A 57,671-nucleotide genomic window follows, 5' to 3' on the forward strand; every position below is an offset into this window, starting at 1 on the left:
TTGTATGTGCTGCGACTGATGGTCCAATGCCACAAACTCGTGAACACATCCTTCTTTCTCGCCAAGTAGGTGTTCCATACATCGTTGTATTTTTAAACAAATGTGACCTTGTAGACGACGAAGAGCTTCTTGAGCTAGTTGAAATGGAAGTTCGTGAGCTTCTTTCTACTTATGACTTCCCAGGTGATGACACTCCAGTTATCCGTGGTTCTGCTCTTGCTGCACTTAACGGTGAAGCTGGTCAGTTCGGTGAAGATGCAGTTGTTGCTCTTGTTGAAGCGCTTGACACTTACATCCCAGAGCCAGTACGTGCTGTAGACCAAGCATTCTTGATGCCAATCGAAGACGTATTCTCTATTTCTGGTCGTGGTACAGTAGTAACTGGCCGTGTAGAAACTGGTATCGTTAAAGTAGGCGAAGAAGTTGAAATCGTAGGTATCAAAGACACAGTTAAAACGACAGTAACTGGTGTTGAAATGTTCCGTAAACTTCTAGACGAAGGTCGTGCGGGCGAGAACTGTGGTATCTTATTACGTGGTACTAAGCGTGAAGACGTACAACGTGGTCAAGTACTTTCTAAACCAGGTTCAATCAAGCCACACACTAAATTCGATGCAGAAGTATACGTACTTTCTAAAGAAGAAGGTGGTCGTCACACTCCATTCCTTAACGGTTACCGTCCACAGTTCTACTTCCGTACAACTGACGTAACTGGCGCGATTCAATTAAAAGAAGGCGTTGAAATGGTTATGCCTGGTGACAACGTAGAAATGTCAGTAGAATTAATCCACCCAATCGCAATGGACCCAGGTCTACGTTTTGCGATCCGTGAAGGTGGTCGTACAGTTGGTGCTGGTGTTGTTGCTAAAGTAACTGCATAATAGAAGTACAAACGAAAACCGAGAGTTTCGATTCTCGGTTTTGTTATAGGTCAGTAGTTCAATTGGTAGAGCGTCGGTCTCCAAAACCGAATGTTGGGGGTTCGAGTCCCTCCTGGCCTGCCAAATTATTTTTGATAAAAAGCTTGATGCTGGCTAAACTGGTCATATAATAAGTCGCGAATTCAACGACGAGTACAAAAATGTCGAATGATAAATCGCGTGACGCATTAAGCGACGCGCCAATTCCTCAAAGAAACAATTCCGCTGAAGTCGTTAAATCTGGTTCACCAGTTGACGTGATTTTATGGATTATTGCATTGGCATTACTTGCTGGTGCACTTATGGTAAATCAACATCTTCCAGCATATTGGGTTCCCGCAAACAATATTTGGGTGCGTGTTGGGGTAATTTTGGCTTGTATCGTTGTGGCTTTAGGTTTATTATACGCCACCCATCAAGGCAAAGGCTTTGTTCGTTTGTTGAAAGACTCACGCATTGAACTGCGTCGAGTGATTTGGCCAACAAAGCAAGAAACAGTAACTGCATCATGGCAAGTGTTACTTGTTGTTGTAATCACCGCTATTGGTTTATGGTGTTTTGATTACATTATTAGTTGGTTGATGAAGTTTATTATCGGGTAAAAGAGCTATGAAACGTTGGTACATTATTCATGCCTATTCAGGTTATGAAAAACAAGTGATGCGTTCGCTTAATGATCGAATCCAGCGTAGCGCTGTTGCCGATAGCTTTGGTGAAGTCCTTGTTCCTACTGAAGAAGTGGTAGAGATGAAGGATGGTAAGAAACGTAAGTCAGAGCGTAAATTCTTTCCAGGCTATGTGTTAGTTGAAATGGAAATGAATGACGATACTTGGCACATTGTTAAAGAATGTCCAAAAGTGCTCGGATTTATTGGTGGTACGGCAGAAAAGCCTGCTCCAATTACGCAAAAAGAAGCTGACGCGATTCTTGCACGTGTACGCAATACTGGCGAAGCACCTCGTCCTAAGACAATGTTCGAGCCAGGTGAAGAATTATTGGTTACTGATGGTCCATTCACAGACTTTAAAGGTGTGGTGGAAGAAGTTCAGTACGAAAAGTCACGCTTAACGTTGACGATTAATGTATTCAATCGACCAACTCAAGTTGAATTGGAATTTCGCCAAGTCGAAAAAACAATTTAATCTGAATTGGTTGAAAACGCCCGATTTTATTAATCGGGCATTGTTGTTGTAACGGTATCGTTACTTGTAAATATTGGGGAGCCTTAATCGGCGTTTGTACCCAGAGGTAATTGAAATGGCTAAGAAGATTGACGGCTATATCAAGCTGCAAGTTCCAGCTGGTAAAGCGAATCCATCTCCACCAATCGGTCCTGCACTAGGTCAACGTGGTGTAAACATCATGGCATTCTGTAAAGAATTCAATGCTGCTACACAAAAACTTGAAGCTGGTCTTCCGATTCCTGTAGTGATCACTGTGTACAACGACAAGTCGTTCACATTTATCATGAAAACTCCGCCTGCTGCTATTCTTCTTAAGAAAGCTGCTGGTATCCAAAAGGGTTCAGCTGTACCTAACAAAACTAAAGTTGGTAAGTTGACTCGTGCTCAATTAGAAGAGATCGCGACTACTAAAGAACCAGATTTAACTGGTGCTGACTTAGACGCGCGTGTACGTACCATTGCTGGTTCTGCACGTTCTATGGGCTTGGAAGTGGAGCTTTAAGACATGGCTAAATTAACTAAACGTCAAAAAGCGATTGCAGCTGCTGTAGAAGCGAACAAAGTTTATACTTTGGAAGAAGCTGTAGCAGTACTTTCTAGCCTTCCAGCTGCTAAATTCAAAGAATCTTTGGATGTAGCTGTAAATCTAGGTGTTGATCCTCGTAAATCTGACCAAGTTGTTCGTGGTGCGACTACACTTCCTGCAGGTACTGGTAAAACTGTACGTGTAGCTGTGTTTGCTCAAGGCGCTGCTGCTGAAGCTGCTAAAGCTGAAGGCGCGGACGTAGTTGGTTTTGATGACCTTGCTGAAAGCATTCAAGCGGGTAACCTTGACTTTGACGTAGTGATTGCTGCTCCAGATGCAATGCGCGTTGTAGGTAAGTTAGGTACAATCCTTGGTCCACGTGGCTTAATGCCAAACCCTAAAGTGGGTACTGTAACTCCTGACGTAGCAACTGCAGTTAAAAATGCAAAAGCTGGTCAAGCACGTTACCGTGTAGACAAAGCGGGTATCATCCATGCTGCGATCGGTCAAGTAGGTTTCACTGCTGAAGCTGTTCGTCAAAACGTTGAAGCTCTTGTAGCTGACCTTAAGAAAGCAAAACCTGCAACTTCTAAAGGTGTTTATATCAAAAAGATCACTTTAAGCTCAACTATGGGTCCTGGTCTTACTATTGATGTAACTAACGTTTCTAACTAAGTTTAACTTAGACAGAATTTTAAAGCCCTGAGTAAGATTTGAAGCGCTGCTTCAAATCTTACGCAAGATACCGGTTTTGGATTTCTTGCGAACTTAGGCAAACTTTGAATTGGTAAATGAGAATTTATCAGCGTCAAAGACCTCAGGCGAGGGGAGTTTTATGCTTCGCTCTTAATATTCCAGCCTGCGTAGACGCGGTGGTGTGATTTAGTTCATCCTCCGCGTGTTGACTCAGTGATGAGTTAACGAACTGGGAGTGTACTTCGCGTGAGTACATAAATCACCGTTAGGAGGTTTTACAATGGCTCTTCTTATCGAAGACAAAAAACAGATCGTAGCTGAAGTTAACGCTGTTGCTTCTACTGCTTTCACTGCTGTTGTTGCTGACTACCAAGGTTTAACTGTTGAGCAATTAACTGCTCTTCGTGTTGAAGCTCGTAAACTAGGTGTTACTACACGTATCGTGCGTAATACTTTAGCTAAACGTGCTCTTCAAGATACTCAGTTCGATATCTTGAACGACAACCTTGTTGGCCCAACAATTTTAGCTTTCTCGACTTCTGAAGACGACATGGGCGCAGCTGCTCGTTTGTTTGAAGAATTTGCTAAAACTAATAAAGCATTTGAACTTAAAGCTGCTGCATTCGATGGCAAGGTTTATCAAGGTGCTGAAGTTAGCGTAATCGCGAACCTTCCGAACCAAGAAAAAGCGCTTACTATGCTTGCAAATGTTCTTCAAGCTCCTATTTCGAAATTGGGTCGCCTTATTACTGCGCTCAAAGAGAAAAACGAGTCAGAAGCTGCTTAAGCTTAATAAATCAATTTCCACACCATTCAATATCCATTTGGAGTTATTCTCATGGCTTTAACTAACGAAGAAATCTTAAACGCAGTTGCTGAAAAAACTGTTCTTGAACTTGTTGAACTTATCTCTGCTTTTGAAGAGAAATTCAATGTATCTGCTGCTGCTGTAGCTGTAGCTGCTGCTCCAGGTGCTGGCGCTGCTGCTGCTGAAGAACAAACTGAATTCAACGTAGAGTTGACTTCTTTCGGTGCTAACAAAGTTGCTGTAATTAAAGCAGTTCGTGAAGCAACTGGTCTTGGTCTTAAAGAAGCTAAAGATTTAGTTGAAGGCGCTCCAGCTCTTCTTAAAGAAGGTGTTTCTAAAGAAGAAGCTGAAGAACTTAAGAAGAAACTTGAAGAAGCTGGTGCTCAAGTTACTGTTAAGTAATTTCGCCATGGGGTCAATATTAATTTGACCCCAAAAATTGGCTGATGGCTCTTGGGTCATCAGCCTTTTTGCGTTACAATTATCGGCTCGATTTTTGTTAACTTGGTGTAAAAATCATCAATACTAACTATAATTGAATAAAATCAAACGCTTACCAATATTTTTCCATGTTTAAAAATATTGTTAAGCGTTTTAATACCACTGAACATTGCAGCATTTGAACAAAGTGGTGGTCATATCGACCTGCGTAATTCCTTCTAGACCCGTTCTGCAGGCGGGTTTAGTTTACTTTCCGAGGACTCCAGATGGCATACTCATATACCGAAAAGAAACGGATCCGTAAGAATTTTGGTAAATTGCCCCAAGTGATGGATGCTCCGTACCTGCTCGCGATTCAAGTCGACTCGTACAGAACGTTCCTTCAAGATGGCAAAACACCAAAAAACCGCGAAGATATCGGTCTCCAAGCCGCATTTCGTTCAGTTTTTCCAATTGAAAGTTATTCTGGGAATGCTGCTTTAGAATTCGTTGAGTATAGCCTTGGTAAACCAGAGTTTGACGTTCGCGAATGTATTCTTCGTGGCTCAACTTATGCGGCACCAATGCGCGTAAAAATTCGTTTGATCATTAAAGATCGCGAAACGAAATCAATTAAAGACGTACGTGAACAAGAAGTGTACATGGGTGAAATGCCACTTATGACACAGAATGGTACGTTCGTGATCAATGGTACTGAGCGTGTAATCGTATCTCAATTACATCGTTCACCTGGTGTGTTCTTTGATCATGACAAGGGTAAGACGCATTCAAGTGGTAAGGTGCTTTATTCAGCACGTATCATTCCTTACCGTGGTTCATGGTTAGACTTTGAGTTTGATGCTAAAGATTTAGTATACGTTCGTATTGACCGTCGTCGTAAGTTACTTGCGACTGTGATTCTTCGTGCCTTGAACTATACAAACGAACAAATTCTAGACATGTTCTATGAAAAGGTTCCTGTATATCTAGACATGGGCAGCTATCAAATTGACTTGGTTCCAGAGCGTCTGCGTGGCGAGATGGCACAATTTGATATCACAGACAATGACGGTAAGACAATCGTTGAGCAAGGTAAACGTATTAATGCGCGTCATGTTCGTCAAATGGAAGCTGCAGGCTTAACTAAACTTCCAGTACCTGATGAATATTTATATGAGCGTATTACTGCTGAAGATATTACATTACACAATGGTGATGTGATTGCTGCAAACACGGTTCTTAGCCATGAAGTGATGGTTAAAATCGCTGAAGGCGGCGTTAAGCAATTTAACGTACTTTATACCAATGACATCGATCGCGGTTCATTCGTAGCTGATTCATTACGTGCTGATACGACTTCTGGTCGTGAAGAAGCGCTTGTAGAAATTTACAAGGTAATGCGTCCAGGTGAGCCACCAACGAAAGAAGCTGCAGAAAACTTATTCAATAACTTGTTCTTCTCTTCTGAACGTTATGACTTATCACCAGTTGGTCGTATGAAGTTCAACCGTCGTTTGGGTCGTCCTTACGAAGTGGGTACAGATCAGAAGTCACGTGAAGTTGAAGGTATTCTTTCAAACGATGACATCATTGACGTATTAAAAACGCTGGTTGAAATCCGTAACGGTAAAGGTGAAGTCGATGATATCGACCACCTAGGTAACCGTCGCGTACGTTCTGTTGGCGAAATGACTGAAAACCAATTCCGTGTTGGTCTAGTTCGTGTTGAACGTGCTGTGAAAGAGCGTTTATCACAAGCAGAGACAGATAATTTGTCTCCACAAGACTTGATCAATGCAAAACCAGTAGCGGCTGCAATCAAAGAATTCTTTGGTTCAAGCCAGTTATCTCAGTTCATGGATCAAAACAACCCATTGTCTGAAATTACACACAAACGTCGTGTATCAGCATTAGGTCCAGGTGGTTTAACACGTGAACGTGCGGGCTTTGAAGTACGTGACGTACATCAGACTCACTACGGTCGTGTTTGTCCAATTGAAACGCCTGAAGGTCCAAACATTGGTTTGATCAACTCATTATCTGTATATGCGAAAGCGAATAGCTTTGGTTTCTTAGAAACTCCATATCGTAAAGTTGTTGATGGTCGTGTAACGGATGAAGTTGAATATTTATCTGCAATTGAAGAAGTAGGTACTGTGATTGCACAGGCCGATTCTCAATTGGATAAAGATGGCAACTTAACAGAAGAATTCGTATCTGTTCGTCACCAAGGTGACTTCGTACGTATGCCGCCAGAAAAAGTAACGCACATGGACGTATCTGCTCAGCAGGTTGTTTCTGTGGCTGCGTCACTGATTCCATTCCTTGAACACGATGATGCGAACCGTGCATTGATGGGTTCAAACATGCAACGTCAGGCTGTTCCTACGCTGATTGCTGACAAGCCTCTTGTTGGTACAGGTATGGAAGCGAACGTGGCGCATGATTCAGGCGTGTGTGTGATCGCGAAACGTGGCGGGCGTATTGAATACGTAGATGCATCTCGTGTCGTTATTCGTGTGAATGAAGATGAAATGGTTGCGGGTGAAGCAGGTGTAGATATCTACAACTTGATTAAATACACACGTTCAAACCAAAACACATGTATTAACCAAAAAGTGCTTGTGAACCTAGGCGACAAAGTTGGTCGTGGTGATGTACTTGCTGATGGTCCATCAACTGATGGCGGTGAATTGGCTCTTGGTCAAAACATGCGTGTCGCGTTCATGACTTGGAACGGTTATAACTACGAAGACTCGATCTTATTATCTGAGCGTGTTCTTCAAGAAGATCGTTTGACGTCTATTCACATTCAAGAACTCTCTTGTGTTGCGCGTGATACTAAACTTGGTTCTGAAGAAATTACTGCTGATATTCCGAACGTAGGCGAGGCTGCACTTTCTAAGCTTGATGAATCAGGTATTGTCTATATCGGTGCTGAAGTAACTGCTGGTGACATTTTAGTTGGTAAAGTAACACCTAAGGGCGAAACGCAGTTGACTCCTGAAGAAAAATTGCTTCGTGCAATCTTTGGTGAAAAAGCAGCTGATGTGAAAGACTCTTCACTTCGTGTTCCATCTGGTACGAAGGGTACAGTCATCGACGTTCAAGTGTTTACTCGTGATGGTATCGAGAAAGACGAACGTGCTCAAGCGATTGAAAAAGCTCAACTTGATGCATACCGTAAAGATTTGAAAGAAGAATACAAAATCTTCGAAGAAGCTGCACGTGAGCGCGTTGTACGTTTGTTGAATGGTCAAGAGTCTAATGGCGGCGGTACAACAAAACGTGGCGATAAGTTAACTGATGAAGTTCTTTCAAATCTAGAACTTGTTGATCTACTTGATATCCAACCAGTAGATGAAGGCATCGCGGAGCGTTTAACTCAAATTCAAGTATTCTTGAAAGAGAAGAGTCTTGAAATCGATGAGAAATTCGCTGAGAAAAAACGCAAGCTTTCTACAGGTGATGAGTTAACAACTGGCGTATTGAAAGTTGTTAAAGTTTACCTAGCAGTAAAACGTCGTATTCAGCCTGGTGATAAGATGGCGGGTCGTCATGGTAACAAAGGTGTTGTATCAAACATCTTGCCAGTTGAAGACATGCCACATGATGCGAATGGTGTTCCAGTAGATATCGTATTGAACCCACTAGGTGTACCTTCACGTATGAACGTGGGTCAGATTCTTGAAACTCACTTGGGTATGGCTGCGAAAGGTCTTGGTGACAAGATCGATCAAATGTTGAAAGAACAACGTACTGTACTTGAACTTCGTGAATTCTTAGACAAGATTTACAACAAAGTTGGTGGCGAGCAAGAAGATCTTGATAGCTTAACTGATGATGAAATCTTGGCACTTTCAGGCAACCTCCGTAAAGGTGTTCCACTTGCAACACCAGTATTTGACGGTGCCGAAGAAGGTCAAATCAAAGAGTTATTAGAACTATCTGGTCTTTCACGTACTGGTCAGACAGTACTGTATGATGGCCGTACTGGTGAACGTTTTGACCGTCCTGTAACTGTAGGTTACATGTACATGTTGAAATTGAACCACTTGGTTGATGACAAGATGCATGCGCGTTCTACAGGTTCTTACTCGCTTGTAACGCAACAGCCGCTTGGTGGTAAAGCACAATTCGGTGGTCAGCGTTTCGGTGAGATGGAGGTCTGGGCACTCGAAGCATATGGCGCAGCTTATACGCTTCAAGAAATGCTGACTGTGAAGTCGGATGACGTTGAGGGTCGTACCCGTATCTATAAGAACATTGTAGATGGTAACCATTATATGGACCCAGGTATGCCTGAATCGTTCAACGTATTGACCAAAGAGATCCGTTCTTTAGGTATCAACATTGAACTGAAAAATGGTGACTAAATCCCCCTCAATCCCCCTTTGATAAGGGGGAGACTAACCCCTCTTTAAAAAAGAGGGGTTAGGGGAGATTACCAATTCAGTTAAAAAACAATATTTGTGACCCAGTTGTGAAGTGAAAATCTCCACAACACACGGAGAAAAAAATTGAAAGACTTGCTCGATATCATGCGCAAAAAGACGGATTCAGACGGTCATGCTCCTGTAGAGTTTGATCGCATCCGTATTGGTCTTGCGTCACCAGAAATGATTAAGTCATGGTCTCATGGTGAAGTTAAAAAGCCAGAGACAATTAACTATCGTACGTTCAAACCTGAACGTGATGGTTTATTCTGTGCCAAAATTTTTGGTCCAGTAAAAGATTACGAATGCTTGTGTGGTAAATACAAGCGTATGAAATACAAAGGCGTCATTTGTGAAAAATGTGGCGTTGAAGTAACAACTGCGAAAGTTCGTCGTGAGCGTATGGGTCACATTGAGCTTGCTTCACCAGTTGCACACATTTGGTTCTTAAAATCACTGCCTAGCCGTATCGGTCTTCTTTTAGACATGACGCTACGTGATATCGAACGTGTATTGTATTTCGAATCTTACGTTGTAACAGATCCTGGTATGACGCCATTTGAGAAATACCAACTTCTGAATGACGAAGAATACTTCACAGCATTAGAAGAGCACGGTGATGAATTCACTGCGAAAATGGGTGCTGAAGCAGTTCAAGATTTGTTGAAAGACATCGATCTTGAAGCTGAGATTTCTCGTTTACGTGAAGAAATTCCAAATACAACTTCTGAAACGAAGCTTAAGAAAGCATCTAAGCGTTTGAAGTTAATGGAAGCGTTCAAAGAGTCGAATAACAAACCAGAATGGATGGTGTTGACTGTACTTCCAGTACTTCCACCAGATCTTCGTCCGCTTGTACCACTTGAAGGTGGTCGTTTCGCGACATCTGATTTGAACGATCTTTATCGTCGTGTGATTAACCGTAACAACCGTTTAAAGCGTCTTCTTGATCTAGCTGCTCCAGATATCATCGTACGTAACGAAAAACGTATGTTACAAGAGTCTGTAGATGCATTGTTAGATAACGGTCGTCGTGGTCGTGCAATTACTGGTTCGAACAAACGTCCTCTTAAATCTTTGGCAGACATGATCAAAGGTAAACAAGGTCGTTTCCGTCAGAACTTACTTGGTAAGCGTGTTGACTATTCTGGTCGTTCGGTAATTACTGTAGGTCCTACTTTACGTCTTCACCAATGTGGTCTTCCTAAGAAAATGGCACTTGAGTTATTCAAGCCGTTTATTTTCGCGAAATTACAAGCGTCTGGCCAAGCAACTACCATTAAAGCTGCGAAGAAAATGGTTGAGCGTGAGACTCCAGAAGTTTGGGACGTTCTTGCATCTGTGATTCGTCAACATCCAGTGATGTTGAACCGTGCGCCAACACTTCACCGTTTAGGTCTTCAAGCATTTGAACCTGTATTGATCGAAGGTAAAGCGATCCGTCTACACCCACTCGTATGTGCTGCGTTCAACGCCGACTTCGATGGTGACCAAATGGCGGTACACGTTCCATTAACACTTGAAGCTCAATTAGAAGCTCGTGCGTTAATGATGTCAACGAACAACATCTTGTCTCCAGCAAACGGTGAACCAATCATCGTTCCATCGCAAGACGTTGTCTTAGGCTTGTATTACATCACGCGTGATGCAATCAATGCCAAAGGTGAAGGCATGGTGTTCGCGGATACTCACGAAGTAAACCGTGCGCTTGCAACAGGTCAAGTTGATTTACATGCTCGCGTTAAAGCTCGTGTACATCAAACTGTGATCAATGAAAATGGTGAGCGTGAGCAACAAACGATTATCGTTGATACAACGCCAGGCCGTTGTTTACTTTGGGAAGTTGTGCCAGAAGGTTTAAGCTTCGAGCAAATCAACGTTGAGATGACCAAAAAGAACATCTCTAAATTGATCAACTCTTGCTACCGTAAGCTTGGTTTGAAAGATACTGTTATTTTTGCTGACCAATTGATGTACCTCGGTTTCCGTCAAGCAACACGTTCAGGCGTGTCTGTTGGTATGGAAGACATGGTGATTCCACCTGCGAAGTATTCAATCATCGAGAAAGCTGAAGTTGAAGTTCGTGAAATTGAGCAACAGTTCGAACAAGGTTTCGTAACTGCCGGTGAACGTTATAACAAAGTTGTCGATATTTGGGCACGTACAAACGACCAAGTCGCGAAAGCGATGATGGATAACTTGTCTTACACGACTGTTAAGAACAAACAGGGCGAAGATGAGAAACAAAAATCATTCAACTCCATCTACATGATGTCTGACTCTGGTGCCCGTGGTAGTGCAGCACAGATTCGTCAGCTTGCAGGTATGCGTGGTTTGATGGCAAAACCGGATGGCTCGATTATTGAGACACCAATTAAAGCGAACTTCCGTGAAGGTTTGACCGTACTTCAGTACTTCATTTCAACACACGGTGCGCGTAAAGGTTTGGCCGATACAGCATTGAAGACAGCGAACTCGGGTTACTTGACACGTCGTCTTGTAGACGTAGCGCAAGACTTAGTGATTACTGAGCCAGATTGCGGTACTTTTGACGGTCTCGTAATGACGCCATTCATTCAAGGTGGTGATGTTATCGAGAACTTAGGTACTCGTGTGCTTGGTCGTGTATTAGCTGAAGATGCGAAGCGACCAGGTTCTGATGAAGTAGTACTGCCACGTAATACACTCATCGATGAGAAACTTGCAAACTACCTAGAAGAGCAAGGTGTCGATGAAGTTAAAGTGCGTTCAGTAGTAAACTGTGCATCTACTTTTGGTGTATGTGCGAAATGTTATGGTCGTGACCTTGCACGTGGTCACTTGGTGAATCCAGGTGAATCAGTGGGTGTAATGGCTGCTCAATCAATTGGTGAGCCAGGTACACAGTTAACCATGCGTACATTCCACGTGGGTGGTGCTGCGAGCCGAACTTCTGCTGCGAACAGTGTTCAAGTACGTAATGCAGGCTTTGTCCGTTTCCATAATGTGAAGACAGTGCAACACGCTAAAGGTCACTTAGTGTCTGTATCTCGTTCTGGTGAGATTGGTATCACTGATGACATCGGTCGTGAGCGTGAGCGCTATAAACTTCCTTACGGTGCCTCAATCTTGATTAAAGATGGTGGTGCGGTAGAAGCTGGCGGTATTGTAGCGACTTGGGATCCGCATACGCATCCATTGGTAACAGAAGTTGCTGGTAAAGCACGTTTCAGCCAAATCGCTGATGGTGTAACTGCAACCTCGAAAACAGATGATGCAACTGGTATGACGACAGTTGAAATTTTACCTGTAACGTCTCGTCCAGCTTCTGGTAAAGACTTACGTCCAGCGATTGTATTAGATACAGTTGATGGTGGTGAACAGTTCTACTTCTTACCACAAAATACAATTGTGACTGTCCGAGATGGCGAAACAATTGGTGTGGGTGATGTAATTGGTCGTGTACCTCAAGAAACTTCACGTACTCGTGATATTACCGGTGGTCTTCCACGTGTAGCTGACTTGTTTGAAGCACGTAAGCCGAAAGAACATGCGATTCTTGCAGAAGTTTCAGGTGTTGTAAGCTTTGGTAAAGAAACTAAAGGTAAGAATCGTTTGGTGATCACACCGGATGATGGCTCAGAGATTTACGAAGAGTTAATTCCTAAGTGGCGTACGATTAACGTGTTTGAAGGTGAGCATGTTAACCGTGGTGAAACGATTTCTGATGGTCCGCAAAATCCACATGACATCTTACGTTTGAAAGGTGAAGTGGCATTAACCAACTACATCGTGAACGAAGTTCAAGACGTATATCGTCTCCAAGGTGTAAAAATCAACGATAAGCACATTGAAGTCATCGTACGTCAAATGTTGCGTAAAGTTGAGATCATCGATGGTGGTGATACAAGCTTCATCAAAGGCGAGCAAGTGGATTACATCCGTGTTGTCCAAGAAAACCAAGCAGTACTTGCTCAGAACAAGTTCCCTGCGAAGTTTGAACGTCAATTGATGGGTATCACGAAAGCTTCACTTTCTACTGACTCGTTCATTTCTGCTGCATCGTTCCAGGAAACAACACGTGTGTTAACTGAAGCTGCTGTAACAGGTAAAGAAGATGATTTACGCGGTCTAAAAGAAAACGTGGTTGTTGGTCGCTTGATCCCAGCGGGTACAGGTTTGGCTTACCACTTAGAGCGTCGTCGTCAAGAAGCAGAAGCTGCTGAACACGAATTGGTTAATGACTTCTCTGAAGTTGACCAAGCGTTCTCACAAGCATTAAATGAAGATCAGTTTTAATCTAAACTGAATTAAGAAGGCACCTACGGGTGCCTTTTTTTATTGAGTTTGATAATGTGAATTTGAGGCTAAATATCTATTTTGAAAAAAACTCTTTACAAATAGCATCATTTTCGCGTTGTCTTGTAACAGAAATTGAAAATTTTATTCTCTAGATCGCGATATGCTTATATAAATAGACAAAGAGGGACATCAAGATGAAAAAGTTAACAGCTGTCATGGCGATGGCAACCGTATCTACAATGCTACTTGCAGGTTGTGAAAGCATGACGCCGAATCAACAGCGTATTGGTGCAGCTGCTGCAGGCGGCGCACTTGGTGGTGGTGTTGGTAATAATGTTGGTGGTGGTGTTGGTGCAACGCTTGGTGGTGGTGCAGGTGCCGCTGTAGGTAGTAAAGCTCAAGGGGGCTCAGATCGTAATGCCACTTATAGTGGTGTAGGCGGTGCAATCGGGTCTGCAGTCGGTAAAAGTATTTTTGGTGGTAACTCTGGCGCTGCAATTGGTGGTGCAATTGGCGGCGGTGCAGGAGCAGCGATAGAGCAAAAGCGATAGAACAAAATAATCGTTAATTTGCTAAAGTGATAAAAAAAGCGCTCATAGAGCGCTTTTTTTATTAACGGAAACGTGTGGCTTTTGCCTTCTTGCGACGGATATACACAGTTTTGTGAACTTCTGCGATCCGTAAGCCTGATTCATCCATAATATTCACAGTATAGTTACGGTAAACAGGAGCATGATTGCTAGCGAGCTCTTTGATGAGTTGTATTTCACTGGAATCAATGCGGATATCTGCATAAACAGTGCTACGACCAGGAGTTAAAAAATCGATGCTTGCAGCCTTATCCCAAACAATATATTTATCACCTAAGTGATACATGAGTAATGTCATATAGAATGGGTCAACCATAGAATAAAGGCTACCGCCAAAGTGGACACCCACAATATTTTTATTTTTTCGTGTAAGTGGCATTTTTACACGAATATGATGATTTTTTAAGTCGATTTTATCGATAGTAATGCCTGCGCCTTGAAAGGGTGCAAAGCTATTAAACATATACTTGGAGATTAACGGAATTGTCGTTAGCTTTTTCAAAATACTCATTTAGGTCAATTATTTTTATTTCATTAGTTAGCATACTAAAGTACAAAAAATATTCTGGCATTGATCGAAAATCATCGTAGACCAAGAAAACGGTCAATCAATAACAAAAAAGGTTGAGCATATTATGCAATTTGAATCGCATTGGATTAACACGACAGATCAACAAAAACTCTATGCTAAAACATGGGGAGATCGGAATAAGCCGGCATTGGTGCTTGTGCATGGTTATCCAGACAATCAAGAAGTATGGGAACCAATCATTTCGAATTTAATCGAAGATTATTTTGTTGTAACTTATGATGTGCGTGGCGCTGGTCAATCGAGCGTACCGAAAAAGATTCGCGCTTATGCATTAGCTCAACTGTCTTTGGATTTGGAGAGTGTGGTAAATCATCTGTTGCCAAATCGAAACTTTCATGTGGCAGCACACGATTGGGGCTCAATTCAAACATGGGAATCCGTAACAGAATCTAAATTTAAAGGTCGTATTCTTTCATATACCACTATATCTGGACCATGCTTGGACCATGCTGCTTATTGGATGCGTGAACAATTCAAACATCAAAAACCAAAGTTCTTTAAGCAATTGATTAAGTCTTGGTACATCGTACTATTTCAGCTACCCGTAGTTGCACCGACGATGTGGAATTTTCTCAATCCAGATCGCTGGGGCAAAATATTTGAAATTCTTGAAGATACAAAAGGCTTACCTGTAAACCAAAATATCTCTAAGGATGGTGAGTATGGTGTGGCACTGTATCGGGCAAACTTTATTCCACGTCTAATGATGCCTCGTCAACGTCATGCGATTTGCCCCGTTCAAGCGGTAGTCTTAAAACGCGATAAATATGTAAGTCCAGAGTTGATTGACGAAATTCCAAAATGGGCGACAGGTTTTGAACGTGTTGAGCTAGATGCGAATCATTGGGCTGTTTTAAGTCGTGCCCAAGAGATCGCATCGTATATTAAACAATTTGCAAAAAAAAATGCGCAAGGCGAATAGAATCTGACGAGTGAAGGTATCAACCCCTGATGAGCAGATTTATTACAAACAAATTCTGATAAAATAGTTTTTTTGTCTGATTCCTATTTCTTATGTTTGCAATTCTTGCTGCCATTGGGGTCATGTTTGGCCTCTCTTTGGCTCGTGTGCCTGTGGTATTTGCACTGATCATTGGTGCTGTAACAGGAGGCCTATTGGCTGGTCTTGGTTTACAAGGCACTATGGAAGCGTTTAATGGTGGTTTGGGCAAGGGTGCCCAGATTGCTTTAGCTTATGGTGTACTTGGTGCATTTGCCTTAACTTTGGCTCGTTCAGGTTTGCCAGATCTTCTAGCATATAAAATGATTAATTCACTTAAAGGTGAGGCTAATCTTAAAATACAAAATCGTGTCAAATATGCCATCTTTGCAACAGTTGCTATAGCGGCTGTTTGTTCTCAAAACGTAATTCCCGTGCATATTGCTTTTATTCCTGTATTGATTCCACCATTATTGATGGTATTCAACCATTTAAAGCTTGATCGACGATTGGTTGCATGTCTACTCACATTTGGTTTATGTGCAACTTATATGTTGATCCCAGTCGGTTTTGGTGCAATTTTCCTAAATGATATTTTAGGTCAAAACATCAATACTTTTGGTGAACCACTTGGCTTCCAAATTGATTATGATCAAATCCCTTCTGCGATGGCGATTCCTGTGTTTGGGATGTTCGTAGGTTTATTAATCGCAGTGTTTTATAGCTATCGTAAACCACGAGAATATCGTGACATTCATGTCGAAGAACAACCACAAAGCATTTCGGGTGAAATGGGTGTTCAAGAAGGTTCTGCGAGACCGGAGGTTTCTAAATTTACGATTTATATGGCGGGGGGTGCTGTTTTAGCAACGCTTGCAGTGCAATTGTATTCTGATTCGATGATTTTAGCTGGTTTAGTCGGCGTGGCGATCCTAAGCTGTGCAGGTATTTTCAAGTGGAAAGAAGCTGACGATGTCATCATTACTGGTATGCGTATGATGGCACTGGTGGGTTTTATTATGATCGCAGCACAAGGTTTTGCAGCCGTGATCGGCGCTACTGGTCAGGTTCCAACGCTAGTTGAGGCTTCAGTCGCATGGATTGGTGATAGTCAAGGTTGGGCAGCATTCTGGATGTTACTCATCGGATTGTTAATTACACTAGGTATAGGATCATCATTCTCCACAGTGCCAATTCTTGCAATCATTTATGTCCCATTATGTATTCAGTTTGGTTTTAGTCCAGCAGCAACAATTGCGCTCATAGGTACTGCTGCAGCTCTAGGTGATGCAGGCTCTCCAGCTTCAGACTCGACTTTAGGACCAACATCAGGCTTGAATATGGATGGTCAACATGATCATATGAAAGACAGTGTGATTCCGACATTTATTCATTTCAATATTCCATTGATGATTTTTGGTTGGATCGCGGCAATGGTCCTATAACTACATTTAAAAAATGATTGAATAAAAGGCGATTAATATAATCGCCTTTTTTATTTTAAGTCAGATTAAAATAGTAGGATTAAATAAAAAAATTCAGAGTAAAATAATATGATTAATAGGTTATTTAAAATAATTGATGGTTTTATAATTGACTAAATTAGTATGATTTAAAATAAATTATCATTATAAACAGGTATTTATAAATAAAACGTATTTTATTTAATTTTTGGGAGTTGCATATTAATTTTTGGCATGTTTATTATACTTAAATAGTAGTTTATTTATATCGATCTTCCAGAGGTTATAATAATGTTAAATAAAATTGCACTGATTGTTTTAGTTGGGATGTCAGCAAATGCACTGGCAGGAGAATGGCAACTTAAGGTAGGTGCATCTGCAATTTCTCCAACGCAAGATACCACTGTGGCTGCTCTAGGAGGAGGTAAAGTGGAAGCCGATGATGAATTTGCTTTTACCCCTTCGGTGGAGTATTTCTTTAATGATCAAATTTCTGCTGAACTATTATTAGCCACACCAGTTCGCCATGATGTTTTGATTAATGGTGCTGATGCAGTGACGATTAAACATTTACCACCAACTCTGACTGCGAAATATCATTTTAAAAATAGTTCGGGATTTACACCTTATATTGGTCTTGGTGCAACAGCATTTATTGCTTGGGATGAGCAAGGCGTTCAAAGTGTAAAAGAAGATTTTGGTTATGCAGCGCAGTTAGGTTTCAATTTCCAACCAGCTGATGCAAAAAACTGGGGTGTATTCGCTGACGTGCGTTATGCAGATTTGAATCCTGAAGTGAATGTAGATGGAACAACAAAGTTCAAGCTAGACATAGATCCAGTCATCTATAGCATTGGTTACAGCTACAAATTCTAAAAATAAAGTTGCGCCTAGCCCTATTAATCAATAGGGCTTTTTTTATGTGTTGTACTATAACAGGTAGAAAATACCATATAAAAAAACAATTTTTTTCAATAATCTAGAAGGCTCATAACCGAGTAGTATGCATGAAGAACCAATTCATAAAACTCATCATTGTGCTGGCTGCATGTGCAAGTGTTCCAGCATTTGCAGCGAGTTTTGATTGCAAAAAGGCACAGTCCGAAACTGAGAAAGCTGTTTGTGAACATCTTATCTTGAATGATGCAGATGTTAAAATGGCTGCCACTTATCAAATTCTACGTCGTTTAGTACCGATGGGAATGCGATCAATCATTCAGAATGAACAAGTCAAATGGCTGGAATTACGTGATCAATGCCAAGCAAATTTGCAATGCTTAAATCATGTCTATCAAATGCGTCAGCAAAAACTAGAAATACATCTTGATCGAATTTACAAACAAGGTCCTTTTTAAAAAAATTTAATTTTGACCATTGAAAAAATTAGAAGCTACACCATTCATTAAGCATTCAAAAAAATTGTTTTGATGTGTTTAAGGAGTAGTTTATGAGCGAGCAGAATACACAAAAACATAGTTTCCAAGCGGAAGTTGCTCAGCTTTTACATTTAGTGACGCATTCACTTTATTCAAATCCAGAAATTTTCCTTCGTGAGCTAATTTCAAACGCTTCAGACGCATGTGATAAATTACGTTTTGAAGGGATTAATCATCCTGAATACTATGAAAATGATCCAGATTTACGTGTACGCGTACAATTGGATAAAGATAATAAAACCATCACCATTTCAGACAACGGTATTGGTTTAAGCCAACAAGAAGCTATTGATAATTTGGGTACGATTGCTAAATCTGGTACTAAAGACTTTATGTCTAAATTAACCGGTGATCAAAAGTCAGATGCACAGTTAATTGGTCAGTTTGGTGTCGGTTTTTATTCTGGCTTTATTGTCGCTGATAAAATCACAGTTGAATCACGTCGTGCAGGGGCTGAAGCTTCAGAAGGTGTACGTTGGATCAGTGGTGGTACAGGCGAATTTGAAGTTGAGCAAATTACAAAAGAAGGTCGCGGTACAGATATTATTCTACACTTGCGTGAAGACGCATTAGATTATTTGCAAAGTTATAAAGTAAAGCAAATTATCAATAAATATTCAGACCATATCAGTTTACCAATTCAAATGGAAAAAGAGGTATGGCAACAAGAAGAAGCGGCTGAGGGAGAAGAAGCCAAACCAGGCCAGTATGTCAAAACGGGTGAATGGGAGGCGATCAATTCTGCCAGCGCATTGTGGACACGTAGTAAGAATGACATTACTGAAGAACAGTATATTGAGTTTTATAAAAACTTAAGTCACGACTTTGAAGCACCGATTACTTGGGCGCATAACCGTGTAGAAGGGAGTACCGAATATACGCAATTACTGTATATCCCAAGTAAAGCACCGCACAACATTTTCTCACGTGAAGCGAAAGCAGGTATCAAGCTCTATGTGAAACGTGTCTTCATCATGGATGATGCAGATAATCTCATCCCGAACTATTTACGTTTCGTACAAGGTGTTGTGGATAGCGCAGACTTACCGTTAAATGTGAGTCGTGAGTTACTTCAAGAAAGTCGAGATGTTAAAACCATCCGTGAAGGCAACACACGTCGAATCTTAACAACTTTAGACACTTTAGCTAAATCTGAAGATGAAGCAGATCAAGAGAAATTTAAGAAGTTTTATGCTGAGTTTGGATCTGTCTTAAAAGAAGGTTTGGGTGAAGATTTCACCAATCGTGATCGAATTTTGAAGCTTCTACGCTTTGCAACTTCAAACAATGATGAGGTGACCACTTCATTGGCTGACTACAAAGCAGCAATGAAAGAAGGTCAAAAGGCGATTTATTATGTAACGGCGGAAAGCTTAGCGGCTGCTAAAAACTCGCCACAACTTGAGTTATTCAAGAAAAAAGGTATCGATGTTCTGCTAATGACTGAACGTGTAGATGAATGGGCAATGGAATTTGTTCATGAGTTTGACGGGACACCAATGCAGAATGTCGCAAAAGGTGCTGTAGACTTAGGTGATTTACAGGATGCTGAAGAGAAAAAAGCATTAGAAGCGGCAGCTGAGCAGTTTAAACCAGTGGTTGAAAAGCTGTCTGAGTCATTAAAAGACAAAACCAAAGAAGTGCGCGTAACCACTCGTTTGGTTGATTCTCCAGCGTGTCTGGTGACTGGTGAAGGCGAATTGTCTCCACAGTTGATTCGCATGTTAAAACAAGCAGGTCAAGCAGTCCCAGAAAGCAAGCCAATTTTAGAGATTAACCCTGAGCATCCATTAGTGAAAAAATTGGAAGGTTCAGCACAATTTGACGATCTTGCAAATGTAATTTTTGATCAAGCGATGATTGCGGAAGGTGGTTTACCAGAAGATCCAGCTGCATATTTAAAACGCATTAACAGCTTATTATTGAAATAAGCGCATATTTTAAATTGTGATCGAAAGCCTATCTTCGGATAGGCTTTTTTAATGCAGCGCCGTCGTAGGATGCAAAAGGAGCTATTTAAGCTTTGGGTTAAACTAGATAAATTTTTTCGATGTTGATGATAAAAAAATACGTCCAAGTTTCGATTTGTAAAACATATCAAAAAATAATAATTAATCTATAATAACGATCATTAAATATTGGGAATATTCTATGAAAACTTCAATGATGCTCGCATTTAGCATGTTTTGTTTGAGCTTAACCAATGTCACTTATGCAGAACAAGATGTGAAGAAAATTGTTCGAAATGATCGTGTAACCGTAGTGAAGCACCAAATTCCACAATTTGATATTAATCCTTTTGTGGATAGTAAACGTATCACACGCACAGATCGCGTCGGTTATGTTTTACCTAAAACTGAAGCTGAAGCATCTCCTAAAAAAACACGTATTACACGTAATGATCGTATCGTGATTCAAAAGCCTGTCATTTGAGAATCTAAGATCCAAAAAAGCCCATCAATGATGGGCTTTTTTATGACTATTATCGAGCGCTAAAATCTAGCTTCAAGACGAACTAAAGCACGAGGATAGTGTGATCGATCTTCACGCTTGTCATTAAAATAGTTAAGATCACCTTGAACAAAGAACCATTCGCGGAATAAGGGTTGGCGCCAAGAAACAAAAGGTCCCCAACTGTTCATACGTAAATCATCTTCGTTGTAATAACCGCCTACATACATACCGTAGTTAAAGCGGTTATCATGGAAAAACTGATGTTGGCGATAGGTACGATTATCCCAAGTCCAATCATCATCCTGCTCATCCGCATAAGTTAGATAAAGCTGATTTGAAATAAATGCTTCATTTGGACGTGCTTGGGTGAGTTCCAAATTGGTTCTTAGATAATTTTCACTATCTATACCATAACGATAGATTTGTTCAGCATGAAAGGAAAAATCATTCCCGAGAGTCCAATCTTTTTTTGCCTTTAAGCGGGCATAAATGTCATCTCCAGATCGGATACCTAAATCAGCATCTAAAGCGAAAGGTAATTTATCAGACAGTTGTGACCAACGTAATGCGATCGAACTGTTATCTTCACGGATTCGCTTAGTGTCGACATTTTTGTCGGGATCACCAGCAGGATTTTCATTGGTAATGGCAATATTGTTGTCAATTTCATTATCCAGTGAATCATCACCAAAGACTAAACTTAATTTACGCTCTAAGGTTGGTAAGTCGATTTTACCGCGTATACGTGGCTTGAATTCGTGATCATCATACTTATTCCATTTATTATCAAAGATTACACGTAGCGTTGCTTTGGCGGTTTCATCCTCATAGCCTTCACCAAACCAACCATCGATTCGCTGAGCCGTTCGGTCTGCCCAGTGGCGAATCGATTTTTGACGTCGGTCAATCCATGATAAATCTTCAGTCGCTTGGGTCGGAGCGTATATTTTTTTATTGGATTGTTCTGGGAATAGTGTCGGCGTTGCATCAACCATGCGAGGAACGTAGTTAATCCAACCTAAGCTATTTTCATCCGATGTTGGCCAATCTTTTTGTTGAAATTCTAAAGGATAGTCTAAAGTAGGGAATTCGTTACTGACACTGATTTCATCTGTTTGATAAGGATCAGTCAAGTCATCTTGCTGATCTTGGCTATACACGAAAGTACTTAAAAAGCTACAACTTAAGACAAGACTTAAGGTTGACGGTTTGAACTGCTGCATGATTCTTTTCATATTCGCTCTAAGTCATTTTCATTGTTAAGCCGCTGAATTTATTTATAAAATTAAAAATGGGCTTAAGCATCGTGATATTATTAAAAATCAATGTTTGATCTATTCTAATGAATTGTTCAACAAAATTCACAATAAACAACAATGAATTTAAAGTGATTTAAAATTGGAACAGATAATGAGAAGACTTGAAACTGAAATAATTTTATTAAATGATTGTTTTATAGATAAAAAAAAGACCTCCTTGGGGAAAGAGGTCTATAAAAATTTACCATGTATAGAGTCATGCAGTGAATCTATACATGAAGTATATTCAGTTCCGATTCACTTGAATAGGCTTGTTTATGCAACGCTGAATTCTATTTTTATAACAGTCTAAATATGGCTTAAGTCATGCAACCTTAAGCCAGTATTTAGGTTCTCGAAGATGTTTTATGATTTACTTGGTGGCACGTCACAATGTTCATCAGTACAAGTTTCTGCATCTTCAACAGTGGGTTGATCTGTTTGTTCATTGGCAGTCGTTAATACTTTGTTGATCACATCTTGGAAGACTTGAGTCGGTTGAGCACCAGCCAAAGCCACACGCTGATCGAATACAAAAAATGGTACGCCAGTCACTTTTAATTGATCACGTGCAAGTTCTTCATCAAATTGGACAAAATCGGCATATTGATCAGAATCCAAAATATCATCCACTTCAACTGGATTTAAACCAATGCGCGAAGCAACATCTTCGAGGGTTTCACGCTCGCCAATGGCTAAACCTTGGGTCATATAGCTATAAAAAAAGGCTTCTTTTGCTTCCGAACCCAATCCTAAGCTTTGTGCATGATGAATAATTCGATGGGCGTTGAATGTATTTCCTGAGTTGGCATTTTCCCAATTGAACTCGATGCCTTCTGCTTTTGCCATTTCCGCAATATTGCGTTGCATTTCTTCAACTTCAGCGACAGTACGCCCATATTTTAATGCTAAACGTTCGCTATTTGAGACTTCTTGACGTGGCGGTGCATCAGGATCTAGCTGAAAACTGTGCCAATGGACTTCAAGTTCTACACCAGTTGCAGCAGCTGCTGCTTCTAAACGTTTTTTTCCGATATAGCAAAAAGGGCATACTACATCTGACCACACATCTACACGCATAAAAAATCTCTAATCATCATTTATGAATCTATAGTGTGGGCAATGACAACAAAATTAAAGGTCTAAATCTGAAACGCAGAGTTTCAATCCGATATATTTCTGTCGAAAATATGAATTTTGCGTAATAAATTATTGAAACTTGATCACAGAATCACGAATAAATCGACAAAATCACAGCAATATCCACTAAATTCATTCCTATTTCTGCTTAAAAAATATGCTATACAATACACATCATGTGCTTGTCATTGTTCGCAAGTGATTCATTACTCAAACAAAAAAAAGGATAGGAGTTTGAGATGCGCGGAATTTTAGCGGTGGTTATCGTCATGGTGACCTTATTATTTGGTTATTGTGCCTACGCGCAAAATGAAAAAAATGATGAAGTGCAACGTCAACAATTTGATTTGGTGATGACGGAAAAAATTGAGCAGCTTTATGTTCAAGCGAAGGATTGGAAAACCCCTCTGAATTTTAAAGTTGAAGATGAGCGTTTGGATGGTGACTATAAGGTACTTTCTGAATTTATTTTGAAGTATTGGGTAGACAATATTGAATCACGAAATATGTATTTACGTGAGTTAGATCAAGCCAAGTGGGATGAGTTTCTGAACGTTCGTCGCCTAGAATTAGATAAAAAGAATAAATATCAAGACACCGAAAAGATGTTTGTCCAAGTGAAAAAAATTCAATCTGAATATCAAACGCGTGACCAACAAATTTATGCGACAGCTTTACAAGCGCTTGATGCTTTGGAGATGAAAGCAGACTTGCGTGAGCCAATGAAAGAAAAGTTAAAATTCAGCCGACAGCATAATAATGATCAAGCTTTGTTTGCTTTAGAACTTAAGATCACAAAAAAAGCTGAAGAAATGTTTGAGTTTTTGAAGAATCATGACTGGCAACGCCGTAATGAAATGATCCTATTTAAAAGTGATCTCAGTGTGAATCGCTTTAACGAGTTATATCGCGAATTAAATCAATTACAACGCGAAATTGATCAGTTAAAAAATCAAAATGCCGAAGTGATTGAAGCACAAACAGTGAATCAAAGTCCAAGTTCTGAACCCGTTGTTCAGGAAGAAACGCAATAAACATTCTTTCTTGGTTGTTTCTTTCAGCGTGGTTATAAACAATGGACGCCTGTTTTACTCACGGAGTAAAGCAGAGAATGCTTTACTTGAAAGTAAATGTACATCATGAACATGCTCAATTTTAGGATTAATGTGTGCTTTTTCTTTCCATTGATCTAAGGTGATACCATTATCGAGGACTTTTTTGTCATATAAATAGTTTGGAATTAAGCCTGGTAAGGTCACGCGATAATCTCGTGGAATTTGTCCTACTGCATGTTCTAATAAATCAAACAAGATGGTCGTACAATTGCTGATATAGGTGTTATACCAAACTGGGGTATGATTTAGCCGATTGGCTTTGTTCAGGAATTCTAAAAACAACATCTGAATTTCGGTTTGATTCATTTGAATTGGATAAATATAGACATCTTCTTCGCGAATATTTGAGCGGGTATAAATCAAATCATTTTCATCACCTACGACCAGTGCCAATTCATACTGCCGAAAAAAACCGCCAATGGTGGAGAAACCTTCATCCTTTTCCTGACGAACCTCTAAAGAAAATGCGAGATGTTCGCCATCATCAAAACCAAATGTAATAAAAACATGCGCAATAGGACCTTGCATAAAATGAGATACCACTAAATCTATACGATCTAACTTTTCTAAATCGTATTGTCGTGTTTCCCATCGCGTCACGTAGTCTTTATCATTGCGCCAAATAAAATTTCTGACATTCTGTAATTCCACTTTGCCATCTTTGAATTGGAATTGAATAATTTTGTCGGTTTCATCCTGCCAAACGCGATCATTGCGCGGTTCTAAGGAAAAAAGCTAATCATGGCAATCAAAAAAATAATCAAATACGCCCATGTGAAATAGGGCTTATAGCTGTGTTGCTTGAAATGGAATATCCCTGTAATGATGGCAAGTCCAACCCAAAACAAGATCAGTGCATAAGTGAAAATGGCATTAACAGGCTGATGTGTCCAAATGAATAAGATTGCCCAGAGTGATGTGAGACATAAAAATATAACGAGTAGGCTGTTTTTTATTTTAGTTTTCATGGCTGATGGATATGTATGAGTTTTCTATTTTTATAATGAATTGAAGTTAAGCTTTGAAGTCCATATTTGTAAAATCAGACCGAGTCTTGAAATTCAGTTGCTTAGCAAAACTTTTAAAAAAAAACTTGAAACATTTATCTGAGTGCTGATGAATAAGTAAATAAATTGGTGTAGTTTAATTAAAGAATGGCTCTATTTGTTTAGTTATTCTTGTTTCTTGATGCTCAATTTGAACGATGCATGTCAGAGTCTTACTTATGACTAATTCTAAATTATGTTTGATGTTCGGTGTGATCTCAGCCTTGCTGATGAGTTTGTCTCATGCTGAAGATGTTGCAAGCCTGCCTTCAATTCAATTGTTGGCGGACGATGACTTACGTGATGAAGTTGTGACGACTGTTACACCTTTTCAAGAAGATCAAAAGGTGCGTCAAGCTTTGCAACATCAAGTGATCAAAAAAGAGCAGGATATTCAAAATGCTGCTTTAGAGCAAAGTTCACCTGTACTGAATTTTCAACCAAAAACCCCAGTGCCTGATATGAGTCATCTATCACCTTTACAGCAGCAGTATGTTTTGTCTGTTGCAGCAGGCTTACAGTCGAATGATCCGAGTTCAGGCATTTTTAGAATGTTGGAGCCTTTAGGGATTGATCGGGACAAAGCATTGAATCATATCCAACAGGGTGGAGGCGCGATTCCAATGACCTTTGATGAGCAACGTTTAAATCAGTTGTTGGGTGATGGATGGCGGAGTAATCTAAAATAAAATTTGATTTCTAAAGTATAAAAATCCCGCAAACAGCGGGATTTCTTCTAGTCACGTATCTAAACTTAAACACGTTTGATAATTTGCAAATTATTTTAAAGCCTAGGTAAATTATAGTAGATTAATTCACATGAATTTAAAGTGTTAAGATCTAAATTGATATTTTGTTGAGCAGATACATGGTTGCTCAAGTGTTGATTTTGTTGAGCACTAAAGCCCAAAAAAGAATTATAACCTTCAATTTGAATTTTATATTTCTGAATATTAAGGTTCAAATTTTGAGTTAAGCAATACTGCTGTAATGAGTATTCTCTCTTATTATCAGATAGCGTAAAATTTATCCTGTGAGTAACAGTATCAATAACATAAATAGAATGTTTGTGTGAGCCAATATTAATTTTTTGTTGATGAGTTGGATTAGCTTGTACCGTACCGTTAAATAGAAATTCTTTTATAACTGGCTTGCCAATGACTTCATTTATTTTGATCAGAGCGAAGTTTGTAAGCGTGATAAATTGCGGGGAAAATAACCTCCAAACAAAAAATAACACAAACCCTGTAAGAAGTATAAATATAAAATAATTCATGAATTTATTAATTTTTTTATAACGGAATTTTTTGCGATTCTCCTCAATTTCTCGGACATAAAACTGATTGATAATAACAAGAAAAATGGGAGTTAAAAAAGTAACAGCCAGTCCATAAGCAATACTAGAAACTAATAGAGGATTAAAGAAAGGCAATTCATATTGATTTTCTAACTTCCATCCAAAATAGAAAATTATAAGACTGAGAACGATATAAAATACTGGATAGAAATATGTCTTTTTTTCTTCATATTTATAAATTTTGTAACAAGATTTTTTTTAAGAGAAAAAACCCCGCATTAAGCGGGGTTTCTTTTGGTCAAGTATTTAAAACTTAAACACGTTCGATCACAGTTGCGATACCTTGACCAAGACCGATACACATCGTCGCAAGACCGATTTGTGTATCTTGTTGTTCCATCACGTTTAACAACGTCGTTGTGATACGCGCACCAGAACAGCCCAATGGGTGACCAAGCGCAATCGCACCACCGTTTAAGTTCACGATGTCTTGTTTGTCATGTAAACCTAGACCTTTCAATACTGAAAGACCTTGAGCAGCAAATGCTTCGTTTAACTCAACAGTTTGAATGTCACCAATACTCAAGCCAGCACGTTTAAGCGCTTTTTGCGTTGCAGGAACAGGACCGTAACCCATGATCGCAGCATCACAACCTGCAACCGCCATAGAGCGAATTACAGCACGTGGCTTAAGACCTAATGCTTGCGCACGCTCAGCAGACATCAATAACATTGCAGATGCACCGTCAGACAATGCTGATGATGTAGCAGCAGTCACTGTACCGCCTTTAGGATCAAACACAGGACGTAACGCTTTAAATGCTTCAAGGTTCGCATCTGGACGAATCACTTCATCTACATCGCATAGGATTTTGAAGCCATTTGCATCATGACCTTCAACACCAATGATTTCGTTTTTGAAACGACCTTCTTGAGTAGCAGCCCAAGCACGACGGTGAGATTCAACACCAAAAGCGTCTTGCTCTTCACGGCTAATGCCATTCATACGACCTAACATTTCAGCAGTTAAGCCCATCATGTTAGATGCTTTCGCATAATGTTTAGATGCTTGTGGGTTCAAGTCGATACCATGCATCATGCCAACGTGGCCCATGTGCTCAACACCACCGATGATGAAGATATCACCTTGGTTAGTCGCAATTTGAGCAGCTGCGGTATGAATTGCTTGCATTGAAGAACCGCAAAGACGGTTAACAGTTTGACCTGCAACAGTTTTTGGTAAGTCTGCCAATAACACGATGTTACGACCGATGTTCATGCCTTGCTCTAGAGTTTGGTTCACACAACCCCAGATCACATCTTCAACTTCGTTCACATCAAACTGGTTACGAGCAACCAATGCACGAACTAATTCAGCAGATAAGTTATCGGCACGTACATTGCGGAACATACCATTTTTGGTTTTACCCATTGCTGAACGTACGCCATCAACGATGACAACGTCACGTGGATTTAAAGTAGCCATTCACGTTGCTCCTTAACCGTAGAATTTTTTATTGTTAGCAGCCATGTCACGCAACATTTGTGGCGCTTCATAAGCCTTACCTAAATGCGCATACTTGTCGCAAAGCGCAACATACTCAGCTACACCAGTTTGATCGATGTAACGGCATGGACCACCACGGAATGGAGGGAAGCCTACACCCATGATCATTGCCATATCTGCTTCGTTTGGTGTTGCAACGATGTTGTCTTCCAAGCAACGAACAGTTTCGTTACAGAAAGCAATCATCATACGGTCAATGATCTCTTGAGGATCAAATTCACGTTTTTCACCAGTCACGACAGAAGCAATTACGTCATACGCTGTTGGATCAACAGTTTTTGCTTTCTTGCCTTTCTTGTCCAATTCATATTTGTAGAAACCAACATCGTTCTTTTGACCGAGACGTTGTGCTTCATACATTGTTTGGATTGAACCTTTGAAATCAGGCTTCATACGGTCAGGGAAACCTTCAGCCATCACTTCTGCACCGTGAACGCCAGTATCAATACCGACAACGTCCATTAAGTATGCAGGACCCATTGGCCAGCCAAATTTTTCCATTACTTTGTCGACTTGTTGGAAGTCGGCGCCGTCTTTAAGAAGAAGGTCAAACGCACCAAAGTAAGGGAACAATACGCGGTTTACAAGGAAGCCCGGACAGTCGTTTACAACGATAGGAGTTTTACCCATTTTTTGAGCGAGTACGACAGTCGTTGCAATCGCTTCAGGTGAAGTTTTTTCACCACGGATCACTTCAACCAAAGGCATCATATGCACTGGGTTAAAGAAGTGCATCCCTACAAAGTTCTCAGGACGCTCTAGGTTTTCAGCCAAACGCGTGATTGAGATCGTAGAAGTGTTTGATGCAATGATCGTGTTTTCACGTACTTTAGATTCAGTTTCTTTGAGTACGATGCCTTTCACTTTCGGGTTTTCAGTTACCGCTTCGATTACGATATCGACTTCTTTAAACTCATCATAGCTTAATGTCGGACGGATACGTGCAAGCGTTTCACCCATTTGAGCAGGCTTGATTTTCTTACGTTCAACTTGTTTAGTCAGGAGACCGTTTGCTTCTTTCATTCCTAAAGCAAGTTGTGGGTTACCAATATCTTTCATGATAATTGGTGTGCCTTTGCTTGCCGCTTGATAAGCAATACCACCACCCATGATACCTGCACCAAGTACTGCAGCTTGATTTACAGGGTGAGCGCCTTGTTCATATTTTTTCGAAGTTTTCTTCACAACTTGGTCGTTGATGAATAGACCAATCAACGCGCCTGCTTGTGGCGTTACCGCTGCTTTTGCAAAGTGTTCAGCTTCTTGGCGAAGTGCACCAGCACGATCTAAGCTTGAACCTGCTTGCATAGAATCAAGCAATAATTTTGGCGCAGGGTATTGTGCAGGATTAGCTTTCGCAAGCACCACACCTTTAGACGAGTTGAAAGCCATCATTTGTTCTAATGGATTCAACTTAATTGGATCTAATTTTTCTTGACGCTTCGCTTTCCAGTCTAAACGACCTTCGATTGCTTGTTTAACGATAGAGATCGCAGCATCTTGTAATTTATCAGCAGCAACCACCGCATCGACCGCACCATCTTTAAGTGCAGCAGGTGCTTTTTTCGGGTTCGCCATTGCCATCCATTCAACAGCGTTATCGATACCGATAACACGGCTTAGACGAACAGTACCACCGAAACCAGGAATGATCCCAAGTTTAATTTCTGGAAGACCAACTTGTGCTGATTCTGACATCACGCGATAGTCACACACCAAGCACATTTCGAAACCGCCGCCCAATGCCATACCATTGATTGCAGCAACTTTAGGAATATTTAAATCTTCGAATGAATTGAAAATTTCATGAACAGGCATCGCCCAATCTACAATGACTTGTTCGCCTTGCGCAAAGTTTTCACCAAACTCAGTGATGTCTGCACCAACGATAAATGTAGATTTACCAGATGTAACGATAAGACCTTTAATCTCAGCGTTTGATTGAACAGCAGCAATTGCAGCTTTAAAGTCGTCAATTGTTGCGCGGTTGAATTTATTAACCGACTCACCTTGTAAGTCAAAGCGGAATTCTGCAATTCCGTCCGAAAGCATTTGGACGGTAATGGCATTGCCAGCGTGGATCATGCCCTGATCTCCTTTTTTTTGGAGGACTTCTAAGTTGATGTTGTGAAGCTAGTGCGTATTTCCTGCGCACATTAAAGCTTCGCTAATCTTACGATAACTATATCGAAAAAGAACATAACAAGTTGTATCAAGCCGTGACGCAATGGTCATCTATTTATTGCACCAGCATGCGTTATAAAACAGCAGATGCGAATGTAGAATTTGTTCTTCTTACAATAAAGCGATTGTTTCAATTGGCATTTTATTTAAAAACACTTCAACTTATATCTGGGGTAGGTAGGTAATTTCAAGTTATTTTGCACTTTAAATTTCGTCATAAAAGTCAATAAACTGAAATATAAAGCCATCAAAAGTCTATTTGTAGAACACAATGTTTCGTTGTTTGGGGTAGTCGTTATACAATTTACGTGATTATCTATACATCTAAATTGGAACAATTCATTTCCAATTTAGGTGCAGCATCTCCTCATTTAACCCGCTAACCAAAGATAAACCGAGTCAATCAATGATCAAGTGGATTATTCTCGCGATATTCATCATATCGGCACTGTATATTCAACGTCGTGGAAAAGTACGACATTCGTTCTATCGTCAATTCTTTGATCATTCGACCATTTTGGCACCTATTAATTTTTTGATGTATATGTTCTCTAAGGTGCCAAACCAGCCTTATATCGACACACAGCATTTTAAAGATTTAAAAGTGTTAGATGAAAATTGGGAAATGATTCGTGATGAAGCCAAAGCTTTATATGAGCAGGGTGGGATCAAAGCCTCTGAAAAATATGATGACCTAGGCTTTAATTCATTTTTTAAAACTGGTTGGAAGCGTTTTTATTTAAAATGGTATGACTCTGCACATCCTTCAGCAGCAGAACTGTGCCCTAAAACGACAGCATTGCTTAAAACATTGCCAACCATTAAAGCGGCGATGTTTACTGAGCTTGCTCCTGATAGTCGCTTGGTTCGTCATCGTGATCCTTATGCGGGATCTTTACGCTATCATTTAGGGTTGTTGACGCCAAATGATGATCGTTGCTTTATTGATGTAGATGGTCAGCGGTATTCATGGAGAGATGGTGAAAGCGTTGTGTTTGATGAAACCTACATTCATTATGCAGAAAACACGACGGATCAAAATCGTATTATTTTCTTTGCTGATGTAGAGCGCCCTTTAAAGACACGTTGGATGGAACGGTTTAATCATTGGTTTGGTAAAAATGTAATGACTGCGGCAAGTTCACCGAATGAAGCAGGGGATCAAACGGGTGGTCTGAACAAAGCATTTGGTTATATTTATCGCTTGCGTGTCAAAGCAAAAGCACTGAAAGCGAAGAACCGTCAGTTATATTACTTTTTAAAATGGTTCTTGATGTTAGGGATATTCTTCCTGATTTTCATTCGACCTTATGTGTTTTAAGAGCATTCAGATCAAAATGCGCCTCAGGGCGCATTTTTTAATTTTACTTAAAATGATGTAAATTAAAATTGAGAAGTAGTTCAATAAAAGCTATGCTTTTGTCTGTAAAATATACAAAAGAAAATTCAAATGAATCTCAAAAAAACAATATTAGTACTAAGTGTTTTACCGTTTTTTTTAAGTGCCTGTGGCGGCGGTGGGTCGGGAGATTCGTATGAATCATCACCGAGTACACAATTTCGAAACGGTGATCAACTCTATTCAATTTACTATAATTCCAATGATCGATTCGGCTTAAATTATATTGAATTTCAAAATGGACAATTTACTTATACGGATAGTTTTAAACCGTTGAATAGTGTGATTGTGACGCGAAATCGTATCTATCAAACCTATGATCAAGCCCAAAATACGCTCAGTGTGAATAGTCCTAGTCATTGGACGATGAATATCATTGGTGACATCCAAACGGATATCGAAATGGAGCGTGTAAACCTATCGGGTAAAAATGTTTTTGATACAGTTTTACCAGGTTATCGCAACATTGATCGAAATGATTTGAGCCCTAATGTGAGATTGTTTATCGCCAAAGATGGTCTTAAAAATTTTTCTTCAGGTAGCTATTGTTATAGAAAGAAAGCAGAACAAAACAGAGTAGATTATTTACAACTCTATCCAAACACGAGTGAACCATTGGAAGAGAGTTTTAACCAATTTTATGAAGATAACTTGCTGTATCTTGATCTTTTAAATGACAAAAATCCAATTGTTAAATTTCAACTCGCAAAAGATCGTTGGATGGGTATGAATTTTAGCAGTATTTTTGACACCAGTATGAAGATTAGTTTAGATGATTCAACAGCCATTGAATTTGAAAGCAAACTATATCCTGCTGAATATCATCAAACTTTGAAGCGTACGACTGATGATGAATATAAACTCTATGAAAAATTGATAATGAACGATGATGTTGCAGAAAATAGACAGCGTTATCAGTTATTAATGGCAAATATTGAAAAAGGGTGTACGTATTATAATAAAACGGCAGCAGAATCCTTTGTCACGATTCCTGGTTTAAGATGATTTGTTTAAAAAAAGCCCATAATGGGCTTTTTTTATTGATTGATGATCGAGAGCTGACCGTCTTTGCAATCCAGCTTGAGATGAAGTTGATCTGGATGCTTTAGAAAGTAGATCGCAATAATGGGTTCTAGTTCAGTTCTCATTTTCCGTGCTAAATGACGTGCCCCAAAGCGGATATCATGACCCTGATAGAAATATGCTTTGGCAAGGTCTGATAAATGAACCTGACGTTTTTGATGTTGCAAACGAATGTTGAGTTTTTCCAGTTCAATATCTACCAATTTAGGGAGTGCATCATCTTGAACAGGCTGATAATGAAGGACACGATCAATTCGATTCAGAAACTCCGGATCAAAACTGCGATGCAGTATTTTTTCAATAATGGCTTTCGTGGGTAGGCGTTTTAAACATAGATTTTGAAGTTTTTGCGGTAAAACATTTAATTTATCTAAATATTGTTGTGCTGCGCGCGCTCCTGCATTACTGGTCATAAAGATCATACAATTACGAAAATCAATCGTTTTTGTTCCAGCAGTAAGGGTTAGACGACCTGTATCCAACACATTCATTAAGCCACGAATCACTTCGGGAGAGGCTTTTTCAAGTTCATCAAACAGCATAATGCCAGGACGGGTATGAGAGCCATTAATCGCAGTTTCATCGAATAAACTGTGACCTTCTTTCGAACCGACATATCCGGGCGGAGCGCCTGTTAAAGCGGCTGCATAATGTTCTTGAGCCAGTGTATTCATATCGATACGACAAAACGCATCAGGACGACCATAAATCGCTTCAGCAATCAAACGAACAGTCTCTGTTTTACCAACACCTGTTGGTCCAAGCATTAAGGTGACGGACAAGGGGCGTTCAGGACTTGAAAAGTCAGCTTTGACCACGTGAAGCATTTTTTCGATTTCATCTAAGGCTGGATTTTGCCCAATGATACGATCACGCAATAACTGCATCACTTTGGCTGGTTCAAAATGAAAGCGAGACTTTCCAATGAGTCGATCTTTTTCTGAAGGACTATGGGATGAGAGTGCAGGTTGTATGGCGTGAAAAGCACGATCGGTCGCAGTCATGTTGGCGCATCCATGAATGAATCAGTTGAAAAGCATATCAAACTTGAATTTAACAACTCAGACTTTTTAACAATCAGCTGATTATAAAATCTGCGATCATTGCCCTGAACTGTTGGATCAACAAGGTTTTAAAATCGTCTACCGAAATGCACTTGAAATAGAGCGCGTTACCATCACAATAAGCTCATGCTGTTGCATGAATGACTGACTCTACATTAAAGGCTGCTTGTGAACGAAAACGCACGTGAACACATTGAAAAAATCTTAGCCAATCTTACGACTTTGCCTGGTGTCTATCGCATGTTAGGTAAAGATGGAGAGTTGTTGTATGTGGGAAAAGCGAAGAATTTAAAAAATCGTGTTTCTAGCTATTTTGTTAAAACCATTGAGCATCCCAAAACACAGGCTTTAGTTGCCCGCATTCATGATATTGAAACCATGGTGGTCCGCTCAGAAACGGAAGCATTACTTCTTGAACAAAACTTAATTAAGCTTCATCGACCGCCGTATAACATCATGCTGCGAGATGATAAATCTTACGTCTATATTTTTGTGTCCAGTGATAAGCCTTATCCACGTATTGCAGCAGGTCGTGGTAAGGGGAAACATCAAGCAGGTAAATTTTTTGGACCTTATCCAAGTGCTTATAATGCACGTGATACATTGGTGGTCTTACAAAAATTATTCAATGTCCGCCAATGTGAAAATAGTTATTTTGCGCAACGTAAAAGACCGTGTTTGCAGTATCAAATTAAACGTTGCTCAGCTCCATGTGTGGGTATGATATCACCTGAAGATTATAAAGATGATGTTGATAACTCTATTCGTTTTTTACAAGGGGACACACGTGAGCTTAATCAAGAATTAATTGCCAAAATGGAAGCGGCAGCAGAAGCTCTCGAATTTGAAAAAGCCGTTTTTTATCGTGATCGGATGGCATTATTGCGTGATGTCCAAACTCAACAAGCGATTTATAAAGTCAAAGGTGAAGCAGATATATTAGCGATCGCATACCAAGCGGGGGTAACGTGCGTTCAGATTATGCATGTGCGTAATGGCAAGATGTTGGGAGGAAAAAGTTATTTCCCAGATATGTTGGGCGATGATTTGGGACAAATGCTGGCAGATTTTATCGCGAACTTTTATTTCCAAGTTGCCGATGAGATTCCAACAGAATTAATCGTCAACGTGGAGCTGCCAGACAAAAAAGACATAGAAGAGGCACTACAACAAAATTTTGGCAAAAAAATTCTGATTAAATCAAAAGTTCGAGAAACCCGTGCAGAATGGCTCGAGCTTGCGACCATGAATGTACAGCATGCCATTAAAGGACAACTTGCTAACCATTATGAATTGAATGAACGTTTTCATCAGTTAGAAGAGGTGGTCGGACGTCCAATTGATCGTATCGAATGTTTTGATATATCCCATACGATGGGCGAAGCAACGATCGCTTCTTGTGTTGTCTTTGATAGTGGAGGGGCTCGCAAGCGCGATTACCGTCAGTTTGCTATCGAAGATATCACTGGCGGTGATGATTATGCTGCCATGCGTCAGGCTTTGACACGACGGTATAAGAAGGCGATGCTGCCAGATTTGCTTCTCATCGATGGTGGTAAAGGGCAATTACATATGGCAATGCAGGTCATGCAAGATCTTGGATTGGATGCATTCATGGTGGGGGTTTCAAAAGGGGAAGGACGTAAGCCTGGTTTGGAAACCTTACATTTCACTGATGGCACAAAGATTCAACTGCCTGAAGACCATAAAGCGCTACATTTAATTCAACAGGTTCGTGATGAGGCGCATCGATTTGCCATTACTAAACATCGTGCCAAGCGCGATAAACGTCGTGGGCAGTCAGTTTTAGAAGCCATTCCAGGGCTAGGACCAAAACGCCGCCGTGATTTATTAACACATTTTGGTGGGATTCAAGGGGTATTAAAAGCCTCTGAAAAGGATCTGAATTTAGTCCCAGGTTTTGGTGCAAATCTCGCTCGGACTGTGTACAAAATCTTGCATGAGTAATCATGCATATCAATTTGCCAAAATGATCATTGACCTGCGAGTCATTGATCATTTACCTCAATCTGAAAATTCAGCATGCTAGCGCGATAAGAAATTTAAAATAAAAGGGTTGCGCATGTCATTTGGACAGGTATTTCAAGAAATTGATCAACAAGAATGGGTGGAGATCCCTGAGGGTTGGTTGCAAGGTCGTACCATTTTTGGTGGTTTAACCACGGCGATGATGCTACACAAAGCAACACAAATGATTCATGACCCTCAAAAAAGATTATTAAGCACCAGTGTGGTATTTGTGGGTCCTGTTCAGGAAAAGCCAGTCAAAGTGACAGTGGAAATTTTAAGGCAAGGTAAATCTGTGACCAATATTGAGGCTCGGATTTGGCAGGATGATGCTGTACAGGGAATTCTGCTGGCAAGTTTTGGTTCAGACCGTGAATCAGTTGTGAATATGGATCAAACTCGCAAAGCACCACAGTATGATTCGCCTGAAAGTTTAGTTAAGTTGCCTTATCATCCTCTTATGCCGCAATGCTATCAGAACTATGATCTGATTTGGGCTGAAGGGAAATACCCTTGTACGGCTGCTGAAAAGCCAGATTTTGGCGGGTGGTTTCGATATGCAGAATCTAAATTTGAAGCAGGTCCGCTGAGCATGCCTGAATTTATAGCAATGTTAGATATTTGGCCTGCAGGAATTTTTCCTATATTAAAAAAACCAGCACCGGGCAGTTCAATTTCTTGGTATGTGACGCTGTTAGAGCCTATTCAAGCTGACCGACGAGATTGGTTTAAATATAAAGTATTTACAGATCATTCTGCGCATGGTTATTCTACTGAATATGCCCATATTTGGGACCATAATGACCGTCTCGTTGCAATTTGTAGACAGACTGTCGCGATTTTTGCCTAGTCGACAGCGGGTAGTGAATCGTTTAAAGTAAGCGGATTAAAGAATCAAAGCTCAAGTTTTTATTGCAAATTTTAGCTGTAATTGGGGCAAACTGGCGGTGTCTATGTCTACAGGTCGCATCCTGAATATACCAAATATCTTGACGCTAGCACGTATTGCGTTAATACCTGTTTTTTTAATTATTGCCTATTGGCCTCCTGCGATTGGTGTGGGTGGGCATGAAGGGGGTATGACGCGTCATATCATTCTGACTGCAATTTTTGTGATTGCTGCTGTCACAGATTGGTTTGATGGTTATTTGGCAAGAACATTGAATCAGACTTCTGCATTCGGACGTTTTTTAGATCCTGTTGCGGATAAATTAATGGTCGCAGCAGCATTGATTGTTTTGGTGCAATGGCAACCTACAATTTCGATGGCTTTTGCTGCGATTGTGATTATTTCACGCGAGATTACGGTTTCTGCTTTACGTGAGTGGATGGCTGAGCTCGGTGCACGTACCAATGTGGCTGTATCAACGGTTGGAAAATATAAAACAGCTTTCCAGATGATCGCTATTTCCGTGTTCTTACTTAATTGGAAACCACTTGAATTAGTTGCATATGGTTTATTGTATACCGCTGTAATTTTAACACTGTGGTCCATGTTTATTTATTTAAGAGCGGCATGGCCATATCTAAAACAACCCTAATGTATTTAAAGCGCCAAAAGGCGCTTTTTTATTGTCTTGAGAAAGTGATTTAAAAATGAGAATTAAATTTGCTATTGCTTTGAGTATCTTGTTGAGTTCAAGCATTTATGCGGATGATTTATCAAGGGCACAAGAGTATTTGCATAATGATGGGATCGCGTATTGTCTATCTCATTCTGAGATTTATGCAGCTGAAGCAAATATTGCGAGAGGTGGATATTTTCAACTCGGTGAGCATAGCCATGAGGCGGCAAAACAAGTGCAAAATTATATTGATCAAGCGCTCAAAGAAGCGTTAGGCAGCTATCAATATTCAAAAGAGAAAGCATACCTTATGCGTTGTTTGGAAATCTCTTATTCAACGCAGTATCGAAATTATATTAAAACTGTTTATGCGTTAGATGTTATCGAAAATCAAAAATAACCTTAATTGCTTAAGCTTTTCTGCTGAGGGTTAAAGTAATTCATATTGGGAGATTCAACCGCTTTAAAGTTGAATCATCTTAGAGATTAAAAATAACAATGAAAAAAATACACTTTCAAAAAGTCATTGATGACTTAAACCTTTTGGAAATACTCAAGCGGTATCAAGTTACAGTGGTCGGTACGCCACCTTTAGGAATTGCAACAGCTCAAAGTGATATCGACCTCATTTGTAGTTATCCGATTGAGCAAGAGAATCATTTGATTGAAACACTAAAATTATTTCAAACATATAAGGCATGGTGCATTGAGCGAAGTTATTTTGAACGTGATACTTGGATTTGCCGATTCGAATATTGTGCTTGGTCAATTGAGATATTTTGTTCTACAACACCAATTGATCAGCAGGCGGGATTCCAGCACTTCTACGTTGAACATAGAATATTAGATTTGGCAAATGACCAATTTAAACAGGAAATCATTCGCCTTAAGCGAAAAGGTATAAAAACTGAACCTGCATTTGCACAGATGTTAGCGCTCGATGGTGATCCTTACACGAAGTTAAGTCAGCTATATGAAGCAGATGACTGTGTGTTGATTCAACTGCTTCAATGCCAAGGTTACCTAGATTAAACTTTAACTATGGGTTTCCTCATCTCCATCGTCTTCAAAAGTTTTTGCAATTTTTTCGATATTCAAACTTTTAGCCATCGCATCAAAAATTTGTTTATACACACCGTCTTGATGGTAAAGGGCATCATGTTCTCCATGCTCGGCAATTTCGCCTTCTTTCATGACATAGGTATAATCCGCATCGATAATTTGCGACAGGCTGTGCGAGATAATAATGACAGTACGTCCTTGTTTAATCTCATCAAGGCTTTGTTTAATTTGTTCCGAAGCGATGGCATCCAAACTCGCAGTCGGTTCATCTAAAAAGATAATCGGCGGATTTTTCAAGAACATACGAGCAATCGCAATACGCTGTTGTTGTCCTCCAGAGAGTTGCAATGCATCGGAATGATAGCCATCTGGAAGTTGTAAAATTTGCTCATGAATGGAGGCTTTTTTAGCAGCAATGATCACGTCTTCTTCAGTGGCTTCTGTTTTACCATAGCGAATATTTTCAAGAATAGTCCCTTGGAAAATATGATTTTTTTGTAGGACTAATCCAATATGATCTCTCAAATATTGAGTATCAATTTGATTGAGATCGATGCCATCGAGTTCGATATATCCCTGATTAGGTTCATAAAATTTATCTAAAAGACTGATTAAGGTTGATTTTCCTGCACCTGATAAGCCAACTAATGCAGTAATTTTATTGGGTCGAATCTCCATATTGATATTCTTTAGTGCGTGGTGACCGTTTGGATAAAAGAATTCAACATTTTTCAGCGTAAATTTTCCTTGAATTTGCGGTTTGAGTTGACCTGTAGGTTCAATTTGATCATCTGCTTCTAAAATTTTAAAGAAGCTTTCTGAATAGATCATGGCATCATTCACTTCATCATATATACGATGTAAGGAGCGAATTGGTGCGGATACATTATTGAACAGCAGTACATGAAACATGATCATACCGATGCTCATCTGACCATCAAGCACAAAATACGCAGTTAGGATGATGATTAAAACAATACCTATTTGTTCAATAAAGGTTTTTAACCCATCAAATAAAAAGCTGACCTGACGGGTTTGCATTTGATTATCTGTGAGTTCTTTTTGTAGTTTGAGTTGTTTGGTCGATTCTATTGACTCGCGGTTGAAAGATTTGATAACCGTAATTGAATTAATAATTCCGAGGATACCTTGGCTTTTCTTTTCTCGACCATCACGTAAATTTCTACGCCAGCCTCCGAGTTTTTGTGCTTGTTTATAAGTTAACCAGAAGTAGATTGGAACGATAGTGGTCGCCACTAAGCCAACATAAAAGTTGGCGTAGTACATTAATCCTAAAGCCACGATCGCACTGGTAAATAACGGCAAAATGTCAATAAAGAATATTTGAACTAGACGAGTCAGAGAGCCAATACCACGATCGATTCGTGTTTGTAATTTGCCCGCCTGATTATTCTCTTCGTTGAAAAAAGCTAATCTATAGGTCAGAAATTTTTCAATGATGCCTTGTGCTAGATCTTGTGAAATAAAAATTCTAAGTTTTTCACCATAAAACTTTTGTCCGAATTGCACAAAAGCATTAATTACTTCTTTACCCAATAATATCGCTGTAATGGTAATCAGGATATTCCAGCCTTCAGCTAAGCCAAAACCATTCTCAACCAGCGCATTAATTTCATCAACTGCATACTGCAAAGTGAGTGCATTCACTTGAGCTGTGAAAGAGCCGATGAGCGTAAGAAAGAGAGTGGCAATCACTAAAAAGCGATAAGGTCGAACGAAAGGTTTAAGTTTTAGAAAAAGTTGCCATAAATTCATAAGCGATTGTTTTTATTGTCTAGATTTATGCCAGTCTAAGCTTGATTGTCCAGTGTCACAAGCGTTCACAATGTTTCAATTTGTCAGTTGAAATATTCAGCTAATATAAGGTTATATTTTCATGGCAAATTGGTTATGAACTTCGAGCTGTTTGCACCCGAACCCAATTCAAATCTCCTACCTTGTGATGGGATTGTAGAAGATTACGGCCTTATACTTACTCATGCTGAATCACAGGATTATTTCGATTATTTTTCAGAAGCTTTGGCTTGGAAACAGGATGAAGTGATTTTATACGGCCAATATTTTAAGACGGGTCGTAAAGTCGTATGGTATGGTGACCAAAACTACCAATATCACTATTCAGGGATGGATAAACAAGCACAGATTTGGGATTTGAAATTATTAGCACTCAAGCAAAAAATTGAACTTATAACAGGAGTTCAATTTAATTCTTGTTTGGCTAATTTGTATGAAGATGGAACTCAAGGTGTAGGATGGCATAGTGATGATGAGGCTGCATTAAGAGATCCTGAACATGGCGAGACCGTCATTGCTTCACTGAGTCTCGGCGCAACCCGAAAATTTAGATTTAAACATCGTGATAAAACTCATACTGCTGAAATGTATCTACAATCAGGACAGTTGATTGTGATGAAAGGTCAAACACAGCGTTTTTGGAAACACACTTTAGCGAAATCAACCAAAGTATTAGAGCCTAGAATCAATTTAACCTTTCGCTATTTTTATCCTAGATGAAGTGGCAAATATTCTATTAAGGTTGAATACCTTGAGGATTACGATACCAACTTTCAATAAATAAAGCGGCTGCCAAGCTGTCTGCGGACAACTTTTTTCCACGCCCTTGCGCCTGATAATGATCGAGTTCATCACGCGCTTCGCGAGTTGTTAATCGCTCATCCACCATCCATGTTTCTATATTGGTTTGGTGTCTTAAACGACGGGCAAATTTACGTGCTCGTGTTGATAGTTCCGATTCGCTATCATCCATATTCAGTGGTAGCCCGACTAAAAACAGATTTGGAGAATGCTGTTTTACAATTTTGAGTAGATCATCCCAATTGGGAATGCCATCTTTCATCGGTAAAAGTGAAAGTGGCGTAGCACTTTCAATAATGGACGATCCTACAGCCATTCCTGTTTTTTGTGTGCCAAAGTCAAAGGCCATAATGAGTTGAGCGGTAGTTGAATCAGGCATGTCCAATCTCAGATGAAAGCCATGTACGATCGACCCCCATTTTTCTATAGGCAGCGTCCCAGCGATCGTCATAGGGTAAGTTAAAAATCAAATCCATATCAGAGTCACAAATGAGCCAGTCACCTCGAGCGATTTCTTGCTCCAACTGGTTTTTACTCCAACTGGCATAGCCTAAAGCAATTTGATAGCGACCAACACCTTCATTGTGTGCGATTGCATCAAGAATATCCTTTGAGGTTGTTAAACAGAGGTTTTCACCTACAGCGATGGACGCATGCCAAGTAGGTTGACCTGTATGAAGTACAAAACCTGCTTCTGGTCGTAAAGGACCACCTTGTAAGACATCATGTGGGTGAACATGATCTGCCACGATATCAAGATCTGTTAAGAGTTCTTTAACCTGAATCCCAGCTGGACGATTGATCATAATTCCCTGCGCACCTTCATGATCATGACGCGCGATATAGACCACACTATTTGCGAAGAAATCATCTGCTAAATCAGGTGGGGCAATCAGGCAACGGTGCGTTAGAAATTGTTTACTCACCTAATGGCTTCTCCTATGTTTGAGTATCACTTTACTTCAACATACTAGACTTATGGGTTTTCAACAATCCTTTTAAAATAATCAAGATGTGCTGGCCTGAAACTTTAATTGTCTTAATTGTTTAGCATGTTGAAGGGTGGTCTCGCTAATTTCGACACCACCAGTCATACGAGCAAGCTCTAATATCCGTTGATCTTCATCAAGCTCAACGATAGTGCTGCTAGCAGGGTCTGTTTGCAGTTTTTTCACTAACAAATGTTGGTCCGATTGCGCTGCAACTTGGGCTTGATGTGTAATACATAGAATTTGAACATGTTGACCTAATCCAGCCAATAAGCGACCGACAATCTCAGCTGTTCCACCACTGATACCTACATCAATTTCGTCAAAAACGAGTACTTCAGCTTCGGTTTTCTCTGCATTCATGACTTGCATGACCAATGCAATACGTGACAATTCACCACCAGACGCAACCTTCGCAAGTGGTTGAGGTGGGATCCCTTTGTTTGCTGTGAACAATAATTGAATAAAACTAAACCCTTCAGATGAAGGTTGCTCCAGAGGATCAAAACGGAATTCAAAATGAGCTTCTGGTAAAGCCAGTTGCTTGACTTGTTCTGTTAAGAGTTTGGCTAAGGGTTCTGCTGCTTTACGACGGATATCATCTAGATATTGAGCTTTCTCTATAAACTGTTGATGCGAAATTTCAACTTGTTCAGCCAAAGTCTCTGGATCTTCAAGCTGATGTAATTGTTCTAGCTCTGCCTGCCAATGTTCGTATTCTGATTTTAAATCTTCGGGTTGTACTCGATATTTGCGCGCTAAACGATGGAATATTTCCAGTTGTGTGTTTAACTCTTCCATTCGTTCAGGATCAAAACTCTGACGGTCAATGAATTGTTTTAAATTAGCACTGGCATCATCGAGTTCACTTTGCGCATTTAATAATGAGTTATAAATTTCAGAGAGTAAATCACTACGACCTGCATGAGATTCAAGCTTGCGAATAATACTTGAAATTTCCTGAGTGATATTTTGATCAGACTCATCTAAAACGTTGATTGCATAACTACAATCTTGCATGATGTGTTCATGATGACTTAAGCGATCGAACTCTTGTTCAATTTCTTTATAGTCAAGTCGAACCACTTCTTCTAATTCTTCTAATTGAAGATTAAGTGTCTCAATGCGTTGAAGGCGGGTGGTCTGTGCATCAAGCGCAGCTTGATGCTGTCGGATATTTTTTTGCCATGCGTTATAACTGTCTTTGACAGCAAGCGTATGTTGACCAAAGTTGCTGTAACGATCTAACCAATGTTTTGGATAGGGCGGTTCTAACAATTGTTGCTGACTATGTTGGCTGTAAAGTTGGACTAAGAGTCTGCCAATTTCCTTTAATTCTGACAGACTACTTGGACGTCCATTGATCCAAGCTTTACTACGACCTGTAGCAAAGATTACCCGTCTTAGGTGAATTTCACCCGATTCATCTGCCAGCTCATGAGTGCTTAACCATTCAGCTTCAGGACTTTGATCTTGATAACTAAATACGGCTGTAACATCAGCCTTATCTGAACCATAACGAACGTAATTCGTATCAGTACGCTCGCCTAAACACGCTGATAATGCATCGAGTAATAAAGATTTACCTGCACCAGTTTCACCCGTAAGAACATTGAAACCTTGATCAATATCAATGGCTAAGTTATCGGCTAAAGCAAAGTTGATCAGATTAAGGTGTGTCAGCATAAACGCATCCGAGCTGCGAAAGTGTGGATTCTAAGATAGAGAAATTTTGTTTTAGTCTCAAGTCACGACATTTGAATATGAGAACTTTTAGTTTGCATTTTAACTGAAATTAGGTTGATTACTAGTGACTGAATATATTCTTTTACCTGTGTACAAAAGATATATAGAAGAAATCAAAAAAATCTTTAAATTTCATCAATAGGGAACAAAAGTTGCTTATAAAAACCATTGCAAAACACTGATTGATTAGTTGCTCGAGCGCAATTAAACTACGGCAATTAAAATTTATAAAATGCGCATTATTTGGAGAATACGCATGTCATCACAATTTGATCATGTATCTGTTGTAAAAAAATCAAATGTTTATTTTGGCGGGACGTGTATTAGCCACACTGTTCAATTTGAAGACGGTACGAAAAAAACACTTGGGGTTATTCTACCGACGGAACAACCGCTTACTTTTGAAACACATGTACCAGAGCGTATGGAAATTATTTCTGGTGAATGTCGTGTCACAATTGCAGACAATGAAGAACATGAGCTTTTCCGTGCAGGGCAGTCGTTTTACGTGCCTGGTGAGAGCCGTTTCAAAATCGAAACAGATGACGTATTAGACTACGTTTGTCATTTCGAAGGTTAATTACCAAAAAAAAATTTGACCAACATTCAATGGTCAAATCGGTTAAACTATTCGCTATATAAAATCCTGTAAAGTTGGCTTTGCGGGATTTTTCTTTTCTATATTATTGTATTGTCTTAGTGAGTTGAGGTCGTTCATGGCTAAACCCGAATATTATTATGGCGTTCATTCTGTGGAGTCATTGTTGGAGTTAGAACCTGAACGCGTTTTGACTCTATTTGCACTAAAAGGTCGTGAAGATCAACGTTTAAAACGTATTTTTGAGTTGGCTGAACCTTTCGGAATTAGTATTCAAAAAGCGAGCCGAGACAGCCTTGAAAAACTGGCTGGACAACCTTTTCATCAAGGTGTCGTTGCTGCAGTTCGTCCTCATCCAACGCTGAATGAAAATGATCTTGAGCAATTAATCAAAAGTACAGACAATGTTTTTTTACTGGCGCTTGACCAAGTGACGGACCCGCATAATTTGGGTGCGTGTATTCGAACTGCGGCAGCCATGGGCGTACACGCGGTTGTTGTTCCTCGTGATCGTTCTGCGAGCTTAACACCAACGGCTCGTAAGGTTGCTGCTGGTGGTGCAGAGAAAGTTAAATTTATCCAAGTGACGAATTTGGCTCGTACTTTAGCTAAAATCAAAGATGATTTTAATGTTCGAGTGATTGGCACGATGTTAGATGAGCATGCTCTACCTATTCACGAATGTGATTTGACTGGTCCTGTCGCAGTGATTATGGGTGCTGAAGATACTGGTTTAAGACCGATTACTCAGGCGCAATGCGATCACAAAGTTTATATTCCAATGAGTGGCAATTTACAAAGTTTGAATGTGAGTGTGGCGACAGGCATGGCACTTTACGAAGCGTGTAGACAACGTCAAGCCTAATTTGAGATGGCACTTTCAGATCGAGCCCAAGGCTATTTTTTTCTTATTACTACCATGTGCATCTGGGGGGGATTTACCCTCACTGCACGATTAAATGCGCTATGGCACATCAATACGTGGGACATTGTGGCACTGCGTTTTTCACTGGCTTTTTTGATCTTAATGCCGATTTTACTTTATCGTAGAGAAGCCTCTTTTTTACTTAAAAAAGAATCATTTATTTTGGCAATGATTGGTGGTGTGATCTATTGTTTGTTGGCTTATAGCGCATTTCACTATGCACCGACTGCGCATGCTGCAATTTTTCTCAATGGTTGTATTCCTATTTGTACTGCCATCGTGGCTTTTATATTGATGAAGCAGGCTTTTGATCGTCATACATGGGCAAGTTTGCTCATTATGATCACCGTGCTCGGTATTATGAGTCTCCTGATGTATCGTGAATCAGGCATTCCTTTTGGTGCTGGTGATGGATTATTCTTCTTGAGCGCCATTTTTTGGGCAATATTTACCGTATTACTGCGTAAATTCCAACTGAGTGCATGGCAGGCGATGTGTGGAGTTGCCATCTGGTCAGCCGTGATTTATGTACCCATTTACGTGTTATTTTTGCCCAAAGATCTTAGTACTCCTGAGCCTCAGCATTTACTGTTTCAGACAATATTTCATGGCATATTCGTGGTCATTATTGCAACTTTAACTTATGTGGAAGCGATTAAAAGACTCGGGGCTTTTAAAGCAGGGAGCATTACCAATTTAGCGCCTTTTTTAGCTGCAATTTTGGCAGTGCCTTTGTTAAATGAACCTTTAAGTATTGCGATGTTATTTGGGTTGTTGGGTATGGCGATAGGCGCATTACAACCATGGCGATGGCTGGGTCGCCAAGATGCACTAAGCCAAAAACTTGAGCAACAAAAAAAGCAGTCTTCTTAGACTGCTTTTTTAAAATCTAAGCTTGTTGTGTAATATCGAGATAATATTGGTGTTTTACTGCGAGTTGTTGATAGAGATGATCAAGTTCACCATCATTAATAACAACATCGTCTGCACGTTTTAATTTTTCTTCACGAGACATTTGCGCACTCATTATTTTTTTAATTTGCTCAATGTCTTGATGATCACGTTGCGAAGCACGCAAGATTTGTAATTCTGTGGATGCATCGATCAGTAAAGTACGTTGAGTAAGTTGGTGTTGATTGGTTTCAAATAAGAGTGGGGAAACTAAAATGGCATAAGGACTGGTCGCCCGTTGTAGTTGTTCAATAATCGATAGGCGAATTGCAGGATGCGTAATATTTTCTAATATCTTTCTAGCTTCAGGATGTTTGAAAATATGGTCTCTTAACGCTCTGCGGTCGAGTGCGCCATCTTCCAATAGCACCCAATCCCCAAAATGATCTTTAATTTTTTGTAGTGCAGGTTTTCCAATTTCAACCACTTCACGTGCTACGATATCTGCATCAACAACAGTAATACCTTGTGTTTCAAACCACTGACTTGCAGCAGTTTTTCCACTTCCAATACCACCTGTTAAGCCCAAAATAAAGCGCATGTAAAAAACCTTGTAATTATCATAATGGGGCTTATTTTAGCTTAACCGCCTAAATAAACCTTCATAATTTCGTTACCCCATAAGAATGCAATCCATCCAGCAATCGCAATATAAGGTCCAAAAGCAAAGGGCTGATTTTCTTTTTTGACTTTCATCAAAATGATGCCGATGATTGCACCGACTAAGGATGAAAGTAGGACAATGAGCGGTAATAAAAATGGACCCATCCATGCACCAAGCGCGGCCAGTAATTTGAAGTCGCCATATCCCATTCCTTCTTTGCCTGTCACGATTTTAAATAGATAGTACACCACCCATAAACAGAGGAAACCAATCAAATATCCCCAAATTGCGGAGGTAGGTGAGGTGTAGAGTGCATAGCTATTTACCGCTAAACCAAGTGCAGCCAAGGGGAGAGTATATCGATCGGGTAAAAGTTGTGTATCGAAGTCGATGAATGTGAGTGCGATCAGTGTCCACGTTAAAATTAAGCCAAAAAGCATTTGTAGGCTTGGACCAAATACCGCGACGACCACTAATGAGCAAACAGCAGTCAAAACTTCTACCAGTGGATAACGAATACCAATCGGATTTTCACATTCACCACATTTTCCACGTAAAAATAACCAACTTATCACGGGGATATTTTGATACCAACGAATAGGTGTTTTACATTTTGGGCAGGTCGATGCAGGTTTACTTAGCGTGAGCTTATCTTCATCAATTATGGCTTGGTCGGGATGTAAAAACATCTGACAGTCTTGACGCCATTCTTGCTCCATCATTTTAGGTGTGCGGTAAATGACAACATTTAAAAAACTGCCGACACATAAGCTGATGATTCCCACAGTTAAATAGAGTGCTGTAGGCGATTGAATTAAATACGCAATTATTTCGTTCATTACACCACAGAACCCATTTGGAAGATTGGAAGATACATTGCGATGACTAAGCCGCCGACCAAGACACCTAGAATGGCCATAATCAAAGGCTCCATCATGGAGGTTAAGCCATCGACAGCATTGTCGACTTCACTTTCATAATGGGTTGCAACCTTATCTAGCATAGCATCGAGTGAACCCGATTCTTCACCAATTGCTACCATTTGCACAGCCATAGATGGGAATAAATTGGTCGAGCGCATAGCGAAATGAAGCTGTTGACCAGTTGCAACGTCGTCACGAATACGCATAACTGCTTGCTCATATACCACGTTATTCGTTGCACCAGCTGTTGATTGGAGTGCATCGATTAAAGGGACGCCGGCAGCAAATGTGGTTGAAAGTGTACGGCTATAACGTGCGATAATTGCTTTATAAACCAAATCACCAAAAATAGGCAGCCTTAAAGCCGTGCGATCTAATGCATCCGCAAATTTTTGACTACGTTTTTTGGCTTCAATAAAGCCGATAATGGTCAGCGCGATACCAATAATTAAAATAAACCAATATTTTTGCACCCACTCAGACATTGCCACTACGAGTTGCGTGAACGCAGGTAAGTCTGCGCCAAATGAGCTAAACATCTCAGAGAAGACAGGAACCACTTTGACCATCAAAATAATGGTCACAATAATTGCAACCACAATGACAGCAATTGGATACTTCATCGCTTTTTTAATTTTTTGTTTGAGAACTTCACTTTTTTCTTTATAAATCGCAACTCGATCGAGCATGGTTTCAAGCGCACCTGATTGCTCACCTGATTCTACCAATGAGCAGAATAACTGATCAAAATGCTGAGGATATTTGCGTAGTGCACCTGCAAAAGTATTACCACCTTCGACCTCAGTTTTAATACCCAAAACCACTTCACGCATTGCAGGATTATCTAAGCCTTCTGCAACAATTTCAAAGCTTTGAACAAGTGGTACACCTGCTTTCATCATGGTGGCAAGCTGACGCGTAAAGATGGTGATGTCCAAAGTAGACACTTTCTTCTTCATTAAGCCTTCAAGAATATTCTTGCGCTTCTCGCGGATACTACGCACCGTAATGCCTTGTTTGCGGAGCATGACTTTTGCAAGTTGAATATTACGCGCAGGCATTTCACCTTTAACTTTGGTTCCCTTGCGATCCACGCCGTCATATACAAACGTTGGCATCATCTGTGCTTTTTTCACCGCCATAATGATTTCCTTATTTTTAATTATTCACTGGTCACACGATTCACTTCTTGTAAAGAAGTGAGTCCGTTCATGACCTTAATTAAGCCCGAACGTCGAAGATTCTTAAACCCCAGTCTTTCAGATGCAGCTGCAATCTCTAATGCATTGCCATCATCCATAATAATCTTCGAAATTTCAGGTGTCACTTTCATGACTTCATAAATACCGACACGTCCTTTATAACCATCACGGCACTCAGGACAACCGACAGGTTGATAAATTTTAAAATCTGGATCTGCTAAATCCTGTTCTGTGAATCCCATTTCTAACAAACTTGGTTTAGGAATATCAGCAGGTACTTTACAGTGTACACACAGTCGTCTAGCAAGTCGTTGAGCAATGACGAGATTCACCGAAGTTGCAATATTAAAAGAGGGAACCCCCATATTGCGCAACCGGGTTAAGGTTTCAGGAGCACTATTGGTATGAAGTGTAGACATCACCATGTGGCCTGTTTGTGCTGCCTTAATTGCAATTTCAGCTGTTTCGAGATCTCGAATCTCCCCGACCATAATAATATCAGGATCTTGACGCAGGAATGATTTCAATGCGACTGAGAAGCTTAAGCCCACTTTATAGTTGACGTTGACCTGATTAATGCCTTCTAAGTTAATTTCTACGGGATCTTCTGCTGTAGAGATGTTGGCATTTTCAGTATTTAAAATATTCAATCCTGTATAAAGCGATACTGTTTTACCAGAACCTGTTGGACCCGTAATCAGTAACATGCCTTGAGGCTTCTCAAGTGCCTCAAGGAATAAAGCTTTCTGATCTTCTTCATAACCTAATGCATCAATACCGAGCATTGCACTAGACGGATCCAAAATACGTAATACGATTTTTTCGCCAAATAGGGTTGGTAATGAGTTAACACGAAAATCAATCGCTTTAGTACGAGATAATTTAAGCTTAATACGGCCATCTTGCGGAATACGCTTTTCTGAAATATCCATTTGAGACATAACTTTCAAGCGTGAAGCTAATCGATTCGCGAGTTGCAATGGTGGATTTGCAATAGTTCTTAAAACACCATCAACGCGGTATCGAACTCGGTACGTTTTTTCATAAGGTTCGAAGTGTAAATCTGATGCACCCATGCGAATGGCGTCAACCAAAAGCTTGTTGATGTACTTAACAATCGGGGAATCATCACCTGAAGGACCATCATCGTTATTATTTTGCGGTGTATCGTTCTCGACCACGTTAACGTCAAGATCTTCATCGCCGAAATTGAAATTCTCATTTTCAGAAAAATGCTTTTCGATCAGTTTTTCAAGTTTATTATGTTCTACAGTAATAGGAACGACGTTTAATTTACTATTAAATCGAATTGCTTCCAATGCTTCGATATCTGTAGGATCACTCGTCGCTACAAATAAAGATATACCTCGTTGATATAAAGGTAAGATTAAATGTTTTGTAACAAGATTTTCTGCAACGATATCTTTGGGTAGTAACTCAACATTATATGCATCTAAATCGAACAGTGGCTCCCCAAACTCTTGAGCAACCATTTCAGCAATCGTATTTGCTCGTATTTTGAGATGTTCAACGAGGTAAGGTACTAATTTTTGATGAGATTTTTTTGAATTAATAATAGCATTTTGCATTTGCTGGGAGGTCAAAATGCCTTCATCAACCAAACGACGACTTAACCCAGAAAATTTTGGCCCACTTTGATCTAAAGTCATCCCCAATACGCCTTAAATTCATTTTATAATTCGAATATTAAAATTATACGGTTATAAGTAGAAAATTCTATACTTAAAATCATTAATATTATCCGAAAACTATGAAAAAATTGAATTTTTTCACTTATTCTGTTGGGTATTGTGTCTTATGTTGTCTTTTTTTAAAGAATTCTAGGTGCTGAATCTGTATCCATTGAATTTTTACGTTAATTTTTTAAAATCCGTGTAGAATGTGCGCATTTTTGATAGAAGGTTAGATCTATGTCGGGTTCGACAATTACTCCGTGGGTTGTAGGCAATTGGAAAATGAACCCAATGCAGGCTAACACGCAACAGCTTTTAGCTGATTTGAAACAACAGCTTGAGCAAGCTTCAATCGCTCATGATGTTTGTAAAATTGGTGTTGCGCCAACTTTATTGGCTTTACTCCAAGTAAAAAATGAACTTGCAACAGATGCTCATGAAGTGTTTGTGGTCGCTCAAGATGTATCACGTATTGCGGGTACTGGTGCATTTACAGGTGAAGTTAGCGCAGATCTTTTAAAGGATAGCCAAGTCGATTATGTATTAATTGGACATTCTGAGCGTCGTGAAATATTTAATGACACGCCTGCGATTCTTAATGAAAAAATAAAAAATGCTTTAGCTGCTAACTTACATATCATCTATTGTGTGGGTGAAAGCCTTGAACAGCGTGAAAGTGGGCAAGCTGAGCAAGTGGTGTTACAACAAATTTGTGACATTGCAGGTGTTGTGAATCCAGAGCAATGGGTGCATATTACCGTCGCCTACGAGCCAATTTGGGCAATTGGAACTGGTAAAACAGCTTCCCCGGATGATGCACAAGCAATGCATGCTAAAATTCGTGAAGGATTGAGTCAAATTACACCTGAAGGTCAAAACATAGCAATTCTTTATGGTGGTAGTGTAAAACCTGAGAATGCTGTTGAATTGGCAGTATGCCCTGATATCAATGGTGCCCTCGTAGGCGGTGCATCACTCAATGCAGAATCATTTGTTCAAATTGCGCAAGCATTTGCCCAATCAAAATAATTAGGAGTTCATCATGCAATCTTTTGTACTGGTGCTACACATCATTTTAGCGTTATTGATGATTATTTTAATTCTAGTACAGCATGGTAAAGGTGCAGATGCAGGTGCGTCTTTTGGCGGTGGCGGTGCAGCGACTGTATTCGGCGCTTCTGGTTCTGGTAACTTCTTAACTCGTTTAACCGGGATACTTACTGCTTTATTCTTTATCACAAGTATTAGCTTGGCTTACTTTGCGAAGCAGCAAACGACAGATGCTTATGGTTTGAAAACGATTAACACAACGGAGCAAGTTGATCAAAAATCGCCTGAAACTTCATCAACTGCACCAAAACCAGCTGAATAATTGAATATTTCGCTTTCAATTTTTCATTGAAACCACTAGAATGCGTCACAGCTGCGGTGGTGGTGGAATTGGTAGACACGCTACCTTGAGGTGGTAGTGCTTTCGGGCGTGGGGGTTCAAGTCCCCCCTTCCGCACCAACTTATAATCCAGAAGTTTAAGTTGGTGTTTGCGGCAAAATCTGTTGATGCGGGATGGAGCAGTCTGGTAGCTCGTCGGGCTCATAACCCGAAGGTCGTTGGTTCAAATCCAGCTCCCGCTACCAATCAATCCTATAATTAAGATGCAAACTTAAGATAGGCAACTTAAACAAAGTTTGAGTTGAGATATACTTTTTGCACGTTGATGCGGGATGGAGCAGTCTGGTAGCTCGTCGGGCTCATAACCCGAAGGTCGTTGGTTCAAATCCAGCTCCCGCTACCACTTTTGATTAAGGTGCAACTTAATCAAGTCTAATTAGAAAGTTTTTCTGATTGAAAAATGATTCAAATTTAGATATAATTTTGCACGTTGATGCGGGATGGAGCAGTCTGGTAGCTCGTCGGGCTCATAACCCGAAGGTCGTTGGTTCAAATCCAGCTCCCGCTACCAAGTTTCTAAAGAGGCTCACAACTAGGTGGGCCTTTTTGCACAGTGGGCATTGCTTTTCTGTGCAATAATGGGGGCGAATGCGCCCTTTTTTGTTATCTATCGTGTAGTGTGGACATCAATTGGTCAAATAATCATGCTATCACTATAGTTAGTCTGTGTCGGTCTGTTGGCCGATTGAATCGCACATAAATGACGAGAGTAAATGAAGTTATCAAATAAAACCCAAGCATTGTATGAACTGATCGCACCCGCTGTTGAGGCGTGCGATGTTGAACTATGGGGTTTAGAATTTACACCTCAGGGTAAGCGTTCGCTAGTACGTATCTACATTGACAAGCCTGAAGATCCAAACAAAGAACCTGTTATTTCCGAAGACGGTGAAATTGATCTTGGTCGTGGTGTGGGTGTGCAAGATTGTGTACGTGTTACCCAACAAGTTGGTGCAATCCTCGATGTTCATGATCCAATTTCTGGTGAATATGCATTAGAAGTTTCATCACCAGGTTGGGATCGCACTTTCTTTAAACTTGAACAGATGCAAGCATATATTGGTCAACAAGTTGCTTTACGTTTGATTTCTGCAGTGGATAACCGCCGTAAATTCCAAGCGAAACTGGTTGCTGTAGATGTAGAAAATGAAATGATCCAAGTTGAAGTTGAAAAGCAACAAGTGCTCGAGATCGATAGTCACAATATCGATAAGGCCAACTTGATCTACCAAGACTAAATTAATCTTAACTAAAAGAATTTGAATAGTAGGTGACTTATGGGCCGTGAAATTCTTACCGTTGCTGAGACGGTTAGTAATGAAAAAGGTGTTAGTCGTGAAGCGATTTTCGAAGCGCTCGAGCAAGCTCTAGTTGCTGCAACGAAGAAAAAATTCTACGAAGGCACAAATTCTGAAGAAGCACAGTTGCGCGTTGAAATCGATCGTAAGACTGGTGAATACCGTACTTTCCGTCAATGGACTGTAGTAGCAGATGAAGATCATGAAATGCCTGCATGCCAAGACGCGATTTCTGATGTGGACCCAGCGAAATGGTCAATCGGTGATGTGCGTGAGCTTGAAGTAGAATCAATTGAATTTGGTCGTATTGCAGCTCAAATCGCGAAGCAAGTTATTGTTCAGAAAATTCGTGAAGCTGAACGTGCGCTTATTGCAGATGCATATGAATCTAAAGTTGGTGAGTTAATTTACGGTGAAGTAAAGAAACAAACTAAAGATGGTTTCATCATTGACCTCGGTGAGAATGCGGAAGCATATCTTGCACGTGAAGAAATGATCGCAAAAGAAATTTTACGTCCTAAACAGCGTGTAAATGCGATTTTATTTAACGTAAACCGTGAAGGTCGTGGTGCGCAGCTACAACTTTCTCGTGCTAAGCCAGAAATGTTAATGGCATTGATGAAAAAAGAAATTCCAGAAATTTCTGAAGAAATCATCGAAATTAAAGCTGCTGCACGTCAACCGGGTGTTCGTGCTAAAATTGCAGTGAAAACGAACGATCATCGTATTGATCCAGTTGGTGCATGTATTGGTATGCGTGGAACACGTATTCAAGCTGTACAGCAAGAATTGAACGGTGAGCGTATTGATGTTGTAGTTTGGTCAGATGATCCAGCTCAATATATCGCAAGTGCTTTAGAGCCAGCAGATGTATCGGGTATTGTGATTGATGAAGAAGAACGCACAGCAGATATTATTTTTGCTACAAGCGATCAATTGGCGCGTGCAATTGGTTCTCAAGGTCAAAACGTACGTTTAGCTTCTGAGTTAACTGGTTATAAGCTCAATATGATGCTTGAAGAAGAGTACCGTGCTCGTCAACAAAATGAAGCACAGCAATATCTCGATATGTTTGTAGGTCGTCTTGATATTGAGGAAGACCTTGCGATGGCATTGGTAGAAATGGGCTTTACTTCACTTGAAGAGATTGCTTACGTTCCAGCTGAAACATTTGATGAAATCGAATTAGATGCAGAAACGGTTGAGCTTTTACAAAGCCGTGCGAAAGAAGTTGCATTAGCAGATGCACTGAAAGAGCAAGAAAATATTCAAGAACCGAGCGAAGAGCTTCTAGCGATGGAAGGAATGAGTTCAGAGCTTGCTTCTGCATTAGCGGCTCGCGGTGTAATCACAGTAGATGATTTAGCAGATCAGGCAACTGATGATATCTCTGATATCGAAGGTTTAGGTGCTGAGAAAGCAGGTCAATTGATCATGAAAGCACGTGAATCATGGTTTAATTAACGAGGAGGTCATACATGACGGATAAGTCAATTAAAGAGTTAGCAGTCAGCGTAGGTCTTCCAGTTGAAAAACTATTAGATCAGGTGCGAGATGCTGGGTTGCCTCAATCTAAGGCAGAAGACACAATCTCAGTAGAACAGCAAGACCGTTTAGTCGCTCATTTGAAAAAAGCGCATGGGCAAGACAGCGGCAGCGCAGGAAAAATCACGTTGAAACGTAAAACTACGAGTACTGCAAAAGTAGCAAGTACATCAGGTAAAGCTAAAACTATTAACGTAGAAGTTCGTAAGAAGCATACGTTCACTAAGCCAGATCCTGAACAAATTAAAGCTGAAGCATTGGCAAAAGCAAAAGCTGAAACTGAAGCAAAAGCACAGCAAAAAGTTGAAGTTAAACCAGTTCAAGCTGAAGAGAAGGCGCAACCTGCAGTAAGTAAAGCGAAAGCGAACTTAGATGCAATGCGTGCTGCAGCGAAACAATCGAGTGAGAAGCAAGAAGTTGCTAAAGCTGCGGTTGTGGTTAAGCGCAAGTCAACAAATAAACCGATTGTTAAACAAGCAACTAAGCCAACTGAAACTGCAGAACAGAAAAAAGCACGTGAAGCTGAAGCTGCTAAATTAAAAGCAGTTGAAGAAGCAGCACGTCGTAAAGCAGCTGAAGAAGCACAACAACGTACGCTTGAACAAATGCGTCAGATGGCTTCTAAGTACTCTAATGAAGATGCAACTGCAACGATTCGTGTGGTCGATGATTCTCCATTGGCTGCTGGTCTTGTTGGTCAAGCATACGAAGATTCATTCGCGAAAGAAGACCGTGACATTAAGCGTGGTAATAACACACCAGGTGCACGTTCTCCTAAGAAAGGTGGTCGTCGTGGTCAAGAAGAGCAATCTTTCCGTGACAACTCTCATAAACGTGGTTTGAAATCAAGCCAAGCTAATAAACATGGTTTCGAGAAGCCAGTTAAAAAGCAAGTTTATGATGTTGAAATCGGTGCAACTATTGTTGTTGCTGACCTTGCTGCAAAAATGGCGATTAAGGTTCGTGAAGTAATTAAAACACTCATGAAAATGGGTGAGCTTGTCACTCAAAACCAATCAATCGACCAGGATACAGCAGTTCTAGTGGTTGAAGAAATGGGTCATAACCCAGTTCTAGTATCAGATACTCAAGCGGAAGATAACTTGCTTGAGGCGGCTGAAGAAGCACGTGGTGCACAAACAACGCGTCCACCAGTGGTTACTATCATGGGTCACGTTGACCATGGTAAGACATCGCTTCTTGATCGTATTCGTCGTGCGAAAGTAGCGCAAGGTGAAGCGGGCGGTATTACACAGCATATCGGTGCTTATCACGTTACAACGGATAAAGGTATTATCACGTTCTTGGATACTCCGGGACACGCAGCATTTACTGCGATGCGTTCACGTGGTGCGAAAGCAACTGATATCGTTGTATTGGTGGTCGCAGCTGATGATGGTGTTATGCCACAAACAGCGGAAGCGATTGACCATGCTCGTGCAGCAGGTACGCCAATCATTGTTGCAATCAACAAGATGGATAAAGAATCTGCTGATCCAGATCGCGTATTGAATGAATTGACAACTAAAGAAATCGTGCCTGAGCAATGGGGTGGTGATGTCCCTGTCGCGATGGTTTCTGCGCACACCGGTGCAGGTATTGATGAACTTCTTGACTTGATCTTGATCCAATCTGAACTTCTAGAGCTTAAAGCTTCTGAAGAAGGTGCGGCACAAGGTGTAGTAATCGAAGCACGTGTTGATAAAGGCCGTGGTGCGGTTACTTCGATTCTTGTTCAAAATGGTACATTAAAAGTAGGTGACCTCGTTCTTGCAGGCGCATCTTACGGTCGTGTACGTGCGATGACTGATGAAAATGGTCAACGTATTAAGTCTGCAGGTCCATCGATTCCAGTTGAAATCTTAGGTCTTCCAGAAGCGCCAATGGCGGGTGATGAAGTTCTTGTTGTAAATGATGAGAAGAAAGCACGTGAAGTGGCTGATGCGCGTATGGATCGTGAACGTCAAAAACGTTTAGAGCGTCAATCTGCAATGCGTCTTGAAAACTTAATGGCTTCAATGGGCAAAAAAGACGTGCCGATTGTGAATGTAGTTCTGAAGACAGATGTTCGCGGTACATTGGAAGCGCTTCATGTTGCATTGGCTGAACTTTCAACTGATGAAGTGAAAGTGCGTGTCATTGGTTCAGGTGTTGGTGCGATTACTGAGTCTGATGTCACACTTGCAGAATCTTCAGAAGCATTCTTATTAGGCTTTAACGTTCGTGCAGATAATACAGCACGTCAAAAAGCTGACGCAGATGGTATCGACATCCGTTACTACTCAATCATTTATCAATTGATTGATGATGTGAAAGATGCAATGAGTGGTAAGCTTGCACCAGAACATCGTGAAACAATTCTTGGTGTGGCTGAAGTACGTGAAGTATTCCACTCAAGTAAATTTGGTGCGGCAGCAGGTTGTATGGTTCTTGAGGGCTTATTACACCGTAATAAACCAATTCGTGTCTTACGTGATGACGTGGTTGTGTTCCAAGGTGAACTTGAATCACTTCGTCGTTATAAAGAAGTGGTTG

At 40.3% G+C, this 57,671-nt stretch carries 50 protein-coding genes and 5 tRNA genes (1 of these 55 running past the window's edge); 39 read left to right on the forward strand and 16 right to left on the reverse strand.

Features of this window, described 5'->3' with window-relative positions; translation table 11 throughout:
- The 11 genes from tuf to AC1M9M_RS08795 form a co-directional block, all read left to right on the forward strand.
- On the forward strand, nt 1-881 hold an 881-nt coding region (gene tuf / locus AC1M9M_RS08745), incomplete at its 5' end, for an elongation factor Tu (RefSeq protein ID WP_481596146.1).
- Nucleotides 882-928: 47 nt separating this feature from the next.
- Nucleotides 929-1,004, forward strand: a tRNA-Trp gene (locus AC1M9M_RS08750).
- A gap of 77 nt (nt 1,005-1,081) precedes the next feature.
- Nucleotides 1,082-1,522 carry a preprotein translocase subunit SecE gene (gene secE, locus AC1M9M_RS08755; protein WP_035265936.1) on the forward strand — a complete coding sequence of 147 codons (441 nt, stop codon included), beginning with the start codon at nt 1,082-1,084 and terminating at the stop codon, nt 1,520-1,522.
- Between the two features lie 7 nt (nt 1,523-1,529).
- Nucleotides 1,530-2,063: a transcription termination/antitermination protein NusG gene (gene nusG, locus AC1M9M_RS08760; protein WP_035265938.1), complete on the forward strand. Its 534-nt coding sequence runs from the start codon at nt 1,530-1,532 to the stop codon at nt 2,061-2,063.
- 115 nt (nt 2,064-2,178) lie between these two features.
- The gene (rplK, locus tag AC1M9M_RS08765; protein WP_004813566.1) at nt 2,179-2,607 is read left to right on the forward strand and encodes a 50S ribosomal protein L11; all 429 of its coding nucleotides are present in this window, start codon (nt 2,179-2,181) and stop codon (nt 2,605-2,607) included.
- Between the two features lie 3 nt (nt 2,608-2,610).
- On the forward strand, nt 2,611-3,306 hold the full coding sequence (gene rplA / locus AC1M9M_RS08770; RefSeq protein WP_035265940.1) for a 50S ribosomal protein L1: 696 nt from the start codon (nt 2,611-2,613) through the stop codon (nt 3,304-3,306).
- 301 nt (nt 3,307-3,607) lie between these two features.
- Complete coding sequence (gene rplJ / locus AC1M9M_RS08775) at nt 3,608-4,114, forward strand: 50S ribosomal protein L10 (protein ID WP_035265941.1); 507 nt, start codon at nt 3,608-3,610, stop codon at nt 4,112-4,114.
- A 51-nt stretch (nt 4,115-4,165) separates the two neighbouring features.
- A complete protein-coding gene (gene rplL / locus AC1M9M_RS08780) occupies nt 4,166-4,537 on the forward strand; it encodes a 50S ribosomal protein L7/L12 (RefSeq protein WP_035265942.1) in 372 nt (123 codons plus the stop codon).
- A 305-nt stretch (nt 4,538-4,842) separates the two neighbouring features.
- Entirely contained in the window at nt 4,843-8,931 is a 4,089-nt protein-coding gene (rpoB, locus tag AC1M9M_RS08785) for a DNA-directed RNA polymerase subunit beta (protein WP_481590119.1), read from the forward strand.
- Nucleotides 8,932-9,075: 144 nt separating this feature from the next.
- Complete coding sequence (gene rpoC / locus AC1M9M_RS08790) at nt 9,076-13,269, forward strand: DNA-directed RNA polymerase subunit beta' (RefSeq protein ID WP_035265945.1); 4,194 nt, start codon at nt 9,076-9,078, stop codon at nt 13,267-13,269.
- Between the two features lie 197 nt (nt 13,270-13,466).
- Nucleotides 13,467-13,823 (forward strand): hypothetical protein, encoded by a 357-nt coding sequence (locus AC1M9M_RS08795; protein ID WP_035265949.1) that lies wholly within the window; start codon nt 13,467-13,469, stop codon nt 13,821-13,823.
- Between the two features lie 61 nt (nt 13,824-13,884).
- Here the strand turns inward: AC1M9M_RS08795 and AC1M9M_RS08800 are convergent, their stop codons facing one another.
- Nucleotides 13,885-14,373: a DUF4442 domain-containing protein gene (locus AC1M9M_RS08800; RefSeq protein ID WP_035265952.1), complete on the reverse strand. Its 489-nt coding sequence runs from the start codon at nt 14,371-14,373 to the stop codon at nt 13,885-13,887.
- A gap of 124 nt (nt 14,374-14,497) precedes the next feature.
- Here AC1M9M_RS08800 and AC1M9M_RS08805 point away from each other — a divergent pair, with 124 nt between their 5' ends.
- From AC1M9M_RS08805 to AC1M9M_RS08830, 6 genes are all read left to right on the forward strand, one after another.
- Nucleotides 14,498-15,376 (forward strand): alpha/beta fold hydrolase, encoded by an 879-nt coding sequence (locus tag AC1M9M_RS08805; RefSeq protein ID WP_180028978.1) that lies wholly within the window; start codon nt 14,498-14,500, stop codon nt 15,374-15,376.
- Nucleotides 15,377-15,468: 92 nt separating this feature from the next.
- Nucleotides 15,469-16,839: a Na+/H+ antiporter family protein gene (locus tag AC1M9M_RS08810; RefSeq protein ID WP_092766629.1), complete on the forward strand. Its 1,371-nt coding sequence runs from the start codon at nt 15,469-15,471 to the stop codon at nt 16,837-16,839.
- 309 nt (nt 16,840-17,148) lie between these two features.
- Nucleotides 17,149-17,733 carry an OmpW/AlkL family protein gene (locus tag AC1M9M_RS08815; RefSeq protein ID WP_481596147.1) on the forward strand — a complete coding sequence of 195 codons (585 nt, stop codon included), beginning with the start codon at nt 17,149-17,151 and terminating at the stop codon, nt 17,731-17,733.
- A 131-nt stretch (nt 17,734-17,864) separates the two neighbouring features.
- The gene (locus AC1M9M_RS08820) at nt 17,865-18,212 is read left to right on the forward strand and encodes a lysozyme inhibitor LprI family protein (protein ID WP_481596148.1); all 348 of its coding nucleotides are present in this window, start codon (nt 17,865-17,867) and stop codon (nt 18,210-18,212) included.
- A gap of 92 nt (nt 18,213-18,304) precedes the next feature.
- The gene (htpG, locus tag AC1M9M_RS08825) at nt 18,305-20,224 is read left to right on the forward strand and encodes a molecular chaperone HtpG (RefSeq protein WP_092766631.1); all 1,920 of its coding nucleotides are present in this window, start codon (nt 18,305-18,307) and stop codon (nt 20,222-20,224) included.
- Nucleotides 20,225-20,444: 220 nt separating this feature from the next.
- A complete protein-coding gene (locus AC1M9M_RS08830) occupies nt 20,445-20,726 on the forward strand; it encodes a hypothetical protein (protein WP_481588578.1) in 282 nt (93 codons plus the stop codon).
- 59 nt (nt 20,727-20,785) lie between these two features.
- Here AC1M9M_RS08830 and AC1M9M_RS08835 read toward each other — a convergent pair whose 3' ends face one another.
- Together AC1M9M_RS08835 and AC1M9M_RS08840 are read right to left on the reverse strand one after the other, a co-directional pair.
- Entirely contained in the window at nt 20,786-21,982 is a 1,197-nt protein-coding gene (locus AC1M9M_RS08835) for a hypothetical protein (protein WP_481596149.1), read from the reverse strand.
- Nucleotides 21,983-22,411: 429 nt separating this feature from the next.
- The gene (locus AC1M9M_RS08840) at nt 22,412-23,125 is read right to left on the reverse strand and encodes a DsbA family oxidoreductase (protein ID WP_035265969.1); all 714 of its coding nucleotides are present in this window, start codon (nt 23,123-23,125) and stop codon (nt 22,412-22,414) included.
- A 299-nt stretch (nt 23,126-23,424) separates the two neighbouring features.
- Here AC1M9M_RS08840 and AC1M9M_RS08845 point away from each other — a divergent pair, with 299 nt between their 5' ends.
- A complete protein-coding gene (locus AC1M9M_RS08845) occupies nt 23,425-24,219 on the forward strand; it encodes a hypothetical protein (RefSeq protein WP_179998812.1) in 795 nt (264 codons plus the stop codon).
- Between the two features lie 54 nt (nt 24,220-24,273).
- On the opposite strand, the gene AC1M9M_RS08850 is transcribed toward AC1M9M_RS08845, so the two are convergent.
- Complete coding sequence (locus tag AC1M9M_RS08850) at nt 24,274-24,951, reverse strand: Lnb N-terminal periplasmic domain-containing protein (protein ID WP_481596150.1); 678 nt, start codon at nt 24,949-24,951, stop codon at nt 24,274-24,276.
- 574 nt (nt 24,952-25,525) lie between these two features.
- Between AC1M9M_RS08850 and AC1M9M_RS08855 the strand changes: the two genes are divergently transcribed.
- A complete protein-coding gene (locus AC1M9M_RS08855) occupies nt 25,526-26,035 on the forward strand; it encodes a hypothetical protein (protein ID WP_481596151.1) in 510 nt (169 codons plus the stop codon).
- Between the two features lie 95 nt (nt 26,036-26,130).
- Here the strand turns inward: AC1M9M_RS08855 and AC1M9M_RS08860 are convergent, their stop codons facing one another.
- The 3 genes from AC1M9M_RS08860 to fadB form a co-directional block, all read right to left on the reverse strand.
- The gene (locus AC1M9M_RS08860; protein ID WP_481596152.1) at nt 26,131-26,778 is read right to left on the reverse strand and encodes a hypothetical protein; all 648 of its coding nucleotides are present in this window, start codon (nt 26,776-26,778) and stop codon (nt 26,131-26,133) included.
- 178 nt (nt 26,779-26,956) lie between these two features.
- A complete protein-coding gene (fadA, locus tag AC1M9M_RS08865; protein WP_035265978.1) occupies nt 26,957-28,129 on the reverse strand; it encodes an acetyl-CoA C-acyltransferase FadA in 1,173 nt (390 codons plus the stop codon).
- A 12-nt stretch (nt 28,130-28,141) separates the two neighbouring features.
- The gene (fadB, locus tag AC1M9M_RS08870) at nt 28,142-30,295 is read right to left on the reverse strand and encodes a fatty acid oxidation complex subunit alpha FadB (RefSeq protein WP_481588585.1); all 2,154 of its coding nucleotides are present in this window, start codon (nt 30,293-30,295) and stop codon (nt 28,142-28,144) included.
- A 505-nt stretch (nt 30,296-30,800) separates the two neighbouring features.
- Here fadB and lpxO point away from each other — a divergent pair.
- Both lpxO and AC1M9M_RS08880 read left to right on the forward strand, forming a co-directional pair.
- Nucleotides 30,801-31,715, forward strand: a complete 915-nt coding sequence (gene lpxO, locus AC1M9M_RS08875; protein WP_035265982.1) for a lipid A hydroxylase LpxO — start codon at nt 30,801-30,803, stop codon at nt 31,713-31,715.
- A gap of 129 nt (nt 31,716-31,844) precedes the next feature.
- Nucleotides 31,845-32,798: a hypothetical protein gene (locus AC1M9M_RS08880; RefSeq protein WP_481596153.1), complete on the forward strand. Its 954-nt coding sequence runs from the start codon at nt 31,845-31,847 to the stop codon at nt 32,796-32,798.
- Between the two features lie 32 nt (nt 32,799-32,830).
- On the opposite strand, the gene AC1M9M_RS08885 is transcribed toward AC1M9M_RS08880, so the two are convergent.
- Entirely contained in the window at nt 32,831-33,880 is a 1,050-nt protein-coding gene (locus AC1M9M_RS08885; RefSeq protein WP_481596154.1) for an AAA family ATPase, read from the reverse strand.
- 228 nt (nt 33,881-34,108) lie between these two features.
- On the opposite strand from AC1M9M_RS08885, the gene uvrC reads away from it, so the two are divergent.
- The 5 genes from uvrC (at nt 34,109) to AC1M9M_RS08910 (ending at nt 38,565) form a co-directional block, all read left to right on the forward strand.
- Nucleotides 34,109-35,908: an excinuclease ABC subunit UvrC gene (gene uvrC / locus AC1M9M_RS08890; RefSeq protein WP_180028652.1), complete on the forward strand. Its 1,800-nt coding sequence runs from the start codon at nt 34,109-34,111 to the stop codon at nt 35,906-35,908.
- A 115-nt stretch (nt 35,909-36,023) separates the two neighbouring features.
- Nucleotides 36,024-36,818, forward strand: a complete 795-nt coding sequence (locus AC1M9M_RS08895) for an acyl-CoA thioesterase (RefSeq protein ID WP_481596155.1) — start codon at nt 36,024-36,026, stop codon at nt 36,816-36,818.
- A gap of 103 nt (nt 36,819-36,921) precedes the next feature.
- Complete coding sequence (gene pgsA, locus AC1M9M_RS08900) at nt 36,922-37,509, forward strand: CDP-diacylglycerol--glycerol-3-phosphate 3-phosphatidyltransferase (protein WP_035265993.1); 588 nt, start codon at nt 36,922-36,924, stop codon at nt 37,507-37,509.
- Nucleotides 37,510-37,564: 55 nt separating this feature from the next.
- Nucleotides 37,565-37,933 carry a hypothetical protein gene (locus AC1M9M_RS08905; RefSeq protein WP_481596156.1) on the forward strand — a complete coding sequence of 123 codons (369 nt, stop codon included), beginning with the start codon at nt 37,565-37,567 and terminating at the stop codon, nt 37,931-37,933.
- A gap of 98 nt (nt 37,934-38,031) precedes the next feature.
- Nucleotides 38,032-38,565 carry a DUF4269 domain-containing protein gene (locus AC1M9M_RS08910; protein ID WP_481596157.1) on the forward strand — a complete coding sequence of 178 codons (534 nt, stop codon included), beginning with the start codon at nt 38,032-38,034 and terminating at the stop codon, nt 38,563-38,565.
- 3 nt (nt 38,566-38,568) lie between these two features.
- Here the strand turns inward: AC1M9M_RS08910 and AC1M9M_RS08915 are convergent, their stop codons facing one another.
- Nucleotides 38,569-40,371 (reverse strand): ABC transporter ATP-binding protein, encoded by a 1,803-nt coding sequence (locus AC1M9M_RS08915; RefSeq protein WP_481596158.1) that lies wholly within the window; start codon nt 40,369-40,371, stop codon nt 38,569-38,571.
- Nucleotides 40,372-40,506: 135 nt separating this feature from the next.
- Here AC1M9M_RS08915 and AC1M9M_RS08920 point away from each other — a divergent pair, with 135 nt between their 5' ends.
- Nucleotides 40,507-41,130 carry an alpha-ketoglutarate-dependent dioxygenase AlkB family protein gene (locus tag AC1M9M_RS08920; protein ID WP_481592349.1) on the forward strand — a complete coding sequence of 208 codons (624 nt, stop codon included), beginning with the start codon at nt 40,507-40,509 and terminating at the stop codon, nt 41,128-41,130.
- Between the two features lie 16 nt (nt 41,131-41,146).
- Here the strand turns inward: AC1M9M_RS08920 and ruvX are convergent, their stop codons facing one another.
- The 3 genes from ruvX to recN form a co-directional block, all read right to left on the reverse strand.
- Entirely contained in the window at nt 41,147-41,590 is a 444-nt protein-coding gene (gene ruvX / locus AC1M9M_RS08925; protein ID WP_035266001.1) for a Holliday junction resolvase RuvX, read from the reverse strand.
- Nucleotides 41,583-42,137 carry a YqgE/AlgH family protein gene (locus AC1M9M_RS08930; RefSeq protein WP_035266003.1) on the reverse strand — a complete coding sequence of 185 codons (555 nt, stop codon included), beginning with the start codon at nt 42,135-42,137 and terminating at the stop codon, nt 41,583-41,585. The genes ruvX and AC1M9M_RS08930 overlap by 8 nt, the downstream gene beginning before the upstream one ends.
- Nucleotides 42,138-42,218: 81 nt before the next feature.
- On the reverse strand, nt 42,219-43,886 hold the full coding sequence (gene recN / locus AC1M9M_RS08935) for a DNA repair protein RecN (RefSeq protein ID WP_481596159.1): 1,668 nt from the start codon (nt 43,884-43,886) through the stop codon (nt 42,219-42,221).
- 316 nt (nt 43,887-44,202) lie between these two features.
- Between recN and ppnP the strand changes: the two genes are divergently transcribed.
- The 3 genes from ppnP (at nt 44,203) to AC1M9M_RS08950 (ending at nt 46,342) form a co-directional block, all read left to right on the forward strand.
- Nucleotides 44,203-44,526, forward strand: coding sequence for a pyrimidine/purine nucleoside phosphorylase (gene ppnP, locus AC1M9M_RS08940; protein ID WP_092766653.1), 324 nt, complete (start codon nt 44,203-44,205; stop codon nt 44,524-44,526).
- 136 nt (nt 44,527-44,662) lie between these two features.
- The gene (gene rlmB, locus AC1M9M_RS08945; protein ID WP_035266007.1) at nt 44,663-45,409 is read left to right on the forward strand and encodes a 23S rRNA (guanosine(2251)-2'-O)-methyltransferase RlmB; all 747 of its coding nucleotides are present in this window, start codon (nt 44,663-44,665) and stop codon (nt 45,407-45,409) included.
- Nucleotides 45,410-45,415: 6 nt separating this feature from the next.
- Nucleotides 45,416-46,342, forward strand: a complete 927-nt coding sequence (locus AC1M9M_RS08950; RefSeq protein ID WP_481596160.1) for a DMT family transporter — start codon at nt 45,416-45,418, stop codon at nt 46,340-46,342.
- A gap of 16 nt (nt 46,343-46,358) precedes the next feature.
- Here AC1M9M_RS08950 and coaE read toward each other — a convergent pair whose 3' ends face one another.
- From coaE to pilB, 4 genes are read right to left on the reverse strand one after another with little or no spacing between them, the layout of a single operon-like run.
- Complete coding sequence (coaE, locus tag AC1M9M_RS08955) at nt 46,359-46,961, reverse strand: dephospho-CoA kinase (RefSeq protein WP_092766656.1); 603 nt, start codon at nt 46,959-46,961, stop codon at nt 46,359-46,361.
- Between the two features lie 41 nt (nt 46,962-47,002).
- Nucleotides 47,003-47,863, reverse strand: coding sequence for a prepilin peptidase (locus AC1M9M_RS08960; RefSeq protein ID WP_035266012.1), 861 nt, complete (start codon nt 47,861-47,863; stop codon nt 47,003-47,005).
- Nucleotides 47,863-49,089 (reverse strand): type II secretion system F family protein, encoded by a 1,227-nt coding sequence (locus AC1M9M_RS08965; RefSeq protein ID WP_035266014.1) that lies wholly within the window; start codon nt 49,087-49,089, stop codon nt 47,863-47,865. The genes AC1M9M_RS08960 and AC1M9M_RS08965 overlap by 1 nt, the downstream gene beginning before the upstream one ends.
- Nucleotides 49,090-49,109: 20 nt before the next feature.
- On the reverse strand, nt 49,110-50,819 hold the full coding sequence (gene pilB, locus AC1M9M_RS08970; RefSeq protein WP_035266015.1) for a type IV-A pilus assembly ATPase PilB: 1,710 nt from the start codon (nt 50,817-50,819) through the stop codon (nt 49,110-49,112).
- A 261-nt stretch (nt 50,820-51,080) separates the two neighbouring features.
- On the opposite strand from pilB, the gene tpiA reads away from it, so the two are divergent.
- The 9 genes from tpiA to infB all read left to right on the forward strand — a co-directional run.
- Nucleotides 51,081-51,872, forward strand: coding sequence for a triose-phosphate isomerase (gene tpiA, locus AC1M9M_RS08975; protein ID WP_481596161.1), 792 nt, complete (start codon nt 51,081-51,083; stop codon nt 51,870-51,872).
- Between the two features lie 13 nt (nt 51,873-51,885).
- On the forward strand, nt 51,886-52,215 hold the full coding sequence (secG, locus tag AC1M9M_RS08980) for a preprotein translocase subunit SecG (RefSeq protein ID WP_035266018.1): 330 nt from the start codon (nt 51,886-51,888) through the stop codon (nt 52,213-52,215).
- 53 nt (nt 52,216-52,268) lie between these two features.
- Nucleotides 52,269-52,353, forward strand: a tRNA-Leu gene (locus AC1M9M_RS08985).
- Between the two features lie 48 nt (nt 52,354-52,401).
- Nucleotides 52,402-52,478: transfer RNA gene (locus tag AC1M9M_RS08990), tRNA-Met, on the forward strand.
- An 81-nt stretch (nt 52,479-52,559) separates the two neighbouring features.
- A tRNA-Met gene (locus AC1M9M_RS08995) sits at nt 52,560-52,636 on the forward strand.
- Between the two features lie 91 nt (nt 52,637-52,727).
- Nucleotides 52,728-52,804 (forward strand) — tRNA-Met (locus tag AC1M9M_RS09000).
- A gap of 202 nt (nt 52,805-53,006) precedes the next feature.
- Nucleotides 53,007-53,531 (forward strand): ribosome maturation factor RimP, encoded by a 525-nt coding sequence (gene rimP / locus AC1M9M_RS09005; RefSeq protein ID WP_035266019.1) that lies wholly within the window; start codon nt 53,007-53,009, stop codon nt 53,529-53,531.
- A gap of 39 nt (nt 53,532-53,570) precedes the next feature.
- Nucleotides 53,571-55,055: a transcription termination factor NusA gene (gene nusA, locus AC1M9M_RS09010; protein ID WP_481596162.1), complete on the forward strand. Its 1,485-nt coding sequence runs from the start codon at nt 53,571-53,573 to the stop codon at nt 55,053-55,055.
- 14 nt (nt 55,056-55,069) lie between these two features.
- Nucleotides 55,070-57,671: the 5' portion of a translation initiation factor IF-2 gene (gene infB, locus AC1M9M_RS09015; protein ID WP_180028666.1), read on the forward strand. Its footprint extends 113 nt past the window's final position; 2,602 of the gene's 2,715 nt are visible here — the first part of the coding sequence; its start codon is at nt 55,070-55,072; its stop codon lies beyond the right edge, outside the window.

The sequence above is a fragment of the Acinetobacter sp. ANC_7503 genome, assembly GCF_056780035.1.

Coding starts and splice junctions, on each gene's coding strand:
- secE (WP_035265936.1), top strand. CDS start 1,082: ATGTCGAATGATAAATCGCGTGACGCATTAAGCGACGCGCCAATTCCT.
- nusG (WP_035265938.1), top strand. CDS start 1,530: ATGAAACGTTGGTACATTATTCATGCCTATTCAGGTTATGAAAAACAA.
- rplK (WP_004813566.1), top strand. CDS start 2,179: ATGGCTAAGAAGATTGACGGCTATATCAAGCTGCAAGTTCCAGCTGGT.
- rplA (WP_035265940.1), top strand. CDS start 2,611: ATGGCTAAATTAACTAAACGTCAAAAAGCGATTGCAGCTGCTGTAGAA.
- rplJ (WP_035265941.1), top strand. CDS start 3,608: ATGGCTCTTCTTATCGAAGACAAAAAACAGATCGTAGCTGAAGTTAAC.
- rplL (WP_035265942.1), top strand. CDS start 4,166: ATGGCTTTAACTAACGAAGAAATCTTAAACGCAGTTGCTGAAAAAACT.
- rpoB (WP_481590119.1), top strand. CDS start 4,843: ATGGCATACTCATATACCGAAAAGAAACGGATCCGTAAGAATTTTGGT.
- AC1M9M_RS08795 (WP_035265949.1), top strand. CDS start 13,467: ATGAAAAAGTTAACAGCTGTCATGGCGATGGCAACCGTATCTACAATG.
- AC1M9M_RS08800 (WP_035265952.1), bottom strand. CDS start 14,373: ATGAGTATTTTGAAAAAGCTAACGACAATTCCGTTAATCTCCAAGTAT.
- AC1M9M_RS08805 (WP_180028978.1), top strand. CDS start 14,498: ATGCAATTTGAATCGCATTGGATTAACACGACAGATCAACAAAAACTC.
- AC1M9M_RS08810 (WP_092766629.1), top strand. CDS start 15,469: ATGTTTGCAATTCTTGCTGCCATTGGGGTCATGTTTGGCCTCTCTTTG.
- AC1M9M_RS08815 (WP_481596147.1), top strand. CDS start 17,149: ATGTTAAATAAAATTGCACTGATTGTTTTAGTTGGGATGTCAGCAAAT.
- AC1M9M_RS08820 (WP_481596148.1), top strand. CDS start 17,865: ATGAAGAACCAATTCATAAAACTCATCATTGTGCTGGCTGCATGTGCA.
- htpG (WP_092766631.1), top strand. CDS start 18,305: ATGAGCGAGCAGAATACACAAAAACATAGTTTCCAAGCGGAAGTTGCT.
- AC1M9M_RS08830 (WP_481588578.1), top strand. CDS start 20,445: ATGAAAACTTCAATGATGCTCGCATTTAGCATGTTTTGTTTGAGCTTA.
- AC1M9M_RS08835 (WP_481596149.1), bottom strand. CDS start 21,982: ATGAAAAGAATCATGCAGCAGTTCAAACCGTCAACCTTAAGTCTTGTC.
- AC1M9M_RS08840 (WP_035265969.1), bottom strand. CDS start 23,125: ATGCGTGTAGATGTGTGGTCAGATGTAGTATGCCCTTTTTGCTATATC.
- AC1M9M_RS08845 (WP_179998812.1), top strand. CDS start 23,425: ATGCGCGGAATTTTAGCGGTGGTTATCGTCATGGTGACCTTATTATTT.
- AC1M9M_RS08855 (WP_481596151.1), top strand. CDS start 25,526: ATGACTAATTCTAAATTATGTTTGATGTTCGGTGTGATCTCAGCCTTG.
- fadA (WP_035265978.1), bottom strand. CDS start 28,129: ATGGCTACTTTAAATCCACGTGACGTTGTCATCGTTGATGGCGTACGT.
- fadB (WP_481588585.1), bottom strand. CDS start 30,295: ATGATCCACGCTGGCAATGCCATTACCGTCCAAATGCTTTCGGACGGA.
- lpxO (WP_035265982.1), top strand. CDS start 30,801: ATGATCAAGTGGATTATTCTCGCGATATTCATCATATCGGCACTGTAT.
- AC1M9M_RS08880 (WP_481596153.1), top strand. CDS start 31,845: ATGAATCTCAAAAAAACAATATTAGTACTAAGTGTTTTACCGTTTTTT.
- AC1M9M_RS08885 (WP_481596154.1), bottom strand. CDS start 33,880: ATGACTGCGACCGATCGTGCTTTTCACGCCATACAACCTGCACTCTCA.
- AC1M9M_RS08895 (WP_481596155.1), top strand. CDS start 36,024: ATGTCATTTGGACAGGTATTTCAAGAAATTGATCAACAAGAATGGGTG.
- pgsA (WP_035265993.1), top strand. CDS start 36,922: ATGTCTACAGGTCGCATCCTGAATATACCAAATATCTTGACGCTAGCA.
- AC1M9M_RS08905 (WP_481596156.1), top strand. CDS start 37,565: ATGAGAATTAAATTTGCTATTGCTTTGAGTATCTTGTTGAGTTCAAGC.
- AC1M9M_RS08910 (WP_481596157.1), top strand. CDS start 38,032: ATGAAAAAAATACACTTTCAAAAAGTCATTGATGACTTAAACCTTTTG.
- AC1M9M_RS08915 (WP_481596158.1), bottom strand. CDS start 40,371: ATGAATTTATGGCAACTTTTTCTAAAACTTAAACCTTTCGTTCGACCT.
- AC1M9M_RS08920 (WP_481592349.1), top strand. CDS start 40,507: ATGAACTTCGAGCTGTTTGCACCCGAACCCAATTCAAATCTCCTACCT.
- ruvX (WP_035266001.1), bottom strand. CDS start 41,590: ATGCCTGATTCAACTACCGCTCAACTCATTATGGCCTTTGACTTTGGC.
- recN (WP_481596159.1), bottom strand. CDS start 43,886: ATGCTGACACACCTTAATCTGATCAACTTTGCTTTAGCCGATAACTTA.
- ppnP (WP_092766653.1), top strand. CDS start 44,203: ATGTCATCACAATTTGATCATGTATCTGTTGTAAAAAAATCAAATGTT.
- rlmB (WP_035266007.1), top strand. CDS start 44,663: ATGGCTAAACCCGAATATTATTATGGCGTTCATTCTGTGGAGTCATTG.
- AC1M9M_RS08950 (WP_481596160.1), top strand. CDS start 45,416: ATGGCACTTTCAGATCGAGCCCAAGGCTATTTTTTTCTTATTACTACC.
- coaE (WP_092766656.1), bottom strand. CDS start 46,961: ATGCGCTTTATTTTGGGCTTAACAGGTGGTATTGGAAGTGGAAAAACT.
- AC1M9M_RS08960 (WP_035266012.1), bottom strand. CDS start 47,863: ATGAACGAAATAATTGCGTATTTAATTCAATCGCCTACAGCACTCTAT.
- AC1M9M_RS08965 (WP_035266014.1), bottom strand. CDS start 49,089: ATGGCGGTGAAAAAAGCACAGATGATGCCAACGTTTGTATATGACGGC.
- pilB (WP_035266015.1), bottom strand. CDS start 50,819: ATGACTTTAGATCAAAGTGGGCCAAAATTTTCTGGGTTAAGTCGTCGT.
- tpiA (WP_481596161.1), top strand. CDS start 51,081: ATGTCGGGTTCGACAATTACTCCGTGGGTTGTAGGCAATTGGAAAATG.
- secG (WP_035266018.1), top strand. CDS start 51,886: ATGCAATCTTTTGTACTGGTGCTACACATCATTTTAGCGTTATTGATG.
- rimP (WP_035266019.1), top strand. CDS start 53,007: ATGAAGTTATCAAATAAAACCCAAGCATTGTATGAACTGATCGCACCC.
- nusA (WP_481596162.1), top strand. CDS start 53,571: ATGGGCCGTGAAATTCTTACCGTTGCTGAGACGGTTAGTAATGAAAAA.